The following is a 41,725-nucleotide window of genomic DNA, read 5'->3' as shown; positions in this document are numbered from 1 at the left end:
CGACAAGAAATCCTGGCACCCCGAAGGGCGCAACCCCATGTCAGTTCGTATCAGGTGATAGCGACAGTCAAAGCCGCCGGTGAACCCCGGCGGCGCCGTCGTTGTGGGAGCTATATACTCACCACCCCCCAACACCGTCAACCCACCTCACCAAAAAAAATCAAACCAAACCCAAAAACCAATCCAAACCCCCAACCCCACTTGGGGAAAACATACCCAACAAACCAACAAACCAAAACAATATCAATTACATAACAATATGCACAGGAGAGAGGGGACGCCGACACCGGCCGCCTGGCGCCGCGCTCGAGCCCACCGCAAGGCGCCGATTTGCGGGAAATCGGCCTGGATCCGTCATCCCCCCGTCGCAGTCCGCGGCCAGTCTTGCAGGTCTTGCCCTCGCTGTTGCGGGCCTCTCCCGTCTCGCCGCCCTTGTCGCCCGCCGATCTCCCCTCGTAAGGCGGGGACGCTGCGCGGCATCTGATCGCCGCCTCGCTGGCGCCTCGGGAGCCGCTCGCGGCCAGCGCCGCGCGGGTTTCATGAATAGGGATTTCCTTGAACAGGGGGGCGTGCGTTCCCACATCAAACTCGTTCTCGAACAGGAGAGGAGTGTAGATGAGCTACGGAACCGCAACCCATGCCAGTGGCCCGGCTGGCGGCCGCGCGGGGGCTACCTGCCGTCCGGCGATCCGTCCCGGCTGGTCGCCGGTGACGATCGGCCTGATGGTGCTCGGCTTCGTCGTCTTCTGGCCGCTCGGCCTGGCGATGCTGGCCTATATCCTGTGGGGCGACCGGCTTCCCGGTCTTGCACACGATGCGCGCGAGCAGTGGAACGCCAGCCCCCTCGCCCAGGGCCTGTCGTCCGGGCGCGGCTTTTCCGGCGTGCACCCGACCGGCAACGCCGCCTTCGACGACTACCGTGCCCGCGAGTTGAAGCGGCTCGAGGAAGAGCGCGCCCGCATCGACGAGATGCGCGCCGAGTTCGACGCGTTCCTGCGGGAGCTGCGCCGGGCCCGCGACCAGGAAGAGTTCGACCGCTTCATGGCCGATCGCGGCCGCGGCCCGGCATCGCCGGGCGCCGGGACAGGGGCAGGGACAGGGGCACCGGAGGCGTAACGCCGCCGGTCGGCCGACACCGCCGAACACGAAAAAAGCCCCGGAGCACCAAGCTCCGGGGCTTTTTCGTATCCTTGCCGCAAGAGGCGCGCTGGCGCGTCAGTTCGGCTTCTGTGCCGCCTGGGCCTGCGCCTGGGCGGCGTTCTGGCGATAGAGGGCGGCGAAATCGATCGGGTCGAGCATCAAGGGCGGGAAGCCGCCATTGCGCGAGGCCTCCGCCAGGATGTTGCGGGCGAAGGGGAACAGCATGCGCGGGCACTCGATCAGCACGAAGGGGTGCAGGTGCTCCTCCGGCACGCCGACGATGCGGAACAGGCCGCCATAGACCAGCTCGATGGCGAAGACGGTCATCGCCGAGGTCCTGGCCGTGGCGGTCAGCGTCAGCACCACCTCGAACTGGTTCTCGCCCATCGGCTGGGCGCCGACATTGACGTTGATATCGAGCTTGGGCTGCTCCTGCGGCTGCAGCGATCCCGGCGCGTTGGGGTTCTCGAAGGAGAGATCCTTGATGTACTGGGCGAGAATGCTCATGCCCGGTACAGCGCCGGCCTCGTTGCCCTGGCCAGCGGCCGCGTCGTTCGTGTCGCTCATGCGTCAGCTATCCTGTCTCGATGACATCCCATGCCGGCAAGGTCCGGCACATTCCGGCGCGGCCGTCCCCCGTCGCTGCAAAGGCCCGGCGCGCAAACTCGCAGCATCGGCTAGCATGGCAGGGCCGCGCTGCCAAGGGCTGATTGGCCGCCGCCGCGATCGGAGCGCCGCGGCCCGCACGCCAGCGGGAAGCAGCGGCGGGAGCGGGGTCTCCCGTATTTGACGCGGCACCGGCGGCGCGCCACAACAGGCATCCAGACCTTGCCCCGTCCCGGAGCGATCGCTCCAAGGATCACGCCAGAAGGATCATATGGACGATACCGACAGACCCGAACTCGGCTCCCCGCACCGGCGGCTGAAGCTCGACACCTTGGTGCGCCTGCGCTGGCTCGCCATCGGCGGGCAGACCGCCGCCCTCGTCGTCGTGCATTTCTATCTGGCCTATCCGCTGCCCCTGTCGCTCTGCGCGGCGCTGGTCGCCGCCTCGGCCTGGCTCAACATCTTCCTCAAGGTCCGCTCGCCGCAGTCGCAGCGCCTGTCGGAACGCTCCGCCGCCCTGCAACTGGCCTATGACCTGATGCAGCTCGGCGGCCTGCTTTATCTCACCGGCGGCCTCGGCAATCCCTTCGCCTTCCTGCTGCTGGCCCCGGTGATGGTCTCGGCCGCCGGCCTGTCGGCCCGCAACACGCTCTATCTCGGCCTGCTTGCCGCCGCCATCGCCACGCTGATCGCCGCCGTTCACCTGCCGCTGCCCTGGCCGGAGGGTCAGACGTTCCGCCTGCCGCCCGTCTATGCGATCGGCGTGTGGATCGCCCTGGTCTGTTCGCTGACCTTCATGAGCATCTATGCCTTCCGCGTCGCGGAGGAGGCCCGGCAATTGTCCGATGCGCTGATGGCCAGCGAGCTGGTGCTGGCGCGCGAGCAGCACCTGCACGCGCTCGACGGGCTGGCCGCCGCCGCCGCCCATGAGCTCGGCACGCCGCTCGCCACGGTCTATCTGTCGGCCAAGGAACTGGCGCGCGATCTCGCCAATGAAAGGGACATTCCCTCTCCCGAGATGCTCCGGGAGGAGATGGCGCTGATCCTGTCCCAGGCCGAGCGCTGCCGCGAGATCCTGTCGAAACTGTCCTCGCTGTCCGACGACCGCGACCAGCACTTCCGCGGAGAGAAGCTGTCGCATCTGCTCGACCAGGTGGCCGAGCCGGCCCGCGCGGCCGGCGCGCGGATCCGCATCGACGTGCAGGGCGAGGGCGGGGAGCCCGTCGCCCATCGCAATCCGGCGATCCATTACGGGCTCGGCAACCTGCTGGAAAACGCCGTCGACTTCGCCGACAGCACGGTGACGGTCACCGCCCGCTGGAACGACAGCCAGGTCCTGCTGGAAATCGCCGACGACGGTCACGGCTTCACGCCCGATGTGATGTCGCGGCTCGGCGAGCCTTATGTGACCGCGCGCGGGGCGCGGGACGGCCGGCCGGGGCAGGGCCAGACCGGCGGCGGGCTCGGCCTCGGCTTCTTCATCGCCAAGACGCTGCTGGAGCGCACCGGCGCGGAGCTGCGCCTGCGCAACCGGCCGCCGCCGGAGCACGGGGCGGTGGTGCGCATCGCCTGGCCGCGCGACGGCCGCTCGCCCTGGCGGGCCGAGGCCGGGGCGGAGCCGGCGAGGCAGGCCGATTTGCCCTGAGCGGAAACGCACTTATAAAGGACAAAACAGGTCCGTCGGCGAGATTCGGGGCGGCAGAATGAACGGGACGATGGGATGAGTGAACAGTCAGGGGCGGACACCGTCGCACGGGGCAATCTGCTTATCGTCGACGACGACCGCCCGTTCCAGCAACGGCTGGCGCGGGCGATGGAAAAGCGCGGCTTCACCACCGTGACCGCCGACAGCGTGCGCGAGGCGCTGGAGGCGCTGCAGAGCCTGGCGCCGGACTATGCGGTGGTCGACATGCGGCTGGAGGACGGCAGCGGCCTCGACGTGGTCGAGGCGATCCGCGCCCGCAAGCCGGAGGCCCGGGTGGTGATCCTCACCGGCTACGGCAATATCGCGACAGCGGTGACCGCGGTGAAGCTCGGCGCCGTCGACTATCTGGCCAAGCCCGCGGATGCGGACGACGTGCTCGCCGCCCTGCTGTCGGAGGGCGAGGAGAAGGCGCCGCCGCCGGAGAACCCGATGTCCGCCGACCGGGTGCGCTGGGAGCATATCCAGCGGGTCTACGAATTGTGCGACCGCAACGTGTCGGAAACCGCGCGCCGGCTCAACATGCATCGCCGCACGCTGCAGCGGATCCTCGCCAAGCGCGCGCCGCGCTGACCTCCGCGCCGGACTTCCAGAGCAGACCGGCAAAGCAGACCGGGCCTCAGATCAGGTCATAGCCGGTCGCGGCCCGGGCGTCGGGATCGTGCAGGTCGTGCAGCCGCAGCGCGGCGGACTGCGCGAAGCGCAGAAGCACCGCCTTGCGGGTCGCCGCCGGCAGACGGTGTTCGGGCGCCGGGCGCAGGATCTCGGCGGCAAAGCCGTCGGACAGGATCAGGCCGGCGTCTTGCGGAAAGACGTCCGCCGGCACCTCCGCATGGGTGGCGAAGAACAGCCGATCGCAATGCAGGCGGTAGTCCGGCCACTTGCTGTCGGCGCGCAGATCCGCCAGCGACGACTTCACCTCGACGATCCAGATCTCGCCCTTCGGGCCGACGGCGGCGATGTCGGCGCGCCGGCCCGATGCCAGCGTCAACTCGCCGATGCAGGCAAAGCGCAACTGCCGCAACAGGCGCGCCGCGCCGCGCCAGACCCGCAAGGCCGTTTCCGACTGCCGGCCGTCGACCAGCGGCTGGTCGAGCTGGATGCGCTGTCCGCTCATCTGCCTCAATCCCGTTCCTCTTTTGTTCGACCCGAACACTAGCCCCAGACAGCCGGGAAAGACAAGCCCGTTGCCGGCGCTCCGGCGACGGGGCGGTCGATGGACGCAAAAAGGGCCGCGGACAGTGCCCGCGGCCCCCGAGGATATATGGAGACGAGATCCAGCCGCTGCCGGCTCAGCGCCCTTCCAGGAAGCCCATGATGCGGCGGGCATCGCGCAGCACCGGGCCGGCGATCTCCGAGGCCCGGCCGGCGCCGTCGCGCAGCACCGCGTCGATATGGCCGGGATCGGCGAGCAGCCGGTTCATCTCGCCGGTCATCGGCGCCAGCTTGTCGACCGCCAGATCGGCCAGCGCCGGCTTGAACACCGAGAAGGGCTGGCCGGCGAAGTCCGACAGCACCGCGTCCTTGGACTTGCCGGAGAGCGCCGCATAGATGCCGACCAGGTTGGCCGCCTCGGGGCGCTCGGCAAGGCCGTCCATCTCGCTGGGGAGCGGCTCCGGATCGGTCTTGGCCTTGCGGATCTTCTTGGCGATCTCGTCGGCCGAATCGCGCAGGTTGATGCGCGACAGGTCGGACGGGTCCGACTTCGACATCTTCTTGGTGCCGTCGCGCAGACTCATGATGCGGGTCGCGGGACCTGCGATCATCGGCTCGGTCAGCGGGAAGAACAGTTCGTCCGGCAGTTCCGGGCTCGGCGTCGGGTTGGCGATGCCGAGACCCAGTTCCTTGATCCGCTCGGCGAAGTCGTTGTTGAACTTCTGGGCGATGTCGCGGGTCAGCTCCAGATGCTGCTTCTGGTCGTCGCCCACCGGCACATGCGTCGCCCGATAGGCGAGGATGTCGGCGGCCATCAGCGTCGGATAGGCAAAGAGGCCGACCGAGGCGTTCTCCCGGTTCTTGCCGGCCTTCTCCTTGAACTGGGTCATGCGGCTCAGCCAGCCGATGCGCGCGATGCAGTTGAACAGCCAGGCAAGCTCCGCATGCTCGCGGACCTGGCTCTGGTTGAAGATGATCGCCTTCTTCGGGTCGATGCCTGCGGCGAGATAGGCGGCAGTCACCTCGCGCGTCGTTCCGGCGAGCAACGCCGGATCGTGCTTGACGGTGATCGCGTGCAGGTCGACGACGCAATAGATCGCCGGCATCTCGTCCTGCAGCGGCACGAAACGGGCGATGGCGCCAAGATAATTGCCAAGATGCAGGTTGCCGGTCGGCTGGACGCCGGAGAAAACGCGCGGCTGGAACTCACTCAACTGATTGTCCCCCAGTTTGGGCCTCGGAGTTTGGACCTCCGGTTGATCGGGATGCGGGCGCGGCCGGTGCCGGCGCGCGCCTGCGGGTTATGGCGAAGGCGGGGGCGCGGTGCAAGCGGCAAGGCGAGGGGGCGGCGCGCTTTCCCGGCGCCCTTTGGCGGACGCGCAACGCCGCGCATCCGGCGCTGCCTGCGTCGAAACGCCCATTCGGCATATTCCCAATTCACGCAGGCGGATCGATCGGCTATAGACTGGAATAAGACTAATTTGCGAGCATTTGAAACCTCGTATGAATCGACGCATCGTTGCCGTCAGAACCCCCGCAAGAGGTCCGGAGGCCGGAATGGATTACGAGAGCTTCTTTCGACACAAGATCGAAGGGCTGCACAAGGAAGGCCGTTACCGGGTTTTCGCGGATCTCGAGCGCCAGACCGGGAATTTCCCCCGGGCGACCCGCTATACGCGGGACGGCTCCCACGAGGTCGCCGTCTGGTGTTCCAACGACTATCTCGGCATGGGCCTGCATCCGATCGTGACCGATGCGATGCACGAGGCGATCGAGCGCTGTGGCGCCGGTGCCGGCGGCACCCGCAACATCTCCGGCACCAACCATTATCACGTGCTGCTGGAGCGCGAGCTGGCCGACCTGCATGGCAAGGAGTCGGCCCTGCTGTTCACCTCCGGCTATGTGTCCAACTGGGCCGCTCTCGGCACGCTCGCCTCGCATCTGCCGGGCTGCGTGGTGCTGTCGGACGCGCTGAACCACGCCTCGATGATCGAGGGCATCCGCCATTCGCGCGCCGAAAAGCGGATCTGGAAGCACAATGACGTCGCCGACCTGGAGCGTCAGCTTGCCGAGATCGAGCCGGGCCGGCCGAAGCTCGTCGCCTTCGAATCCGTCTATTCGATGGATGGCGACATCGCGCCGATCAAGGAGATCTGCGACGTCGCCGAGAAATACGGCGCGATGACCTATCTCGACGAGGTGCATGCGGTCGGCCTGTATGGTCCGCGCGGCGGCGGCATCGCCGAGCGCGAGGGCCTGATGGACCGGCTGACGGTGATCGAGGGCACGCTCGGCAAGGCGTTCGGCGTGATGGGCGGCTATATCGCCGCCTCCGAGGCGCTGTGCGACTTCGTCCGCTCCTTCGCCTCCGGCTTCATCTTCACCACCGCGCTGCCGCCGGCACTGGCGGCCGGTGCCCGCGCCTCGATCCAGTACCTCAAGTCGGCTGAGGGCGAGGTGTTGCGCACCCGCCACCGCAACCGGGTGGCGACGCTGCGGCGCAAGCTCGATGCCGCCGGCATCCCGCACATGCCCAATCCCAGCCACATCGTTCCGGTGATGGTGAAGGACCCGGTCAAGTGCAAGATGATCTCGGACATCCTGCTCGACAATTACGGGATCTACATCCAGCCGATCAACTATCCGACGGTGCCGAAGGGGCTGGAGCGGCTGCGCATCACCCCCTCGCCGCTGCACAGCGACGGCGACATCGACCATCTGGTGCGCTCGATCGAGTCGCTGTGGTCGCAGTGTGCGCTGGCCCGGGCGGTCGCCTGACCCTACAGGCCATCCCATCCGGTCTTTCGCCCGATCTTCCGCAACAGCTTCGCAACGCGCCGGCCTCGCCGGCGCGTTTTGCGTTTCAGCAGGACGCCGGCGCGTCTCAGCGAGCCGAATAGCGGGGCATGTGGGCGCAGGCCGGCCAGGCCTCGGCAAAGGCGTCATAGACCAGCATCGGGCCGCTGGCGGCGAGCCTGTCGGGATGCCGCTGCGCATGCTCCACGAGGATGCGCCGCAAGCCGTTGGCATCGACCCCCGGCGGCACGCAGTTGGCGCGCCCGAGCAGGAAGGCATCGAGCGTGCCCTGCAGATAGCCAAGGCAGAAGGTCACGGCGACCGGGCTGGTTTCGGGGTCGGCCTTGCAGATGGTGGCGATCTGGCTCGCGCTCTGCCAGCCCTCCGCCGACCCCGGCGCGGCGGTGGCCAAGGCCCCCGCGAGGCTGCAAAGACAGGCGCCGGCAACGGCTGCCGCCCTGGCGCGCAGCGCCGTCATGGCGGAACCGCCTCCCCCTGACGGGCGGATGCGGGCTGTCCCTGCCACCGCGATCAGGCCGCCTTCCATTCTCGCTCGCGCTTTGCCGGTTGCCATTGGGCAATCATCCGGCGAGTCGGATCGAAGGACAAGAGGCGCGGCGAGGACCGCTCGTCACACCCAGCGGAACACCGCCACCGCATAGGCCACGGCGATCGCCAGCGGCACCCACAGGTCGGGGCCGACCAGTCCGAGCCAGGCCAGGAAGATGAAGGCGCTGCCGAGCAGCGAGATGAACAGCCGGTCGCCGCGCGTTGTGTCCAGTCCGAGAACGCCGTGCCGCGGCCCGCCGCCGGGCGAGACATATTCCCAGACGGACATGGCGACGAAGCACAGGCCGATGAAGATGAAGAAGGCGGCGGTCGGCCCGGTCCAGGCCATCCAGCTCAATCCCATGACGTGTCTCCCCTTGGCCTGCCGCTACACCCGGCCGAGCGCGAAGCCCTTGGCGATGTAGTTGCGGACGAAATAGATGACGAAGGCCCCCGGAATGATGGTCAGCGTTCCGGCCGCCGCCAGCAGGCCGAGTTCGTAGCCCGATGTGCTCGCCGTTCGGGTCATGGTCGCGGCGATCGGCTTGGCGGCGACCGAGGTCAGCGTCTTGGCCAGCAGCAGTTCCACCCAGGAGAACATGAAGCAGAAGAAGGCAGCGACGCCGATGCCGGCGGCGATGGTCGGCACGAAGATCTTCAGGAAGAACGACCAGAAGGAGTGGCCGTCGACATAGGCGGTCTCGTCCAGCTCCTTCGGCACGCCCGACATGAAGCCCTCCAGAATCCAGACCGCCAGCGGGATGTTGAACAGCGTATGCGCCAGCGCCACCGCGATCGGCGTGTCGAACAGGCCGATCGCCGAATAGAGCTGAAAGAAGGGCAGCGCGAAGACGGCCGGCGGCGCCATGCGGTTGGTCAGCAGCCAGAAGAACAGGTGCTTGTCGCCGAGGAACCGGTAGCGCGAGAAGGCATAGGCGGCCGGCAGGGCGACCGTCACCGAGATCGCCGTGTTGATCAGCACATAGATCAGCGAGTTGACATAGCCCATGTACCAGGTCGGATCGGTGAGAATCTTGACGTAGTTCTCCACGGTGAAATCTCGGGGGAACAGCGTGAAACTGCCCAGAATTTCGTTCGTCGTCTTGAACGACATGTTGACGAGCCAGTAGATCGGCAGCATCAGGAAGATGATGTAGAGGATCGGGACGAGAGCCTTGGTCTTGTTCATCGGTGAGCCTCCTCACTGCTGCTCGTTGCGCATCATCAGGGTGTAGAACACCCAGCTCAGCAACAGGATGATCAGGAAGTAGATCAGCGACATCGCCGCCGCCGGGCCGAGGTCGAACTGGCCGAGGGCGATCTTGACGAGGTCGATCGACAGCAGCGTCGTCGCGTTGCCGGGTCCCCCGCCCGTCAGCACCGACAGTTCCGTGTAGATCATGAAACTGTCCATGAAGCGCAGCAGCACGGCGATGGTCAGCACCCGCTTCATCTTCGGCAACTGGATGTAACGGAAGATGGCAAACGAGCTGGCCCCGTCGATCCTGGCGGCCTGGTAATAGGCGTCGGGGATCGAGACGAGACCGGCATAGGCGAGCAGCACCACCAGCGACGTCCAGTGCCAGACATCCATCAGGATCAGCGTGAACCAGGCATCGCCCGGCTGGCGGGTGAAATTGTAGTTGAAGCCGAGCGCGTTGAGGCTGCGGCCGAGCAGGCCGATATCGGGCAGGGCGAAGATGTTCCACATGGCGCCGACCACATTCCACGGAATGAGCAGCGGCAGCGCCATCAGCACCAGGCAGACCGGCACCCACGGCCCCTTGCGCGGCATGGCGAGCGCGATGGCGACGCCGAGCGGGATCTCGATGGCGAGGATGGTGAAGGTGAAGATCAACTGCCGGCCGAGCGCGTTGTGAAACCGCTGCGACTGCAGCACCTGCTCGAACCAGGTGACGCCGGCCCAGAAGAACACGTTGTCGCCGAACGTTTCCTGGACGGAATAGTTGACGACGGTCATCAGCGGAATGATGGCGTTGAAGGCAACCAGCGCCACCACCGGAAGGACGAAGAACCACGCCCTGTTGTCATGCGTCTTGTTCATCTCGCCTTCCCTCAGTTCACGATCCAGCCGTCGCGATAGACCGCGGTGCGGTCCGGATCGAAGCGCAGCAGGGCGCTTTCGCCCGGGATCGCGACCCCTTCGGGCACCAGCAGCTTGACCCTGTGCCCCTGCGCCTGCGCCTCGACGATGCTGAAGCGGCCGGCATCGCTGACCTTGACGACGCGGGCCGGCAGTCCCTCGCCGCCGCCCTCCGGTGCGAAGCGGACGAATTCCGGCCGCACGCCCACCTCCAGCCGGCCGCTGCCGGTCGCGGCGGCCGGCGGGCAGTCGGCAACGGGCGTGCCGGCGACCACGGCCTTGCCGCCGGCGATCTCGCAGGGCAGCACGTTCATGCCCGGCGAGCCGATGAAGTGACCGACAAACGTGTGCTGCGGCCGCTCGAACAGCTCGACCGGCGTGCCGATCTGCACCACCTCGCCCTGGTTCATCACCACCACCTTGTCGGCGAAGGTCAGCGCCTCGGTCTGGTCGTGGGTGACGTAGATCATCGTCGTGCGCACCCGCTGGTGCAGCTCCTTGAGCTTGGAGCGGAGCTGCCATTTCAGATGCGGATCGATCACCGTCAGCGGCTCGTCGAACATGATCGCGTTGACGTCCGAGCGCACCAGGCCGCGGCCGAGCGAGATCTTCTGCTTGCCGTCGGCGGTCAGCCCGGCGGCGCGCCGGCCGAGCATGTGGGTGAGGTCGATCATGCCGGCGATCTCGCGCACCCTGGCATCGACCTCTGGCTCGGCGACGCCGCGGTTGCGCAGCGGGAAGGCGAGATTGTCGTAGACGGTCATCGTGTCGTAGACGACCGGGAACTGGAACACCTGGGCGATATGCCGGCGGTCCGGCGGCAGGGCGGTGACGTCCTCGCCGTCGAACAGCACCCGCCCTTCCGTCGGCCGCAGCAGGCCGGAAATGATCGACAGCAGCGTGGTCTTGCCGCAGCCCGACGGGCCGAGCAGCGCATAGGCGCCGCCATCCTCCCATTCCAGGTCGAGGCGCTTCAGCGCCCAGTCGCCGTCGGAGGCCGGTGCCGGACCGTAGGCATGTCGCAGGGCGTCGAGTACGATTCGTGCCATGTCGTTCTCCTAGGTCGTGGACTGGCCGGCGATGCGCCGGCCGGCGCCGTCGAAGACCAGCGCCTTCGACATGTCGGCATAGAGCCGCTGCCGCGTGCCGACCTCGAAGGGATGGATGCCATGCGCCTGCGACACCCAGGTCCGCTCGTGGAAGGTGAAATGGATGATGCTCTCCGAGCCGGAGAGTTCGGTCACCAGCACGTCGCCCTCGATGGCCACCGGCTGGGCGCCCTCCGGGGCGGGGCTGACGTGATGCGGGCGCACCCCCAGCGTATAGGCCCCGTCGGCGAGGCCGGCATGGCCGGCCGGCACCGGGAAGCTGCCGCCGTCGGCCAGGCGGAAGTCGCCGCCCGCCTTGGTCACCTGCGCCGTGTTGATCGGCGGATCGGAGAAGACCTGGGCGCTGGTGAGGTCGAGCGGGCTGCGATAGACCTCGCCCGTCGGGCCGAACTGCACCACCCGGCCCTCGAACAGGCAGGCGGTATGCCCGCCGAACAGCAGCGCCTCGACCGGCTCGGTCGTCGCATAGACGACGATGCAGTCGCGATTGGCGAAGAGGCGGGGCAGTTCGTCGCGCAGCTCCTCGCGCAGCTTGAAGTCGAGATTGGCGAGCGGCTCGTCGAGCAGCACCAGATCGGCGTCCTTGACCAGCGCCCGCGCCATCGCCGTGCGCTGCTGCTGGCCGCCGGAAAGTTCGGACGGCCGCCGGCCGAGCATCGGCGTCAGCCGCAGCAGCTCGGCGAAGGTGCCGACCCGACGCTTGATCTCGTCGTCCGGCAGCCGCGCCACCTTGAGCGGCGAGGCGATGTTCTCGTAGACCGACATGTTCGGGTAGTTGATGAACTGCTGGTAGACCATCGAGACGTTGCGGTTGCGCACCGACACGCCGGTGACGTCGCGGCCGCCGAAGTGAACCTCGCCGGAGGTCGGCCGCTCGAGGCCCGCCATCAGCTTCATCAAGGTGGTCTTGCCGGCCAGCGTCGTGCCGAGCAGGACGTTGAAACTGCCGGGCTCGCAGACGAGATCGGTCGGGTGAATATGCGTCTCGGCACCGACGCGCAGGCTCACGCGCCTCAATTCAAGGGACATCTCGGTCGCCTTCATGCAAGGGTCGATGGGCAGTCTCTCGGGTCCGGCGGGGTCCGGGCAGGGTCCGGGAGAGGTCCGGCCGTGCCGGCGCTCCGCTTGCCCGCGGTTCTCGGTCCCCGCGCGGCGTGTCCCGGCAGGGCGCGCCCTGGCTGGACGTGGCCGCGGCCCGCGACCATGCCGGGAGGCCCGGACTTCCCGCATCCGCGACCGGTGCCGGGCAGGCGGCCCGGGACCTGTCCCGGACCGCCGCTCGCGTGAGCCGAAAGGCTCAGTTCTCTGCCCAGCGCTTGACCAGTTCGTCGTAGTTGACGGTCTCGCCCTGCGGCTTCTCGTTGTCGAGCTTGGCCTTGGCGCCGCCCTTGCCGATCCACTCGGACGGGTCCTTCGGCTCGTTGATGCGCGGGCCGCAGCCGCCATAGGTGTTGTTGGCCTCGTCGGCACGCTGCATGCGGATCATGATCGTGTCCATCTCGTCGGCGAGACGGTCCATGGCCTCCTGCGGCGTGAACGCACCCGAGTTCACGTCGCCGATCTGCTGCCACCACAACTGGGCGAGCTTGGGATAGTCCGGCACGTTGATGCCGGTCGGCGTCCACTTGTCCCGCTCGGGCGAGCGGTAGAACTCGACCACGCCGCCGAGCTTCGACGCACGCTCGGAGAAGGACTCATGCCGGATCGAGCTGTCGCGGATGAAGGTGAGACCGACATGGCTCTTCTTCAGGTCGACGGTCTTGGAGACGACGAACTGGGCATAGAGCCAGGCCGCCTTGGCGCGGTCGGTCGGCGTCGACTTCAGGATCGTCCAGGAACCGACGTCCTGATAGCCGACCTTCATGCCCTCTTCCCAATAGGGACCATGCGGGCTCGGAGCGGCGCGCCACAGCGGCATGCCCTCGTCGTCGACCGTGTTGTTGCCCTCGGCCTTGGACTTGACCATCTCGGCCAGGAAGGCCGTGTACCAGAAGATCTGCTGGGCGACATTGCCCTGGCTGAGCGCCGGCAGCGACTGGTAGAAGTCGTAGTCGGCCGCACCCGGAGGCGCGTATTTGCGCAGCCACTCGTCCCACTTGGCGATGGCGTAGACGGCGGCCGGACCGTTGGTCGCGCCGCCGCGGGCGACCGACGCACCCGACGGGTTGCACGAGCCTTCCTCCATGCGGATGCCCCATTCGTCGATGGGACGGCCGTTGGGCAGGCCGGGCGAGCCGGCACCGGCCATCGACAGCCAGGCGTCGGTCATGCGCCAGCCGAGATCGGGCGCGCGCTTGCCGTAGTCCATATGGCCGTAGATGCGGACGCCGTCGATCTCCTTGACGTCCACGGAGAAGAACTCGGCGATGTCCTCATAGGCCGACCAGTTGATCGGCACGCCGAGATCGTAGCCGTATTTCTCCTTGAACCGGGCCTGCAGGTCCTCGCGGTCGAACCAGTCCTTGCGGAACCAGTAGAGATTGGCGAACTGCTGGTCCGGGAGCTGGTAGAGATCGCCGTCCGGGCCGGTGGTGAAGGCAAGACCCATGAAGTCGCCGAGATCGAGCGTCGGCAGGGTGACGTCCTTGGCCTCGCCGGCCATCCATTCGGTCAGGTTCACGGCCTGCTGCAGGCGCGAATGCGTGCCGATCAGGTCGGAATCGTTGACATAGGCATCGTAGAGATTGCGATTGGTCTGCATCTGGGTCTGCACCGCCTGGACGACCTCGCCCTCGCCCAGGATCTGGTGGTTGACCTTGATGCCGGTGATTTCCTCGAAGGCTTTCGCAAGAACCCTCGATTCATACTCGTGTGTCGGAATACCTTCCGACAGCACGTTGATCTCCATCCCGCGGAACGGTTCGGCCGCCTTGATGAACCAGTTCATTTCCTCGATCTGCTGGTCCTTGGTCAGGGCGGAGGGCTGGAACTCGGTCTCGATCCAGCGCAACGCCTCTTCGGGACCGGCGAAAGCCGAACCCGCGCCAGCCATCAGCGCGACGGCCGCAACAGCCGTCAGCATCTTGTATCTCATGTGCAGTCCTCCCTTGCACGTCTGCAATATGACTATCAAACGAAAAAAAATGAACGTCAACTCGAAAATCGACTTGCCATTCCTTGCTCTCAAGAGGCAAAATTTGTCTGCTTCCGACAGAATGTTGCAGGTGCGAACGAGACCCGCCTAAGACCCGCGCCATATCGAAAAAAAACGAAAGATCACCCATGGAGCCCGTAACCCCCCGGCAGAGCGAGATTCTCGACCGCGCGCGACGCGCCGGACGGGTCGATGTGGATGGGCTTGCGGCGGACTTCGACGTCACGCCGCAGACCATCCGCAAGGACCTCAATGAACTGTGCGAGCGCGGCATGCTGCAGCGCGTGCATGGCGGCGCCGTGCTGCCCTCGGGCATCGCCAACTACGCCTATGACGCAAGGCGCCAGCTCGCGGCCGAGGAGAAGCGGCGGATCGGCCTGCGCGCCGCCAGCCTCATTCCCGACAATGCCTCGATCATGCTGAACATCGGCACCACCACCGAACAGGTGGCCAGGGCCCTGCGCCAGCATGACGGCATCATGGCGATCACCAACAACATCAACGTCGCCAACATCCTGCGGGCGGCGCCGGCCGTCGAGGTGATCATCGCCGGCGGCCAGGTGCGCGCCTCGGACGGGGGCATCGTCGGCGAGGCGGCGGCCGACTTCATCCGCCAGTTCAAGGTCGACTACGCGCTGATCGGCGCCTCGGCGATCGATCCGGACGGGACGATCTTCGACTACGACTTCCGCGAGGTGCGCGTCGCCCGCGAGATCATCACCCATGCGCGGCAGACGATCCTCGTCGCCGACAACATGAAATTCGAGCGCAGCGCTCCGGTGCGCATCGCCCACATGTCGCAGATCGACATCTTCGTCACCGACAAGGCCCCGCCCGAGCCGGTGATGGAGATCTGCCGCGAGCATGGCGTGCGCGTCGAGATCGCCGGAGACGGGGACCCCGACGCCGGCGGCGCGGAGCCCGAGGACGGCCGGGGAGGCCACAGGAAATGACTGCAGCGACGCAAGCGGCGGAGTTCGACATCCTGGTCATCGGCGGCGGCATCAACGGCTGCGGCATCGCCCGCGACGCGGTCGGGCGGGGCTATTCGGTCTGCCTTGCCGAGATGAACGATCTCGCCAGCGGCACCTCGTCCTGGTCGACCAAGCTGATCCATGGCGGATTGCGCTACCTGGAGCATTACGAGTTCCGCCTGGTGCGCGAGGCGCTCAGCGAGCGCGAACTCCTGTGGGCCAACGCACCGCACATCATCCGGCCGATGCGCTTCGTGCTGCCGCACCAGAAGGGCCTGCGGCCACGCTGGATGCTGCGCCTCGGCCTGTTCCTCTACGACCATCTGGGGGGCCGCAAGCTGCTGCCGGCAACCCGGACGCTGAACCTTGCAAGCGACCCGGCCGGCAGGCCGCTGAAGGACGGGTTCGGCACCGGCTTCGAATATTCCGACTGCTGGGTGGACGATGCCCGCCTGGTGGTGCTCAACGCCCGCGACGCCGCCGACCGGGGGGCTCAGGTCCACACCCGCACCGAGGTGGTGGCGCTGGAGCGCGAGGGCGACATCTGGCGCGCCACCCTCAAGGACCGGGAAAGCGGTGCGACCCGCTCCGTCACCGCCCGCCTCGCCGTCAACGCCGCCGGGCCCTGGGTCGACCGGGTGCTGAAGGGCGCGTTGAAGCGCAACGACACCCACAATGTCCGGCTGGTGCAGGGCAGCCATATCGTGGTGCGCAAGCTGTTCGACCACGACCGCGCCTATATCTTCCAGAACGGCGACGGGCGCATCGTCTTCGCCATTCCCTACGAGCAGGATTTCACCCTGATCGGCACCACCGACCGCGACTACGAGGGCGATCCGGCCGACGTCGCGGCGACGGAGGAGGAGATCGTCTACCTGACCGAGGCGGCGAGCGAGTATTTCCGCAAGCCGATCACCCGCGGCGACGTGGTGTGGACCTATTCGGGCGTGCGGCCGCTGTTCGACGACGGCGCCTCCAAGGCGCAGGAGGCGACCCGCGACTATGTCCTGAAGCTCGACGAGGGCGGGCGCCGCGACGGCGCGGCATTGATCAACATTTTCGGCGGCAAGATCACCACCTATCGGCGCCTGGCCCTCTCCGTGCTGGAGATGATCGAGAAGGCGCTCGGCGCCAAGGGACCGGACTGGACGGCGACGGCCTTGCTGCCGGGCGGCGACTTCCCGACCACCGGGCTTGCCGACCTCGAAGCCGCTCTTGCACGCGACTTCGCCTTCCTGCCGCGCCCGCTCATTGCCCGCCTCGCCCGCAGCTACGGCACCAGGGCGCGCGACCTGCTGGCCGGCGCGACCTCGATCGACGACCTCGGACCGCATTTCGGCGCCGATCTCTACGGCCGCGAGGTCGCCTATCTGATGCAGCACGAATGGGCGCGGCGCGCCGAGGACGTGCTGTGGCGGCGCAGCAAGCTGGGCCTGCGGGTCTCCGCAGAACAGGCGCAGGCGCTGGAGGCCTGGATGGCCGGGCGCCTCGACACCGCCGCCCCGGCCGAACGCAGCCAGGGCGCCTGAAGCCAGGGCGCCTGAAGCCGGGGCGCCTGAAGCCAAGGCTTGCACCGAAACGCAAACCGCCGGACGGGAGGCCCGTCCGGCGGTCTTTTCTTGCGAGGAATGCGCCTGTCCCGAAAAACAGGACCGAGGAGCAGAGCCGATCAATCAGAGCTGGTCGGTCACCACGGTGGTGGTCGCGCCGACCGGCTCCTTGGTGATCACCGGGTCGGAACCGCCGCTCAGCAGCGTGTTGACCGTACGCTGGTAGTCTTCCATGTCCAGCCGGCCGTCGGAACCGTCCGTCAGCTTGTTGATCTCGCGGACCATGCGCTTCTGGTGGTTCTCGGTCTGGGCGCCGGTGGCGTCATTCTCCAGCACGATCTCCGCCGCCTCGTCCGGGTTCTCGCGGGCATAGTCCCAGCCCTTCATGGTGGCGCGGACGAAGCGGGCCATCTTGTCGACGAAGGCCGGGTCGGAGAGCTTGTCCTCCATCACATAGAGCCCGTCCTCCAGCGTCGCGACGCCCTGCTCCTCATACTTGAAGACCACGAGATCGCTTTCCGCGATGCCGGCGTCGATCACCTGCCAGTATTCGTTGTAGGTCATGGTCGAGATGCAGTCGGCCTGCTTCTGCAGCAGCGGATCCACATTGAAGCCCTGCTTCAGCACGGTGACGCCGTTCGGCCCGCCATCGGTCGGGATGCCGAGCTTGCTCATCCAGGACAGGAACGGATACTCGTTGCCGAAGAACCAGACGCCGAGCGTGCGGCCGCGGAAATCCTCCGGCTTGGTGATGCCGGTCTCCTTCAGGCAGGTCAGCATCATGCCCGACGCCTTGAACGGCTGGGCGATGTTGACCAGCGGCACGCCGCGCTCGCGGCTGGCGAGCGCCGCCGGCATCCAGTCGATGATCACGTCGGCGCCGCCGCCGGCGATCACCTGCGGCGGGGCGATGTCCGGCCCGCCCGGCTTGATCGTGACGTTGAGCCCCTCTTCCTCGTAGAAGCCCTTGTCCTTGGCGACGTAATAGCCGGCGAACTGGCCCTGCGTGACCCATTTGAGCTGCAGCGTGACGTCGTCGGCCGCCTGCGCGGGACCGAATGCCAAGGCAAACGCGGCGGCGGCTAGCAAAGTCTTCCTCATTTCCTGCTCCCTCTGGTGATGCAGCCGCCGCCCGTTATCGCCGGACTGACGGATGCCAAAACGTGACCGCCCGCTCCGCGAGGGTCACCAAGCCGTAGAACAGCGACCCCGCAAGCGCGGCGACGGCGATCGAAGCCCAGACCATGTCGATGTTCATCCGCCCCACCTCGGTGGAGATGCGGAAGCCCATGCCGACGATCGGCGTGCCGAAGAATTCGGCAACAATGGCCCCGATCAGCGCCAGCGTCGAGTTGATTTTCAGGGCATTGAAAACGAAGGGCATGGCCATCGGCAGCCGCATCTTGAGCAGCGTCTGCGGATAGTTTGCCGCGTAAGTGTGCATCAGGTCGAGCTGCATGCGGTCGGCGGCGGCAAGCCCCGTGACCGTGTTCACCAGCATCGGGAAGAAGGTCATGATGACGACGACCGCCGCCTTGGACGGCCAGTCGAAGCCGAACCACATGACCATGATCGGGGCGACGCCGATGATCGGCAGGGCCGAGACGAGATTGCCGATCGGCAGCAGGCCGCGCCGCAGGAACGGCACCCGGTCGACCAGGATGGCGACCAGGAAGCCGGCGCCGCAGCCCAGGGCATAGCCGATGAGAACCCCCTTCAGGAAGGTCTGGCGGAAATCGGCCCACAGCACCTCGGGCGAGGCGATGAGCCGCACCCAGATGTCGGAGGGCGGCGGCAGCAGCACCTTGGGCACGGCAAAGCCGACCACCAGCACCTGCCACAGGATCAGCAGCCAGGCGCCGAAGGTCAGCGGGATGGCGAGCGCGATGGCGCGGCCCCACAGCGGCTGCCGGGGCTTCAGTCCGGCCATTTCCTCCACCGACAGCCAGGCGATGGCCCAGGCGACGACGACAAGGGCCCAGAAGCCGGATCCCGCCTGGCCCGGATGGGCGGCGATCAGCGAGATCAGCACGAAGGCCATGGCATAGGAAACGGCCGCGAGCAGGCCGGCGGCCCGCGGCCCGCGCAGCAGGCACAGGCGATAGGGCGCCAGCACGATCACCGCGGCAAGCACCATTGCCGCCAGCAGCGGAAAGGCAAGCAGCCCGAGCGCCATCGTGTCGGAGGCGATCACCGGCATCATCGTCGCGACCAGGGCGAGGGCGAGCGCCAGCGAGGCCAGCACGGTTCTCACCGCGCCGAGCCGGTGCGGCCGCGGCGCCGGTGCGGGGGTCGTCCCCTCCCGCGCGCTCATCGCCGCATCCCCATGCGCTTCAGCGCCAACCGCTCGGCGACGCCGATCAGCGCCACGAGCGTTGCCGCCAGCACGGCGGCGGCGATCAGCGCCGACCAGATCTGCACCGTCTGGCCGTAATAGGAGCCCGACAGCAGGCGGGCGCCGAGGCCGGCGACCGCACCGGTCGGCAGTTCGCCGACGATGGCGCCGACAAGGCTTGCGGCAACGCCGACCTTCATCGAGGCGAAGAGATAGGGCATCGCCGAGGGCAGGCGCAGCTTCCACAGCGCCTGGGCGGGCGAGGCCGAATAGGTCTTCATCAGGTCCATCTGGATCGCCTCGGGCGAGCGCAGGCCCTTCACCATGCCGACCGTCACCGGAAAGAACGAGAGATAGGTCGAGATCATTGCCTTCGGCAGCAGGCCGGAAATGCCGATGGCGTTCAGCACCACGATGATCATCGGCGCGATGGCGAGGATCGGGATCGTCTGCGAGGAAATCACCCAGGGCATCAGGCTCTTGTCGAGAACCCGGCTGTGCACGACCAGGATCGCCAGGCCGATGCCGAGGGCGGTGCCGAGCACGAAGCCGAGCAGGGTCGAGGACAGGGTGATGCCGCCGTGATAGACGAGGCTGCGCTTGGAGGTCACCGCCTTGTTGGCGGTGGTGTCCCACAGCTCGACCGCCACCTGATGCGGGGCGGGCAGCACGGGCCGGTCCTGCGACAGCGTGTCGGCGACGAGCTGCGCCAGCGGCGCGTCCTCAATGCCGCCGCGCTTGTACATGTCGCGCTGGAACGGCGCGTTGAGCATCACCGCCGCCAGATACCAGACGGCGATGATCGCCGCGACGACCACCAGCACCGGCCCGGCGGTGCCCTGCATCAGGCCGGCGAAAGGCGAGCGGGAAGGCGGCGCCGTCAAGGCCTCAATCGTCATAGCTGTGCCCCGCCCGCAGCCCCTCGCGCACCCGGTGGGCGATCTTCAGGAATTCCGGCGTCTCGCGGATGTCGAGCGTGCGCTCGCGCGGCAGGTCGCTTTCGATCACGTCATAGATGCGGCCCGGACGCGGGCACAGCACCACGATCCTGGTCGACAGGAACACAGCTTCCGGGATCGAATGGGTGACGAAGACCACCGTCTTGCGGGTCTTGGCCCACAGTTTCAGCAATTGCTCGTTGAGGTGATCGCGAACGATCTCGTCGAGCGCGCCGAACGGCTCGTCCATCAGCAGCAGGTCGGGATCGAAGGACAGCGCGCGGGCGATGGAGGCGCGCTGCTGCATGCCGCCCGACAGTTGCCAGGGATATTTGCGCTCGAAGCCGGAGAGGTTCACCAGCTCCATGTTGCGGCGGATGCGCTCCTCGCGCTCTCCCTTCGCAAAACCCATGATCTCCAGCGGCAGGGCGATGTTGTCGGCGATGGTCCGCCAGGGATAGAGCGCGGCGGCCTGGAAGACATAGCCATAGGCGCGCTTCAGCCGCGCCTCCTCCGGGCTCATGCCGTTGACGCTGATCGTGCCGCCGGTCGGCGCCTCCAGATCGGCGATCACCCGCAACAGCGTGGTCTTGCCGCAGCCGGACGGGCCGATCAGCGAGACGAAATCGCCCTCGCCGATCGAAAGATCGATGTCCGACAGGGCATGCACCGGACCGTCATTGGTCTCGAAGGTCAGCGACAGGTTCTCGATGTCGATCACGCTGCGCTCCGGCCCGGTCATCCTTGCGTCCCCTGTCGCCCTTGCGGCGTCCTTGCTTGCATCTGTCGCGATCATGACCGGACTTGCGGCTCCCTGCATCCATCTCGATCCGTGCCCATCGCCCCGCACCCGCCCGTCCGGGTCATGGCGCGCAGCGCATCAACGGTCCCCATGTCATCCCGTCGGGAAAGGCGACGAGATAGCCCTCGCCCTCCCGCCGCAGGGTGAGGGTGAAGGGCGTCACCTCCTCCTCGCCTTCCTCGTGGCACTGCGCGAGGATTTCCAGGCCGTCCGCCCGCATCCGCCGCTCCGGCGAAAAGGCGCAATAGGAGACGGCGGTGGAAATGCCCTCGTCGTCCATCAGGAAGAAGAAGTCGGGCCCCGTCACCGCTCCCCCCTCGGCCGCCCCCGCGGCCATCAGAGCGCAGCCCTCCGCATCGCCGTAGCGCCCGTCGATCGCCGTCGTGTCGGCGACGGCCGGCGCGCCGGCAAGGAGCAGAGCCAGAAAGGGCAGCAACCGGATGGTCATGTCGCTCCTTAAACGCCGCTTGCAGGAATGCCCGAGCGCTCCACCTTGCGCGGCGAGGTCAGTTCCTTCCAGGTCGACAGCGCCGCGTTGACCGCCTGGAACGGCGGGCGGGCGACAAACTTGCCGTGCCCCTCGCGCGTCTTGATCGCACCGTCCTCGATGGCGACCTCGCCGCGGGTCAGCGTGAAGCGCGGCAGGCCCTTCACCTTTTTGCCCTCGAACACGTTGTAGTCGATGGCCGACTGCTGGGTCGCGGCGGAAATCGTCTTTTCCTTCTGCGGATCCCAGACCACCAGGTCGGCATCGGCGCCGACCAGGATCGCCCCCTTCTTCGGGTACATGTTGAGGATCTTGGCGATGTTGGTCGAGGTCACGGCGACGAATTCGTTCATGGTCAGCCGGCCGGTGGCGACGCCATGGGTCCACAGCATCGGCAAGCGGTCCTCGAGCCCGCCGGTGCCGTTGGGGATCTTGGTGAAGTCGCCGAGCCCGGTGCGCTTCTGCTCCGTGGTAAAGGCGCAGTGGTCGGTCGCCACCACCTGCAGCGTGCCCGCCTGCAGGCCGGCCCACAGGCTGTCCTGGTGCTTCTTGTCGCGGAAGGGCGGCGACATCACCCGGCGCGCCGCATGGTCCCAGTCGGGATGGCGATACTCGCTCTCGTCCAGCGTCAGGTGCTGGATCAGCGGCTCGCCATAGCAGCGGATGCCGTTCTGCTTGGCCCGGCGGATCGCCTCATGCGCCTGTTCGCAGGACGTGTGCACCACATAGAGCGGCACGCCGGCCATGTCGGCGATCATGATGGCGCGGTTGGTCGCCTCGCCTTCCACCTCTGCCGGGCGCGAATAGGCATGGGCTTCCGGCCCGTCATTGCCCTCGGCCATCAGCCTGGCCTGCAACTGGGCGACCACGTCGCCGTTTTCCGCATGCACCATCGGCAGGGCGCCGAGCTCGGCGCAGCGCTGGAACGAGGCGAACATCTCGTCGTCGTCCACCATCAGCGCGCCCTTGTAGGCCATGAAATGCTTGAAGCTGTTGATGCCCTTGTCGCGCACCACCGCTTCCATGTCGTTGAACACCTGCTCGCCCCACCAGGTGATCGCCATGTGGAAGGAGTAGTCGCAATTGGCCCTGGTCGACTTGTTGTCCCACATGGTCAGCGCTTCCAGCAGCGACTGGCCGGGCGAAGGCAGGCAGAAATCCACCACCATGGTGGTGCCGCCGGCAAGCGCGGCGCGCGTGCCGCTCTCGAAATTGTCGGCGGAATAGGTGCCCATGAAGGGCATTTCCAGGTGCACATGCGGGTCGATGCCGCCCGGCATCACGTAGCAGCCGGTCGCGTCGAGCACCTCGTCGCCGGAAAGGTCCGGCCCGATCTCGACGATCCTGCCGCCGTCGATTTTCACATCCGCGCGGTAGGTGAGATCGGCCGTGACGACCGTTCCGCCCTTGATCACTTTGCTCGCCATCGCCGTTCCCCAATCTCGTCTGTCGTTTCCTGACAACTCACCCGCGTGCTGCTCGCGCCCCCCTCCGGCGTCATCCCGGGCAAGGCGAAGCCGCGACCCGGGACCGGAGAGCCACAAACTATCGGTTCATCGTCTCATACAGGTCGGCCCATTCCGGATTCATCGTCTCGATCAGCTCGAACTTCCATTTTCGGTGCCATCGCTTGATCTGCTTCTCCCTGCGAATGGCATTTTCGATGTCGTCGTACTCTTCGTACCAGACCAGCGCCTTCACGCCGTAGCGCGTGGTAAAGCCGGGAACGAGGTCGTTGCGATGCTCATACGCCCGTCTCGCAAGATCCGTCGTCACGCCGGTGTAGAGGGTCTCGTATGGCCGCGAGGCCATGATGTAGACCCATGACGCCACCCATCACCCTCCCCGGCTCGCCGATCCCGGATCTCGCTGACGCTCGTCCGGGATGACGCGGAGAGGCAGTACCCCAGTCTCACGCCCCGCCTGCCGCTCCATCGTCTCCATCGCCCTCACAGGCAAGGCAGCGCCAAACCTCAACCCCGCCCTTCACACTCCCCTCTCCGGCGTCATCCCGGGCAAGGCGAAGCCGCGACCCGGGACCGGAGAGCCACAAACCTGTCCGGCGCGCGCGCCATCACCACGCGCGCCAGCGCTCACTCCACGATCTCCGCCGCTTCCAGCACCGCATGCAGCAGCACGTCGGCGCCGGCCCGCGCCCAGTCCCTGGTAATCTCCTCGGCCTCGTTGTGCGACAGCCCGTCGACGCAGGGGCACATGATCATCGCCGTCGGGGCGACCTTGTTGACCCAGCAGGCATCGTGACCGGCGCCGGAGATGATGTCCATGTGGCTGTAGCCGAGCTTTTCGGCGGCATTGCGCACGGCCTTGACGCAGGTCTCGTCGAAGGTCACGGGATCGAAATGGCCGACCGCCTCGATCGTCGCCATCAAGCCCAGATCCTCGGCGATCTTCGGCGCCCGCGCCTCGAACTCCGCCTTCATCGCGTCCAGCGTCTGCCGGTCGGGCGAGCGGAAGTCGACGGTGAACACCACCTTGCCGGGAATGACGTTGCGCGAGTTGGGATAGACGTCGCAATGGCCGATGGCGCCGACCGCGCGCGGCTGGTGCCGCATCGCGATCTCGTGCACCAGCTCGGTCATCCGCGCCATGCCGAGGCCGGCATTGCGGCGCATCGGCATCGGCGTCGAGCCGGTATGGCTGTCCTTGCCGGTCACCGTCACTTCCAGCCACCACAGGCCCTGGCCGTGGGTGACGACGCCGATATCCTTGCCCTCGGCCTCCAGGATCGGCCCCTGCTCGATATGCAGTTCGAACATCGCGTGCATCTTGCGCGCGCCGACCGCTTCCTCGCCGACCCAGCCGATGCGCTTCAGCTCCTCGCCGACCGTCTTGCCGTCCGCGTCCTTGCGCGCATAGGCCCAGTCGAGGTCGTGCACCCCGGCAAAGACGCCGGAGGCCAGCATGGCGGGGGCAAACCGCGTGCCCTCCTCGTTGGTCCAGTTGGCGACGACGATGGGCCGCTTCGTGCGGATGTTGAGGTCGTTGAGGGTGCGCACCAGTTCCAGGCCGCCGAGCACGCCGAGCACGCCGTCATATTTGCCGCCCGTCGGCTGGGTGTCGAGATGCGAGCCGACATAGACCGGCAGGGCGTCCGGATCGGTGCCCGGCCGCGTCATGAACATGTTGCCCATGGTGTCGACGCCCATGCTCATCCCGGCCGCCTCGCACCAGGCCTGGAACAGCTTGCGCCCCTCGTTGTCGGCATCGGTCAGCGTCTGGCGGTTGTTGCCGCCGGCAACGCCCGGACCGATCTTCGCCATCTCCATCAGGGCGTCCCACAGGCGGTCGGCGTCGATGCGCAGGTTCTTGCCCGGTGCGGTCATTCAGGTCACTCCCTCGGTCGATCCTCAGCCGGCGGCGCCGGCCTCACTCCATGTTGGGAAAGGTATAGACGGCGCCGTCCTTGATACCGGCCGGCCAGCGCGTCGTCACCGTCTTCAGGCGCGTGTTGAAGCGCACGCCTTCCATGCCGTAGATCGAATGGTCGCCGAACAGCGAGCGCTTCCAGCCGCCGAAGGAGAAATAGGCGACCGGCACCGGGATCGGCACGTTGATGCCGACCATGCCCACCTCGATCCGGTCGGCGAAGGCGCGCGCGGCATCGCCGTCGCGGGTGAAGATCGCGGTGCCGTTGCCGTATTCGTGCTCGTTGATCAGCGACAGCGCCTCGTCGTAGCCCTTGGCGCGCACCACCGACAGGACGGGACCGAAGATCTCCTCGCGGTAGATCGTCATGTCGCGGGTCACCCGGTCGAACAGGGTGCCGCCGACGAAATAGCCGTTCTCGTAGCCCTGCAGCGAGAAGCCGCGCCCGTCGACCAGCAGCTCGGCGCCTTCCTTGACGCCCTGGTCGATGTAGCCGAGCACCTTGCGCATATGCGCCTCGGTGACCAGCGGGCCCATCTCCGCCTCGCGGTCGGTCGCCGGGCCGATCTTCAGCGCCTGCACGCGGGGGACGAGCTTTTCCACCAGCCGGTCGGCGGTCTCCTCGCCGATGGGAACGGCGACGGAGATCGCCATGCAGCGCTCGCCGGCCGAGCCGTAGCCGGCGCCCATCAGCGCATCGGCGGCCTGGTCCATGTCGGCATCCGGCATGACGATCATGTGGTTCTTGGCGCCGCCCAGCGCCTGCACCCGCTTTCCATGCGCGGTGCCGGTCGCATAGACATATTCGGCAATCGGCGTGGAGCCGACGAAGGACACCGCCTTGACGTCCGGATGGGTCAGCAGCACGTCGACCGCCTCCTTGTCGCCATGCACGACATTGAGCACCCCGTCCGGGAAGCCGGCCTGGTGGAACAGGTCATAGACCGCCATGACGGCGGAAGGGTCGCGCTCGGACGGCTTCAGCACGAAGGTGTTCCCGCAGGCAACCGCGATCGGATACATCCACAGCGGCACCATCGCCGGGAAGTTGAACGGGGTGATGCCGGCGACGACGCCGAGCGGCTGGCGGTCGGAATGGCTGTCGATGGCCGGGCCGACATTGCGGGCGAACTCGCCCTTCAAGAGATGCGGGATGCCGCAGGCGAATTCCACCACCTCGATGCCGCGCGCCACTTCGCCCAAGGCATCGTCATGGGTCTTGCCGTGTTCGGCCGAGATCGCCCTTGCGATGTCGTCGGCATGGGCGGAGAGCAGTTCCTTGAAACGGAACATCATGCGCGCGCGCTTCAAGGGCGGCGTGTCGCGCCAGGCCGGGAAGGCGGCCTTGGCCGCGGCGATCGCCTCGCCGACCTCGGCCGCGCTCGACAGCGGCAGGACCGCGGTCTGTTCGCCCGTCGCCGGGTTGAACACCGCTTGCGTCCTCGTCGAGCGGGAGACGACACGCGCCCCGCCGATGGCGTTCTCGATGTTGGCAAGGCCGGACTTCGGCATGTTCCCTCCGCTCGCCCGGCGCGACATGCGGTTCCGGGCGCCCTCGTGCGTCTGCGATCGCGGCCGGGATCGGCGGGAAGCCACGCACGCGCGCCGGCCTCTCCTGTCCTCTCCCTCGATGCCTCTCCGGCATCGGGCAGCGCTGGTCGCGCCGCCGGCCATTCCCCGTTCCGGATGGTTCGGCCATCCGGGCGGCCTTCGCGTCCTCGCGCTCCGGCCGAAATCTGAAAGGTGCGCGGCCCCGGTCTGTTGTGCCCGCCGGGTTGCCAGTCGCTTGGTCAGTCGCGTCTTTGCCATTGCGCCAGGCGGAAAAACCTGACCAAATGGTCAAATCGAGCGTAGGAAGGCTTGACCATCCGGTCAAGATCATTTTTTCGGCTCGCCTGCCGAATTGGCACTCACCGCAGCGGACGGCCCGGAGAGATGAGCGGCACGGACAGGTTAAAAGGCAGGGCGCAGGCCCGAATACCGGACAGGACGCAGAAGAGCGCGATCCGGGCGGAGAACGAGCGCGTCATCCTCAAGGCGGCCGAGGAGGTCTTCGCGCAGAGCGGCTTTCGCGGCGCCACCACCGGCATGATCGCCGACCGGGCCGGCATCCCCAAGGCCAACCTGCACTATTATTTCCCGACCAAGGAAGTGCTCTACCGGCGGGTGGTCGAGCATATCTTCAACATCTGGCTGGAGGCGGCGAACTCCTTCGACGAGAGCGACGATCCGGTCGAGGCGCTGACCAGCTACATCGCCAAGAAGATGGACATCTCGCGCGCCCATCCGATGGGCTCCAAGGTCTGGGCCAACGAGATCCTGCACAAGGCGCCGGTGATCCAGGACTATCTGGAGACCACCTTGCGCGAGTGGACCGCCTCCCGCGTCGCGGTGATCGAGCGCTGGATCGCCAGCGGCCGGATTGCGCCGATCGACCCGCAATATCTGCTCTACATGATCTGGGCGACGACCCAGCACTATGCCGACTTCAACCACCAGATCGACACGCTGAACGGCGGCCGGCCGCTCTCCGATGCCCAGTTCGAGGAGGCCAAGCGCACGGTGACCGGCATCATCCTCGCCGGCATCGGCGCTGTCCCCCCGGCCGGGCTTGCCGCCGCCGGGCCGCCGCGCGATGCTGCCGCCCGCAACGGCGCGGCCCGATGACCGCCGCAATGGCGCCCGACAGCGAAGGACAGCAGCAGATGGAGGCAGGCCGGATACCGGACGCAGGCACCGAGCCCGAAAGCGACGGCGCCCCGCGCACCCGCATCCAGGAGAAGAACCGCGCCCGCATCCTGGAGGCGGCGCTCGGCACCTTCTCGCGCTTCGGCTATCGCGGCGCCCGCGTCGACCAGATCGCCGAGGACGCGGGCATGTCGAAGTCGAACCTGCTCTATTATTTCGGCTCCAAGTCGGAGATCTACAAGGCGGTGCTCGCCGACCTGCTCGACCGCTGGCTGGCGCCCTTGCGCACGCTCGATCCGGATGGCGACCCGCGCAAGGAACTCACCGCCTATATCGAGCAGAAGCTGCAATTTTCCGCCGACTATCCGCAGGCCTCACGCCTCTTCGCCAACGAGATGCTGCAGGGCGCGCCGGTGATCCGCGACGTGCTGGCAGGACCGCTGAAGGCGCTGGTCGACGAGAAGTCGCAGGTGCTGCGCCACTGGGCGGAGCGCGGCCGCATCCGGCCGGTCGATCCCACCCACCTCATCTTCCTGATCTGGGCGACGACCCAGACCTATGCCGACTTCGCGCCGCAGATCGAGGCGATCACCGGCACCGGCGTCCATGACGAGGCGTTCCGCCGCCAGGCGCTGCAGGCGTTGACCGACCTGATCTTCGGCGGGCTGCTGCCTCGGCCCGGTTCGCCTTGATCTTGCCCTTACCGCCTGTATCCTGCTTTTTTGCAAGGGACGTGCGTCGCCGTCCCCGATCGACCCTGCGACCCGACCGGGAGACCGCATGCGCAAGGCCCTCGTTTTCGCCGCCCTTCTGCTCTTTGCCCCGCTGACGCTGGCCGGCCCGGCGCTCGCCGCCAAATGCGGCAACAACGCCGCCGGCTTCCCGGCCTGGCTCGCCAGCTTCAAGCGCGAGGCGGTGGCCGCCGGCATTTCCAGCCGCACGGTGGAGGCGGCGCTCGGCGGCATGACCTATAACAGCCGGGTGATCCGGCTCGACCGCAACCAGAAATCCTTCAAACTGTCCTTCGAGGAATTCCTCGCCCGCCGCGCGCCGCCCTCGACCATCGCCATGGGCAAGCGGCGGCTGCAGCAGCACGCCGTGCTGCTCGACCGGGTCGAGCGCAGCTATGGCGTGCCGAAGGAGATCATCGTCGCGATCTGGGGGCTGGAATCGGGCTTCGGCGGCTTCATGGGCGACATCCCGATCTTCTCCTCGCTCTCGGCGCTCGCCTATGACTGCCGCCGCTCCGAGTTCTTCACCAAAGAGCTGATGAGCGCGCTCAGGATCGCCGACCGCGGCTTCATGCGGATTTCCGAGATGAAGGGCGCCTGGGCCGGCGAGATCGGCCAGACCCAGTTCCTCGCCTCCAGCTACGAGCGCTTTGCGGTCGATTTCGACGGCGACGGCCGGCCGAACCTGATCCACAGCCATGCGGACGTCTTTGCCTCGACCGCCAATTTCCTGCGCCAGCACGGCTGGAAGCCCGGCGGCGACTGGGCGCCGGGCAGCCACAATTACGGGGTGCTGCGCGACTGGAACCGGGCGGAGGTCTATCGCCGCACCATCGCCCATATGGCGAGCGAGCTGCGCCGCTAGAGCGCTTTCCGATCAGGTGGAATCACCTGATCGATAAGAAATCGCTCCAAATTCAATACCTTGAGCATATTCTTGTCGTTCAGATCGGTTCGATCTGAACGGAATATGCTCTAGAACCCCTTCCGCGGGCGGTCACGCCGCCCGCTAGCTTGGTTTTTCTGCGGGCGGTCAAGCCGCCCGCACGTGACCGAGAAAACTCTCGATCTGCCGTGACAGCGCCGCCGACTGGTCGGACAGTTGCGAGGCCGCCGCCAGCACCTCGCTTGCCGCCTCGCTGGCGTCGGAGGCCGCGGCGGTGACCCCGGAGATGTTGCGCGAGACGTCGGCCGTGCCTGTGGAGGCCTCGGCGACATTGCGCGCGATCTCCACCGTCGCCTGGCCCTGGCTGCCGACCGAGTCGAAGATCTCGGACGAGATGTCGCTCATCCGGCGGATCGTCTCGCCGATCGCCTTGATCGCCTCGGCCGCGCCGAGCGAGGCCGCCTGCATGTCGGCGATCTGCCTGCTGATGTCGGAGGTCGCCCTGGCGGTCTGGTCGGCCAGTTGCTTGACCTCGCCGGCGACGACGGCGAAGCCCTTGCCGGCTTCGCCCGCCCGCGCCGCCTCGATGGTGGCGTTGAGCGCCAGAAGGTTGGTCTTGGCCGCGACGTCCTCGATCATGATGACGATCGAGCCGACGCGCTCGGCGGCGGCGGCGAGCCCCGCCACCTGCTTGTTGGTCTCTTCCACCTCGGCCACCGCCGTCTCGGCGATCTCGCTCGAGCGGCCGGCCTGGCTGCGGATTTCCGTCACCGAGGACGACAGTTCCTCAGTCGCGCCGGCGACGGAGGCGACATTGGCGGAGGCCTGTTCGGAGGCCGCCGCAACGGCGATCGCCTGCCCCGAGGTGCGTTCGGCGACGCTCGACAGGCCCGACGCGGTACTCTTCAGCCGCTCGGCCGCCTGGGTCAGGGCGCTCACCGACGAGCCGACCGCCTCGTCGAAACTGTCGGCCAGGCGCATCATGTCGGCCCGCCGCGTCTCGGCGGCATCGCGCTCCTTCTCCGCCTCGCGCTGGCGCAGCCGCTCGGTTTCCAGCGCGTTCTCGCGGAACAGGGCGAGCGCCCGGCCAAGCGCGCCGATCTCGTCCTGCCGGTCGACGAAGGGCGCCTGCGTGTCGAGCTGGCCGTCCGCCAGCAGCCGCATGCGCTCGGTCACCACGCCGAGCGGCCCGGTCACCCGGCGGCCGACCAGGAACAGCAGCAGCGCGGCCAGCACCAAGCCGATGCCGAGAAAGCCGAGCTGCCGATAGACATGCGCCTCGGCGGCAGCGGCGGTTTCCGCCGCCGCGACCTCGGCCTGGGCCAGCGCCTCGATGGCGATGGAGGCGATGGCGTCGAGCGTGGGCAGCGTCGCGGCCATCCACTCGGGCAGGGCGAGCGGCGGGGTGGTGCCGGCCTGCAGGGCCAGGAACTGGCGCTCGCTCAGCTCGCGGAAGCCGGCATTGTAGATCGCATCCGTATCGGTGAAGGCCTTGGCGAGCCCTGGCGACAGCGGCAGGTCGCCGAGCAGCGACCGGGCCATCTTCAGCGACGCCAGCGCGGAGGCCGTGGACCCGTAGAACCTGCGCGTGGCATCGTCCGGCAGCGCGACGCCGGAGGTCGCGTTGGAGACGAGAAGCGAGGCCTCGCCCGCCGTGCTGCGCGCATCCAGGGCGGCGGACTGGGCCGCAAGCAGCGCGTCGACGACCGGATCCTTGTACTGGACGCGGGTGCCGAGCTCGCCGGCGAAGGCGAAATTGGCGTTGATCTGGCTGGTCAGCTCATCGCGCCAGCGCTCGGCCACCGCGCCGCGCCGGGCCGCATCCGTCTGCTCCAGCGCGGCGTCGACCTCCTGCATCAGCGCGAAAAGCCGGTCGCGCGCGCCGGTGAATTCCGCCAGCCGGGCGTCGCGGTCGCTGATCGAGGACTGTTCGATGGCGCTCACCACCCGCTCGGCCGCCGAGCGGCCGGCAAGGCGCAACTCGCGCGTGCGCTCCGTCAGGCCGACCACATCCGCCTTCAGGTCGCGGAAGCTGTTGCCGCGGTCGAGGCGCAGATACAGCAGGGTATCGAGCAGCGGCGCCGCGATCCGCGCGATGTCCTGCACCTGACGGGCGGTCTGGAACTCCGTCCAGGCCGACCGGGCCGACAGGGCGAGCAACACCCCGATCGCCAGCGTGAACCCCAGGAACGAGGCGCGCAGAATGGTGGATACGCTGATCTTGGTCATAAGTTCGCCGGACCTCCAGGCGTGGTCTCCCGTCTCCCCGAGCGATTGATCGCCGCAAACTGCCAAGATCGGGTTAACGCAGGGGAACCTGCGAACCAGCGCCGCGCCGGAAACGACAAAACCGGGCCCGCCGCGCGGACGGACCCGGCCTCGCAGTTGGTGCCCGTTGGCGGCGACCGTTACCGCGCCGCCGACAGGCTCCCTTCGATCACTCGGCCGCTTCCGCCACCCGGTTCGGGTTGTTGGGATGGGTCGTCCAGTTGGCGTAGTTCGGGTTGATCGGCTTGCCGGTGCGCGGGTCGCTGCCCTCGGTGATCTGCTCCAGGGTGATGCAGTCCTCGACCGGACAGACCGAGACGCACAGGTTGCAGCCGACGCATTCCTCGTCGATCACCTCGAAATGGCGCAAGCCGTCCTTCATCGCGGTGATCGCCTGGTGCGAGGTGTCCTCGCAGGCGATGTGGCAGCGGCCGCACTTGATGCAGGCGTCCTGGTCGATGCGCGCCTTGACCACATAGTTGAGGTTGAGCCGCTGCCAGTCGGTGACCTTGGGCACCGCCCGCCCGACCACCTGGTCGATCGAGGTGTAGCCCTTCTCGTCCATCCAGTCGGACAGGCCGTCGATCAGGTCCTCGACGATGCGGAAGCCATAGGTCATCGCCGCGGTGCAGACCTGCACCGTGCCGGCGCCCAGCGCCATGAACTCGGCCGCGTCCCGCCACGTCGTCACGCCGCCGATGCCGGAGATCGGCAGGCCGTGCGTCTGCGGATCGCGGGCGATCTCGGCGACCATGTTGAGGGCGATCGGCTTCACCGCCGGGCCGCAATAGCCGCCATGGGCGCCCTGTCCGTCGATGGTCGGATAGGGGGCCATCTGATCGAGATCGACCGAGACGATGGAGTTGATCGTGTTGATCAGGGACACGGCATCCGCCCCGCCCGCATGGGCGGCGCGGGCCGGGTTGCGGATGTCGGTGATGTTCGGCGTCAGCTTGACGATCACCGGCATGCGCGTGTGCTGCTTGCACCAGCGCGTCACCATCTCGATATATTCGGGCACCTGGCCGACGGCCGAGCCCATGCCGCGCTCCGACATGCCGTGCGGACAGCCGAAGTTCAGCTCGACGCCGTCGGCTTCCGTCTCCTCGACGCGCTTGAGGATATCGATCCAGTTCCGCTCCTCGCAGGGCACCATCAGCGAGACGACCAGCGCCCGGTCGGGCCAGTCGCGCTTGACCTGCTTGATCTCGCGCAGGTTCACCTCCAGCGGGCGGTCGGTGATCAGCTCGATATTGTTGAACCCGATGAGCGAGCGGTCCGGCCCGTGGATCGCGCCGTAGCGCGGGCCGTTGACATTGACCACCGCCGGGTCCTCGCCCAGCGTCTTCCAGACGACGCCGCCCCAGCCCGCCTTGAAGGCGCGGACGACGTTGTATTCCTTGTCGGTCGGCGGCGCGGAGGCCAGCCAGAACGGGTTCGGCGACTTGATGCCGAGAAAATTGCTGCGAAGATCGGCCATCTGAGAATCCTCCCCACGGATGTTCGGGAGTGAAAGGTACGGGGTTGCCAGGGGTCCTGCCGCGCTCAGGCGGTCAGCGCCGCATGGATCGAGGCCGCGGCGATCTTGCCGTCCTCGACCGAGGCGACCGTCAGGTCCTCGCCGCCGGCGACGCAATCGCCGCCGGCCCACACGCCGGCAAGCGAGGTGCGGCGGTCGGCATCGACGCCGATCCGGCCGCCGTCGAGCTCCAGCGCCTCGCCGCCGCCCAGCGCGTCCGGCACGAAGGTCTGGCCGATCGCCTTGAACACCTGGTCCGCTTCCAGCGTGACCGTCTCGCCGGTTCCCGTCAGCCGGCCGGCGCTGTCGGGCAGCATCCGCTCCAGCTCGATGGCCCGCACATGGCCGCCCTCGCCGATCAGCCGGCGCGGCGCCAGACACTCGCGGATCACCACCCCGTTGGTCAGGGCGATCTCCTGCTCATAGGCGCTGGCCTTCATCGCCTCGCGGTCGCGGCGATAGGCGATGGTCACCTCCTCGGCGCCGAGGCGCTTGATCTGCACGGCGATGTCGATGGCGGTCATGCCGCCGCCGATCACCACGACCTTGCGGCCGACCGGCAGGGCGGAGAGGTCCTGCGCCTGGCGCAGCTCGGCGATATAGGCGACCGCGTCGATGACGCCGGCCAGATCCTCGCCCTCGGTCTTCAGCGCATTGACGCCGCCGAGCCCCATGCCGAGGAACACCGCGTCGAAGTCGCGGCGCAGGCCCTCCAGCGTGACGTCGCGGCCGAGCGCCTTGTTACACTCCACGGTGATGCCGCCGATCGAAAGGACGAAGTCGACCTCCGCCTGGGCGAAATCCTGCGTCGTCTTGTAGGCGGCGATGCCGTATTCGTTGAGGCCGCCGAGCTTGGGACGGGCCTCGAAGATCGTCACGTCATGGCCCTGGCGCGCCAGGGCATGGGCACAGGAAAGCCCGGCCGGGCCGCCGCCGACGACGGCGACGCGCTTGCCCGTGGGCGCTGCACGCTCGTAAGGATGCGCTGCCCCGCGTGCGAGGAACGTGTCCGTCGCATGGCGCTGCAGCAGGCCGATGGACACGGGCCGGTCCTCGGCGAGGTTGCGCACGCAGGCCTCCTCGCACAGCGTTTCCGTCGGACAGACGCGGGCGCACATGCCGCCGAGAATGTTCTGCTCGAAGATCGTCTTGGCCGAGCCGAGCGGATTGCCGGTGGCGATCTGGCGGATGAATTTCGGAATGTCGATCGAGGTCGGACAGGCGATCGTGCAGGGCGCGTCGTAGCAGAAATAGCAGCGATCCGCCTCGACCCGCGCCTCATGGACGCCGAGCGGCGGATGCAGGTCCTCGAAATTCTCCAGGTAGTCGTCGGCCGTCAGGCGCCCCGCGCGAATGTCGGGGGTCACGAGTGCATCAGCCATGGCTGCACCTCCGATAGCGCCGGGCCGCTGCCGCGGGTCCGGCGTCGATGTTCTCCTCTGGAGCGCAGGCGATCCGTTTCGTCGTCGGACCGGGACCGGAAGGGGGTCCCGCTGTCGGCCTGCGCCGGCTCTGGCGATTTGCTTGGCAGATCTCCTCGGCAGATCTGCCAAGAAGATCTCAATGGCGCGCGCCTCGTTGGTTGGGAGCGCGTCCGGGGTCATTGGGCCGAATTTTGACCAAATAGTCAAATTTTTTGTGCGGCGTCCATCTCCGGCCGATCCCGGCAGCACTTGGCCGGCGGCGGCGGCCATGCGATATGCGGGGGAACAGGCCGCCCGGCGGCAGAGAAACCTTCACGGGAGAGAGATCGGTGACGCACCCCGTCCTTCACGACTACTGGCGTTCGTCCGCAAGCTACCGCGTGCGCATCGCTCTCAACCTGCTCGGCATCGCCTATCGGGCGGCCCCGGTGAACCTGCTCACCGGCGCCCACCGGGCGGCGGAGAACCTTGCCCGCAATCCGCAAGGGCTGGTGCCGACGCTGGAGATCGACGGCGAGGTGCTGACCCAGTCGCTCGCAATCATCGAATATCTGCACGAAACCCGCCAGCCGGCCTCGACCCTGCTGCCGGGCGATGCCCTTGGCCGCCACCGGGTGCGCGCCCTGTCGCATGCCATCGCCATGGAGATCCATCCGGTCTGCAACCTGTCGGTCGCCACTCACGTCGCCGAACTCACCGGCGGCGGCGACGAGACCAAGGCCGCCTGGATGCGCACCTTCATCGGCAAGGGGCTCTCGGCGCTGGAGCGCATGCTCGACGATCCGCGCACCGGGCGCTTCTGCCACGGCGACACGCCGACGCTCGCGGACCTATGCCTGGTGCCGCAGATCTACAATGCCCGCCGCTGGGGCGTCGACCTTGCCGCCCTGCCGAGGCTGGTTTCGATCGATGCGGCCTGCAACGCGCTGGAGCCCTTCGCCGCCGCCCATCCGGACCGCATCGGCGCCCCCGCCTGAGGCGGGGCGTGTTGGGGGCGCAGACGCCCGGCCCCGCAGGGCCGTCCATCCGCGCACCCCACGCGCCCACCCCTTCCTGGCGTCCTCCCGGACGGCGCGCAGCGCCGATCCGGGATCGGCGAGCCGAGGGCCTACGGGGCCCGCTTCCGACAGGCGGTGACCCTTACTCCAGCCCCTCGAACAGCGCCGTCGACAGGTAGCGCTCGGCGAAGGAGGGGATGATCACGACGATGCGCTTGCCCTTCATCTCTGCCCGCGCGCCGACCTTGAGCGCCGCCGTCAGCGCGGCGCCGGAGGAGATGCCGACCGGCAGGCCCTCGAGCCGCGCGACCTTGCGCGCCATCTCGAAGGCCTCGTCATTGCTCACGGTGACGACCTCGTCATAGGCCGCCGTGTCGAGGATGCCGGGCACGAAGCCGGCGCCGATGCCCTGGATCTTGTGCGGGCCGGGCGTGCCGCCGGACAGGATCGGGCTGTCGGCCGGCTCGACCGCGACCACATGCAGGTCGGGCTTGCGCGCCTTCAGCACGTCGCTGACGCCGGTGATCGTGCCGCCGGTGCCGATGCCGGAGACGAACACGTCGACCGTGCCGTCGGTGTCGTTCCAGATCTCCTCGGCGGTGGTGCGGCGGTGGATCGCCGGGTTGGCCGGGTTCTCGAACTGCTGCGGCATCAGCGCGCCGTCGATCTCCTGGACCAGTTCCTCGGCACGGGCGATGGCGCCCTTCATGCCCTTCGGACCCTCGGTCAGCTCCAGCTCGGCGCCGAGCAGCTTCAGCATCTTGCGCCGCTCGATCGACATGGTCTCCGGCATCACCAGGATCAGGCGGTAGCCCTTGGCGGCGGCGACGAAGGCAAGCGCAATGCCGGTATTGCCGGAGGTCGGCTCGACAAGGGTGGTCTTGCCGGGGACGATCTTGCCCTCGGCCTCCAGCGCCTCGATCATCGACACGCCGATGCGGTCCTTGACGCTGGAAATCGGGTTGAAGAATTCGAGCTTGGCGAGGATCTCCGCCTCGACGCCGGCCTCGCGCGCCAGCCGGTCGAGCCGCACGAGCGGCGTGTCGCCGATGGTTTCGGTGATGGAGGCATAGATGCGGCCGCGGCCGGGCTTCTTGTCGCTCATGCTGAACTCCCTTGGTCTCGCCGGATCGCGCAAGGCCCGGCGCGTCATTCTCTCTCAATCTAGGCAGGCATCGCCGCCCTGACGAGCCCCTGCCGTCGCCGGAAACCGCGCAAGCCTGGAACTTCAATCCGAAATCGGCGGATCTTTTGAAAAAGAATACCCCAATGCGGGATCAATGATGCCCGGTCGAGCCGAAGCCACCCTCGCCGCGCCGGGTCTCGTCCAACTCGTTGACCTCGATCAGCTCGGCCCGCGCCACCGGCGCCACCACCATCTGGGCGATGCGGCTGCCGCGCTCCACGGTGAAGGGCTCGTCGCCGAGATTGATCAGGATCACCTTCACCTCGCCGCGATAGTCCGGGTCGATGGTGCCGGGCGTGTTGAGCACGGTGACGCCGTGGCGGGCGGCAAGGCCGGAGCGCGGGCGCACCTGCGCCTCCGTATGCGGCGGCAGGGCGATGGCGATGCCGGTCGGCACCAGCGCGCGGGCGCCCGGCGCGATCACCAGCGGCGCCTCGACGGCGGCGAGAAGATCCATGCCGGCGGCCTCCTCGCTCTGGTAGGAGGGCAGCGGCAGGTCGAGGCCATGGGCAAGGCGGCGCACGCGCAGGGGAAGGGTCATGGGCTGGGATCCGTGTGTGGAAGCGGGAAAAATTGGCGAAAGGTGCTGAAGGCGGGCTTGCGGGAGGGCGGCTGCCTCACGCCGGGCCGCTTCACGCCGGGCCGCCTCACGCCGGGCCGAGAGTGGCGGCGAGCCGGCGGGCGATCTCGGCGACCAGCCGGCGCGCCACCTCGTCCTTGGCCAGCGTCGGCCAGTCGGTGACGCCGTCATGGCCGACCAGCCGCACGGTGTTGGCATCGCCCCCCATGACGCCGGTCTCCGGCGACACGTCATTGGCGACGATCAGGTCCGCGCCCTTGCGCTGCAGCTTGCCGCGGGCGTTGTCGACGACGTCGTTGGTCTCGGCGGCAAAGCCGACGACGAGGCGCGGGCGCGCGGTCGGGTGACGGCCGATGGTGGCGAGAATGTCCGGGTTTTCGGTCAGCGCCAGCACCGGCACCTTGCCGCTGCCGTCCTTCTTGATCTTGCGGTCGCTCTCGCCGTCGCTGCGCCAGTCGGCGACGGCCGCCGCCATCACCGCGACATCGGCCGGCAGCGCCGCCTCGACGGCGGCCAGCATCTGCCGCGCGGTCTCCACCTTCACCACATCGACGCCCGGCGGATCGGCCAGCGTCACCGGCCCGCTGACCAGCGTCACGCGGGCGCCGTGCCGCGCCATCCAGCCGGCGATGGCATGGCCCTGCTTGCCGGAGGAGCGGTTGGCGATGTAGCGCACCGGGTCGATCGGCTCATGCGTCGGCCCGGAGGTGATCAGCACATGCCGGCCGGCAAGGTCCTGCGGCACCGGATCGAGCATGGCTTCCAGCGCGGCGACGATCTCCAGCGGCTCGGCCATCCGGCCGAGGCCCGCCTCGCCGCTCTCGGCCATTTCGCCGGCATTCGGCCCGACGAAGGCAAGCCCGTCGCGGGCAAGCTGGCCGACATTGCGGCGGGTCGCGGGACTTGCCCACATCGCCGGGTTCATCGCCGGGGCGAGCAATACCGGCTTGTTCGCGGCGAGCAGCACGGCGCTGGCGAGATCGCCGGCAAGCCCGGCCACCATCTTCGCCATCAGGTCGGCGGTCGCCGGCGCGACGACGATGGCATCGACCTCGCGCGACAGGCGGATATGGCCGACATCGTGCTCGTCGTCGCGGTCGAAGAGATCGGTGAACACCTTGTCGCCGGCAAGCGCGCCGGCCGCCATCGGCGTGACGAAGCGGCAGGCGCCCTCGGTCATCACCACCCGCACGCTCGCCCCGCGCTCGCGCAACCGGCGGATCAGGTCGAGGCTCTTATAGGCGGCGATGCCGCCGCCGATGATGAGAAGGATGCGCGTGTCAGTAAGGCTCAAGGCTCCCTCCCGCGGGCTGGATGACGGACGGCGGCGGGCTGTCGCCGTCAGCTTCCCGAGCCGAAGGCGCGCGGTGCCGGCGCGATCACCCGCGAGCCGCTGCCCGTCACCTCGTAGACCGCAAGGCCGCGCTCGTTGCGCCCGTCGCGGTCGAAGCGGAAGACGCCGTCGATGCCGAGGAACCCGTCGCGATTGGTCAGCACCCGCTCGGAAAACCGCGCCGGGCCGGCGGAGCGCACGAGACCGGCGGCGAGGATCGTCGCGTCATAGGCGAGCGAGGCGTTGCGCGGCGGCTGGCTGCCATAGCGCGCCTGGTAGCGCGAGGCGAAGGCCTGGAAGCCGGACCCGTCCGGACCCGGATACCAGGCGCCGGTCAGCGGCGCCGCGTTCAGCACCTGCGGCGTTTCCCACTGGCCGCTGCCGAGCAGCCGGGTCTGGCCGAGATTGACGCCCCCGGTCGACAGGGTCTGGGCGACGAAGGGCGCGACATTGCCGGCCGGCACGAAGATCGCGTCGATCTGCGCCGCGTTGGCGGCGATCCGCCCGGCCTTGGCGGCGATGTCGGTGGTGTCGTTGCCGCTCAGGCTGTAGCGCTCGATGGAGACGATGCGCCCGCCGGCCCGGCCGACCTCCTGGCGGAAGGCGGCCTCGACCACCGCGCCATAGGTGTCGTCGGGCAGGAGCGCGGCGAAGGAGCGCTTGCCCTGGCGCGAGGCGTGGGAGACGATCCGCGCCACGTCGCTGCGCGGCAGGAAGCTCAGCAGATAGACGCCGCGCGAGGCGACGGATTCGTCGCTGGAAAAGGCGACGACCGGAATGCCGGAGGAGCGCGCGGTCGCGCCCGCCCCGCCGACCGCCGGCGCGAAGACCGGCCCGAGAATCAGTTCCGCCCCTTCCGCGATCGCCGCCTGGGCGGCGGCCTGGGCGCCCTGCGCCGTGCCGCCGCTGTCCTTGATCAGGATCTGCACGTCGGCGCCCTGGAAGTCGGACAGCGCCAGTTCGGCGGTGTTGCGGAACACGCTGGCGATGGAGGAGGCATTGCCGCCGCCGCTCATCGGCAGCAGCATGGCAACGCGCACCGATCCCTGGCCGAGCGTCTCGCCGCTCGGGGCGGGCGGACCCGACGGCGTCGAGGGGTAGCCCGGATATTCGCCCATGGTCGAGCCGCTGCAGCCGGCAAGCGCCAGGGCAGCTCCGAGCGAGAGCGCAAGGACGGATCGCCGCGCATGCATCATCTTGTCCAGACCTCCAAGCACTGTCCCCGATCTCCCGTTTGCCCGGCCCCGCCTGCCCAAGGCATCCGCCGGAAATGCTTATCAGCCCCGCCCGCCGGCTGCAAATCCTCGCTCGCCGCCTTGGCCTTGCCGGCGTTTCCTGCCAAAACGGGCGAAAGCCCGCCGCGCGGGCTCCCGTTCGCATGAAAGCCGACCGCATGTCCTCCACCGAGCCGGACCAGAGCGAAGCGCCGAAGCCGGCCTCCCGCGATTTCTTCATCGGCGCCCATCGCATGACGGCGCCCTCGCTCGCCTGCGGCCTTTATATCGTCGCGACACCGATCGGCAATCTCGGCGACATGACGGTGCGCGGGCTGGAGGTGCTGGCGGGCGCCGATCTCGTCGCCTGCGAGGACACCCGCGTCACCGCGGTCCTGATGCAGCGCTTCGGGCTGAAGACGCCGCTCACCGCCTATCACGAGCACAATGCCCAGAAGGTCCGCCCGCGGCTGATGGCGGCGCTGGAGGCCGGAAAGGCCATCGCGCTGGTCTCCGATGCCGGCACGCCGCTCGTCTCCGATCCCGGCTACCGGCTGGTGCGCGAGGTGGTCGAGGCCGGCCACAAGGTCTTCCCGGTGCCCGGCGCCAGCGCGCCGCTCGCCGCCCTCGTCGCCTCCGGCCTGCCGTCGGACACGTTCTGCTTCGCCGGCTTCCTGCCGCAGAAGGGCGGGCCGCGCCTTGCCCGGCTGGAGGAGCTCTCGCGCATTCCCGCAACGCTGATCTTCTTCGAAAGCCCGCACCGCATCGCCGCCTCGCTCGCCGACATGGCGCAAGTGTTCGGCGGCGCGCGGGAGGCGGCGGTCGCCCGCGAGATCACCAAGCGCTTCGAGACCTTCGAGCGCGGCACGCTGGAGGAGCTTTCCCGCCATTTCGCGGAAGGCCCGGCGCGCGGCGAGTTCGTCGTGGTGATCGCCCCGCCGCCGGAGCGGCCTGAAGCCGAGGCGGGCGATGCCGACGCGCTGCTCGCCGAGGCGCTGAAGACCATGAAGGCGGCGGGCGCGGCCAAGCATGTGGCGCAGCTCACCGGCCTCGACCGCAAGGAGCTTTACGCCCGCGCCCTGGAGATCAAGGCGAAGTGACGCGCCGCTCCTTTGCCCTGCCGTGCCGCCCGTGCTACTCGGGCGATTGAGCCTCGTCACCCCGACCCTGCGGAGCGCCGCGCATGACCAAGATCATCATGGTGTTCTTCGCCGCCGTCGCCGCGATCCAGGTGATCAAGCCGCTCGGCTGGCCGGGGCTGAAGCACCGCCGCGATGCCTGGAAGCTCGCCGTCGGCGGCTTTCTCGTCACGGTGCTGGCGGTGATCCTCGCCGCCATGTTCCAGCCCTCCGCATGAGTGCGGGCGGCGCGCAGGGTCCGGGCGGCACCCGCCGCCGCCGGCGCGGCGCCTATCGGCTCGGCCTCAGGGCCGAAACGCTCGCCGCGCTCTATCTGCGGGCGAAGGGCTGGCGGATCCTCGCCCGGCGCTTTCGTGCCGGCAGCGGCGAGATCGACATCATCGCCCGGCGCGGCGACACAATCGCCTTCATCGAGGTCAAGGCGCGCGCCGACCGGGACGCGGCGCTTGCCGCGATCACCCCGGCGACCCGGCGCCGGATCGCCGCTGCTGCCCGGACCTGGTGCGCCGGGCGCGAGGATCTCAGCCTCATGACGCTGCGCTTCGACGCGGTGCTGGTCTGCCCCTGGGCGCTGCCGGTGCATGTCGCCGACGCCTTCACCGTCGCGGAAGCGTGAGCGGCCGGGCCGCTCTGGACAAAGCCCGGCGCGGGCCGCATATCCTGTCCCCAACCGCGGGGCGCCCGCCCCGCCTTTCCATCCGTCGTTCAGCGCGCCGATCCGGCGCCGGAGACCTTCCCCGGAGACCTTCCGATGACCTCTTCCACCCCTTCGACCGCCGGCCAGGCCTCCCCCCGGCTCAAGGTCGCGGTCCAGATGGACCACATCTCCTCGATCAACATCGCCGGCGACAGCGCCTTCGCGATGATGCTTGAGGCGCAGGCGCGCGGCCACGCGCTCTTCCATTACACGCCGGACCGGCTGGCGATGACCGGCGACACGGTCACCGCCGCGCTGGAGCCGGTCACCGTGCGCGACGAGCCGGGCAACCACTTCACCCTCGGCGAGCGGAAACTGACCGACCTTGCCGAGA

General features: G+C 68.1%; 39 protein-coding genes and 1 pseudogene. 14 read left to right on the top strand and 26 right to left on the bottom strand.

The features are described from left to right. Positions 1–723 precede the first annotated feature (723 nt). Positions 724–1,116, top strand: a complete 393-nt coding sequence (locus TSB10P1A_RS22585; protein ID WP_244293220.1) for a DUF2852 domain-containing protein — start codon at positions 724–726, stop codon at positions 1,114–1,116. A gap of 99 nt (positions 1,117–1,215) precedes the next feature. On the opposite strand, the gene secB is transcribed toward TSB10P1A_RS22585, so the two are convergent. After that, positions 1,216–1,707, bottom strand: coding sequence for a protein-export chaperone SecB (secB, locus tag TSB10P1A_RS22580; RefSeq protein WP_186390222.1), 492 nt, complete (start codon positions 1,705–1,707; stop codon positions 1,216–1,218). Positions 1,708–2,017: 310 nt separating this feature from the next. On the opposite strand from secB, the gene TSB10P1A_RS22575 reads away from it, so the two are divergent. Both TSB10P1A_RS22575 and TSB10P1A_RS22570 read left to right on the top strand, forming a co-directional pair. Continuing rightward, on the top strand, positions 2,018–3,391 hold the full coding sequence (locus TSB10P1A_RS22575; protein ID WP_186390221.1) for an ActS/PrrB/RegB family redox-sensitive histidine kinase: 1,374 nt from the start codon (positions 2,018–2,020) through the stop codon (positions 3,389–3,391). 75 nt (positions 3,392–3,466) lie between these two features. Then, positions 3,467–4,021, top strand: a complete 555-nt coding sequence (locus tag TSB10P1A_RS22570) for an ActR/PrrA/RegA family redox response regulator transcription factor (RefSeq protein ID WP_186390220.1) — start codon at positions 3,467–3,469, stop codon at positions 4,019–4,021. A 46-nt stretch (positions 4,022–4,067) separates the two neighbouring features. Here TSB10P1A_RS22570 and TSB10P1A_RS22565 read toward each other — a convergent pair whose 3' ends face one another. Together TSB10P1A_RS22565 and trpS are read right to left on the bottom strand one after the other, a co-directional pair. Continuing rightward, positions 4,068–4,565: an MmcB family DNA repair protein gene (locus TSB10P1A_RS22565; RefSeq protein ID WP_186390219.1), complete on the bottom strand. Its 498-nt coding sequence runs from the start codon at positions 4,563–4,565 to the stop codon at positions 4,068–4,070. Between the two features lie 175 nt (positions 4,566–4,740). Beyond that, complete coding sequence (gene trpS / locus TSB10P1A_RS22560) at positions 4,741–5,817, bottom strand: tryptophan--tRNA ligase (protein WP_186390218.1); 1,077 nt, start codon at positions 5,815–5,817, stop codon at positions 4,741–4,743. 343 nt (positions 5,818–6,160) lie between these two features. On the opposite strand from trpS, the gene hemA reads away from it, so the two are divergent. Then, positions 6,161–7,381: a 5-aminolevulinate synthase gene (gene hemA, locus TSB10P1A_RS22555; protein WP_186390217.1), complete on the top strand. Its 1,221-nt coding sequence runs from the start codon at positions 6,161–6,163 to the stop codon at positions 7,379–7,381. A 106-nt stretch (positions 7,382–7,487) separates the two neighbouring features. Here the strand turns inward: hemA and TSB10P1A_RS22550 are convergent, their stop codons facing one another. From TSB10P1A_RS22550 to TSB10P1A_RS22520, 7 genes are all read right to left on the bottom strand, one after another. Continuing rightward, positions 7,488–7,877, bottom strand: coding sequence for a Rap1a/Tai family immunity protein (locus TSB10P1A_RS22550; RefSeq protein WP_186390216.1), 390 nt, complete (start codon positions 7,875–7,877; stop codon positions 7,488–7,490). A gap of 153 nt (positions 7,878–8,030) precedes the next feature. After that, the gene (locus TSB10P1A_RS22545; RefSeq protein WP_186390215.1) at positions 8,031–8,312 is read right to left on the bottom strand and encodes a DUF2160 domain-containing protein; all 282 of its coding nucleotides are present in this window, start codon (positions 8,310–8,312) and stop codon (positions 8,031–8,033) included. A gap of 24 nt (positions 8,313–8,336) precedes the next feature. Continuing rightward, the gene (locus TSB10P1A_RS22540) at positions 8,337–9,137 is read right to left on the bottom strand and encodes a carbohydrate ABC transporter permease (protein WP_186390214.1); all 801 of its coding nucleotides are present in this window, start codon (positions 9,135–9,137) and stop codon (positions 8,337–8,339) included. Positions 9,138–9,149: 12 nt separating this feature from the next. After that, complete coding sequence (locus TSB10P1A_RS22535) at positions 9,150–10,013, bottom strand: carbohydrate ABC transporter permease (RefSeq protein WP_186390213.1); 864 nt, start codon at positions 10,011–10,013, stop codon at positions 9,150–9,152. 11 nt (positions 10,014–10,024) lie between these two features. Further along, entirely contained in the window at positions 10,025–11,101 is a 1,077-nt protein-coding gene (locus tag TSB10P1A_RS22530) for an ABC transporter ATP-binding protein (RefSeq protein ID WP_186390212.1), read from the bottom strand. 9 nt (positions 11,102–11,110) lie between these two features. Then, positions 11,111–12,190, bottom strand: coding sequence for an ABC transporter ATP-binding protein (locus TSB10P1A_RS22525; protein ID WP_186390211.1), 1,080 nt, complete (start codon positions 12,188–12,190; stop codon positions 11,111–11,113). A 268-nt stretch (positions 12,191–12,458) separates the two neighbouring features. Further along, positions 12,459–14,195 (bottom strand): ABC transporter substrate-binding protein, encoded by a 1,737-nt coding sequence (locus TSB10P1A_RS22520; RefSeq protein WP_186390210.1) that lies wholly within the window; start codon positions 14,193–14,195, stop codon positions 12,459–12,461. 188 nt (positions 14,196–14,383) lie between these two features. Here TSB10P1A_RS22520 and TSB10P1A_RS22515 point away from each other — a divergent pair, with 188 nt between their 5' ends. Together TSB10P1A_RS22515 and glpD are read left to right on the top strand one after the other, a co-directional pair. Continuing rightward, positions 14,384–15,208, top strand: coding sequence for a DeoR/GlpR family DNA-binding transcription regulator (locus TSB10P1A_RS22515; protein WP_186390209.1), 825 nt, complete (start codon positions 14,384–14,386; stop codon positions 15,206–15,208). Continuing rightward, positions 15,205–16,758, top strand: coding sequence for a glycerol-3-phosphate dehydrogenase (gene glpD / locus TSB10P1A_RS22510; RefSeq protein ID WP_186390208.1), 1,554 nt, complete (start codon positions 15,205–15,207; stop codon positions 16,756–16,758). Before TSB10P1A_RS22515 ends, glpD begins: the two co-directional genes overlap by 4 nt. Positions 16,759–16,902: 144 nt before the next feature. Here the strand turns inward: glpD and TSB10P1A_RS22505 are convergent, their stop codons facing one another. The 9 genes from TSB10P1A_RS22505 to TSB10P1A_RS22465 form a co-directional block, all read right to left on the bottom strand. Further along, entirely contained in the window at positions 16,903–17,880 is a 978-nt protein-coding gene (locus tag TSB10P1A_RS22505; RefSeq protein ID WP_186390207.1) for an ABC transporter substrate-binding protein, read from the bottom strand. A gap of 34 nt (positions 17,881–17,914) precedes the next feature. Then, complete coding sequence (locus tag TSB10P1A_RS22500; RefSeq protein ID WP_244293217.1) at positions 17,915–19,093, bottom strand: ABC transporter permease; 1,179 nt, start codon at positions 19,091–19,093, stop codon at positions 17,915–17,917. Further along, positions 19,090–19,959, bottom strand: a complete 870-nt coding sequence (locus TSB10P1A_RS22495) for an ABC transporter permease (RefSeq protein WP_244293219.1) — start codon at positions 19,957–19,959, stop codon at positions 19,090–19,092. Before TSB10P1A_RS22495 ends, TSB10P1A_RS22500 begins: the two co-directional genes overlap by 4 nt. 43 nt (positions 19,960–20,002) lie before the next feature. After that, positions 20,003–20,794 carry an ABC transporter ATP-binding protein gene (locus tag TSB10P1A_RS22490; RefSeq protein WP_186390205.1) on the bottom strand — a complete coding sequence of 264 codons (792 nt, stop codon included), beginning with the start codon at positions 20,792–20,794 and terminating at the stop codon, positions 20,003–20,005. Between the two features lie 121 nt (positions 20,795–20,915). Continuing rightward, positions 20,916–21,302: a hypothetical protein gene (locus tag TSB10P1A_RS22485; RefSeq protein WP_186390204.1), complete on the bottom strand. Its 387-nt coding sequence runs from the start codon at positions 21,300–21,302 to the stop codon at positions 20,916–20,918. 8 nt (positions 21,303–21,310) lie between these two features. Beyond that, positions 21,311–22,768, bottom strand: coding sequence for a dihydropyrimidinase (hydA, locus tag TSB10P1A_RS22480; RefSeq protein WP_186390203.1), 1,458 nt, complete (start codon positions 22,766–22,768; stop codon positions 21,311–21,313). A 118-nt stretch (positions 22,769–22,886) separates the two neighbouring features. Continuing rightward, positions 22,887–23,174, bottom strand: coding sequence for a GIY-YIG nuclease family protein (locus TSB10P1A_RS22475; protein WP_186390202.1), 288 nt, complete (start codon positions 23,172–23,174; stop codon positions 22,887–22,889). A gap of 260 nt (positions 23,175–23,434) precedes the next feature. Continuing rightward, positions 23,435–24,685, bottom strand: coding sequence for a Zn-dependent hydrolase (locus TSB10P1A_RS22470; RefSeq protein ID WP_186390201.1), 1,251 nt, complete (start codon positions 24,683–24,685; stop codon positions 23,435–23,437). 43 nt (positions 24,686–24,728) lie between these two features. Further along, positions 24,729–26,240 (bottom strand): CoA-acylating methylmalonate-semialdehyde dehydrogenase, encoded by a 1,512-nt coding sequence (locus TSB10P1A_RS22465; RefSeq protein ID WP_186390200.1) that lies wholly within the window; start codon positions 26,238–26,240, stop codon positions 24,729–24,731. A 423-nt stretch (positions 26,241–26,663) separates the two neighbouring features. Here TSB10P1A_RS22465 and TSB10P1A_RS22460 point away from each other — a divergent pair, with 423 nt between their 5' ends. The 3 genes from TSB10P1A_RS22460 to TSB10P1A_RS22450 all read left to right on the top strand — a co-directional run bounded on the left by TSB10P1A_RS22460 (position 26,664) and on the right by TSB10P1A_RS22450 (position 29,012). Then, entirely contained in the window at positions 26,664–27,395 is a 732-nt protein-coding gene (locus TSB10P1A_RS22460) for a TetR/AcrR family transcriptional regulator (RefSeq protein WP_186390199.1), read from the top strand. Further along, on the top strand, positions 27,392–28,108 hold the full coding sequence (rutR, locus tag TSB10P1A_RS22455; RefSeq protein ID WP_244293216.1) for an HTH-type transcriptional regulator RutR: 717 nt from the start codon (positions 27,392–27,394) through the stop codon (positions 28,106–28,108). Before TSB10P1A_RS22460 ends, rutR begins: the two co-directional genes overlap by 4 nt. 88 nt (positions 28,109–28,196) lie before the next feature. Next, positions 28,197–29,012, top strand: coding sequence for a lytic transglycosylase domain-containing protein (locus TSB10P1A_RS22450; RefSeq protein WP_186390198.1), 816 nt, complete (start codon positions 28,197–28,199; stop codon positions 29,010–29,012). A 168-nt stretch (positions 29,013–29,180) separates the two neighbouring features. On the opposite strand, the gene TSB10P1A_RS22445 is transcribed toward TSB10P1A_RS22450, so the two are convergent. From TSB10P1A_RS22445 to TSB10P1A_RS22435, 3 genes are all read right to left on the bottom strand, one after another. Next, the gene (locus TSB10P1A_RS22445; protein WP_186390197.1) at positions 29,181–31,262 is read right to left on the bottom strand and encodes a methyl-accepting chemotaxis protein; all 2,082 of its coding nucleotides are present in this window, start codon (positions 31,260–31,262) and stop codon (positions 29,181–29,183) included. Between the two features lie 208 nt (positions 31,263–31,470). Further along, positions 31,471–32,781 carry an NAD-dependent dihydropyrimidine dehydrogenase subunit PreA gene (gene preA, locus TSB10P1A_RS22440; protein ID WP_186390196.1) on the bottom strand — a complete coding sequence of 437 codons (1,311 nt, stop codon included), beginning with the start codon at positions 32,779–32,781 and terminating at the stop codon, positions 31,471–31,473. Positions 32,782–32,846: 65 nt separating this feature from the next. Continuing rightward, positions 32,847–34,202: an NAD(P)-dependent oxidoreductase gene (locus TSB10P1A_RS22435; RefSeq protein WP_186390195.1), complete on the bottom strand. Its 1,356-nt coding sequence runs from the start codon at positions 34,200–34,202 to the stop codon at positions 32,847–32,849. A 371-nt stretch (positions 34,203–34,573) separates the two neighbouring features. Between TSB10P1A_RS22435 and maiA the strand changes: the two genes are divergently transcribed. Then, a complete protein-coding gene (maiA, locus tag TSB10P1A_RS22430) occupies positions 34,574–35,221 on the top strand; it encodes a maleylacetoacetate isomerase (protein WP_244293215.1) in 648 nt (215 codons plus the stop codon). Between the two features lie 163 nt (positions 35,222–35,384). On the opposite strand, the gene cysK is transcribed toward maiA, so the two are convergent. The 4 genes from cysK to TSB10P1A_RS22410 all read right to left on the bottom strand — a co-directional run bounded on the left by cysK (position 35,385) and on the right by TSB10P1A_RS22410 (position 39,558). Further along, positions 35,385–36,347 carry a cysteine synthase A gene (gene cysK, locus TSB10P1A_RS22425; protein ID WP_186390193.1) on the bottom strand — a complete coding sequence of 321 codons (963 nt, stop codon included), beginning with the start codon at positions 36,345–36,347 and terminating at the stop codon, positions 35,385–35,387. A gap of 172 nt (positions 36,348–36,519) precedes the next feature. Beyond that, entirely contained in the window at positions 36,520–36,969 is a 450-nt protein-coding gene (dut, locus tag TSB10P1A_RS22420; protein ID WP_067224698.1) for a dUTP diphosphatase, read from the bottom strand. Positions 36,970–37,075: 106 nt separating this feature from the next. Next, positions 37,076–38,302, bottom strand: coding sequence for a bifunctional phosphopantothenoylcysteine decarboxylase/phosphopantothenate--cysteine ligase CoaBC (gene coaBC / locus TSB10P1A_RS22415; protein ID WP_186390192.1), 1,227 nt, complete (start codon positions 38,300–38,302; stop codon positions 37,076–37,078). A 47-nt stretch (positions 38,303–38,349) separates the two neighbouring features. Further along, positions 38,350–39,558 carry a penicillin-binding protein activator gene (locus tag TSB10P1A_RS22410; RefSeq protein WP_244293214.1) on the bottom strand — a complete coding sequence of 403 codons (1,209 nt, stop codon included), beginning with the start codon at positions 39,556–39,558 and terminating at the stop codon, positions 38,350–38,352. 176 nt (positions 39,559–39,734) lie between these two features. Here TSB10P1A_RS22410 and rsmI point away from each other — a divergent pair, with 176 nt between their 5' ends. The 4 genes and pseudogenes from rsmI to TSB10P1A_RS22390 form a co-directional block, all read left to right on the top strand. Next, complete coding sequence (gene rsmI, locus TSB10P1A_RS22405) at positions 39,735–40,655, top strand: 16S rRNA (cytidine(1402)-2'-O)-methyltransferase (RefSeq protein ID WP_186390191.1); 921 nt, start codon at positions 39,735–39,737, stop codon at positions 40,653–40,655. 83 nt (positions 40,656–40,738) lie between these two features. Beyond that, positions 40,739–40,912 carry a hypothetical protein gene (locus TSB10P1A_RS22400; RefSeq protein ID WP_186390190.1) on the top strand — a complete coding sequence of 58 codons (174 nt, stop codon included), beginning with the start codon at positions 40,739–40,741 and terminating at the stop codon, positions 40,910–40,912. Next, on the top strand, positions 40,909–41,310 hold the full coding sequence (locus TSB10P1A_RS22395) for a YraN family protein (protein WP_186390189.1): 402 nt from the start codon (positions 40,909–40,911) through the stop codon (positions 41,308–41,310). Before TSB10P1A_RS22400 ends, TSB10P1A_RS22395 begins: the two co-directional genes overlap by 4 nt. 135 nt (positions 41,311–41,445) lie before the next feature. Continuing rightward, a pseudogene (locus TSB10P1A_RS22390) lies at positions 41,446–41,725 on the top strand (hypothetical protein); the annotation flags it as partial.

It is taken from the genome of Stappia sp. TSB10P1A (assembly GCF_900185725.1).
GTDB lineage: Bacteria > Pseudomonadota > Alphaproteobacteria > Rhizobiales > Stappiaceae > Stappia.
Note: the sequence above shows the minus strand (reverse complement) of the source record. Positions and strands in the feature narration are given on the sequence as shown.

What these genes read in the sequence shown, in the direction of transcription:
- TSB10P1A_RS22585 (WP_244293220.1), top strand. Translation starts at nt 724, where the DNA reads ATGGTGCTCGGCTTCGTCGTCTTCTGGCCGCTCGGCCTGGCGATGCTG.
- secB (WP_186390222.1), bottom strand. Translation starts at nt 1,707, where the DNA reads ATGAGCGACACGAACGACGCGGCCGCTGGCCAGGGCAACGAGGCCGGC.
- TSB10P1A_RS22575 (WP_186390221.1), top strand. Translation starts at nt 2,018, where the DNA reads ATGGACGATACCGACAGACCCGAACTCGGCTCCCCGCACCGGCGGCTG.
- TSB10P1A_RS22570 (WP_186390220.1), top strand. Translation starts at nt 3,467, where the DNA reads ATGAGTGAACAGTCAGGGGCGGACACCGTCGCACGGGGCAATCTGCTT.
- TSB10P1A_RS22565 (WP_186390219.1), bottom strand. Translation starts at nt 4,565, where the DNA reads ATGAGCGGACAGCGCATCCAGCTCGACCAGCCGCTGGTCGACGGCCGG.
- hemA (WP_186390217.1), top strand. Translation starts at nt 6,161, where the DNA reads ATGGATTACGAGAGCTTCTTTCGACACAAGATCGAAGGGCTGCACAAG.
- TSB10P1A_RS22550 (WP_186390216.1), bottom strand. Translation starts at nt 7,877, where the DNA reads ATGACGGCGCTGCGCGCCAGGGCGGCAGCCGTTGCCGGCGCCTGTCTT.
- TSB10P1A_RS22545 (WP_186390215.1), bottom strand. Translation starts at nt 8,312, where the DNA reads ATGGGATTGAGCTGGATGGCCTGGACCGGGCCGACCGCCGCCTTCTTC.
- TSB10P1A_RS22540 (WP_186390214.1), bottom strand. Translation starts at nt 9,137, where the DNA reads ATGAACAAGACCAAGGCTCTCGTCCCGATCCTCTACATCATCTTCCTG.
- TSB10P1A_RS22535 (WP_186390213.1), bottom strand. Translation starts at nt 10,013, where the DNA reads ATGAACAAGACGCATGACAACAGGGCGTGGTTCTTCGTCCTTCCGGTG.
- TSB10P1A_RS22530 (WP_186390212.1), bottom strand. Translation starts at nt 11,101, where the DNA reads ATGGCACGAATCGTACTCGACGCCCTGCGACATGCCTACGGTCCGGCA.
- TSB10P1A_RS22525 (WP_186390211.1), bottom strand. Translation starts at nt 12,190, where the DNA reads ATGTCCCTTGAATTGAGGCGCGTGAGCCTGCGCGTCGGTGCCGAGACG.
- TSB10P1A_RS22520 (WP_186390210.1), bottom strand. Translation starts at nt 14,195, where the DNA reads ATGAGATACAAGATGCTGACGGCTGTTGCGGCCGTCGCGCTGATGGCT.
- TSB10P1A_RS22515 (WP_186390209.1), top strand. Translation starts at nt 14,384, where the DNA reads ATGGAGCCCGTAACCCCCCGGCAGAGCGAGATTCTCGACCGCGCGCGA.
- glpD (WP_186390208.1), top strand. Translation starts at nt 15,205, where the DNA reads ATGACTGCAGCGACGCAAGCGGCGGAGTTCGACATCCTGGTCATCGGC.
- TSB10P1A_RS22505 (WP_186390207.1), bottom strand. Translation starts at nt 17,880, where the DNA reads ATGAGGAAGACTTTGCTAGCCGCCGCCGCGTTTGCCTTGGCATTCGGT.
- TSB10P1A_RS22500 (WP_244293217.1), bottom strand. Translation starts at nt 19,093, where the DNA reads ATGAGCGCGCGGGAGGGGACGACCCCCGCACCGGCGCCGCGGCCGCAC.
- TSB10P1A_RS22495 (WP_244293219.1), bottom strand. Translation starts at nt 19,959, where the DNA reads ATGCAGGGCACCGCCGGGCCGGTGCTGGTGGTCGTCGCGGCGATCATC.
- TSB10P1A_RS22490 (WP_186390205.1), bottom strand. Translation starts at nt 20,794, where the DNA reads ATGACCGGGCCGGAGCGCAGCGTGATCGACATCGAGAACCTGTCGCTG.
- TSB10P1A_RS22485 (WP_186390204.1), bottom strand. Translation starts at nt 21,302, where the DNA reads ATGACCATCCGGTTGCTGCCCTTTCTGGCTCTGCTCCTTGCCGGCGCG.
- hydA (WP_186390203.1), bottom strand. Translation starts at nt 22,768, where the DNA reads ATGGCGAGCAAAGTGATCAAGGGCGGAACGGTCGTCACGGCCGATCTC.
- TSB10P1A_RS22470 (WP_186390201.1), bottom strand. Translation starts at nt 24,685, where the DNA reads ATGACCGCACCGGGCAAGAACCTGCGCATCGACGCCGACCGCCTGTGG.
- TSB10P1A_RS22465 (WP_186390200.1), bottom strand. Translation starts at nt 26,240, where the DNA reads ATGCCGAAGTCCGGCCTTGCCAACATCGAGAACGCCATCGGCGGGGCG.
- TSB10P1A_RS22460 (WP_186390199.1), top strand. Translation starts at nt 26,664, where the DNA reads ATGAGCGGCACGGACAGGTTAAAAGGCAGGGCGCAGGCCCGAATACCG.
- rutR (WP_244293216.1), top strand. Translation starts at nt 27,392, where the DNA reads ATGACCGCCGCAATGGCGCCCGACAGCGAAGGACAGCAGCAGATGGAG.
- TSB10P1A_RS22450 (WP_186390198.1), top strand. Translation starts at nt 28,197, where the DNA reads ATGCGCAAGGCCCTCGTTTTCGCCGCCCTTCTGCTCTTTGCCCCGCTG.
- TSB10P1A_RS22445 (WP_186390197.1), bottom strand. Translation starts at nt 31,262, where the DNA reads ATGACCAAGATCAGCGTATCCACCATTCTGCGCGCCTCGTTCCTGGGG.
- preA (WP_186390196.1), bottom strand. Translation starts at nt 32,781, where the DNA reads ATGGCCGATCTTCGCAGCAATTTTCTCGGCATCAAGTCGCCGAACCCG.
- TSB10P1A_RS22435 (WP_186390195.1), bottom strand. Translation starts at nt 34,202, where the DNA reads ATGGCTGATGCACTCGTGACCCCCGACATTCGCGCGGGGCGCCTGACG.
- cysK (WP_186390193.1), bottom strand. Translation starts at nt 36,347, where the DNA reads ATGAGCGACAAGAAGCCCGGCCGCGGCCGCATCTATGCCTCCATCACC.
- dut (WP_067224698.1), bottom strand. Translation starts at nt 36,969, where the DNA reads ATGACCCTTCCCCTGCGCGTGCGCCGCCTTGCCCATGGCCTCGACCTG.
- rsmI (WP_186390191.1), top strand. Translation starts at nt 39,735, where the DNA reads ATGTCCTCCACCGAGCCGGACCAGAGCGAAGCGCCGAAGCCGGCCTCC.
- TSB10P1A_RS22400 (WP_186390190.1), top strand. Translation starts at nt 40,739, where the DNA reads ATGACCAAGATCATCATGGTGTTCTTCGCCGCCGTCGCCGCGATCCAG.
- TSB10P1A_RS22395 (WP_186390189.1), top strand. Translation starts at nt 40,909, where the DNA reads ATGAGTGCGGGCGGCGCGCAGGGTCCGGGCGGCACCCGCCGCCGCCGG.